This is a genomic window from Aeromonas aquatilis, assembly GCF_054052405.1.
In genome coordinates this window covers 1-57,671 of the sequence record NZ_JBSTYP010000007.1, presented here as the reverse complement: position 1 = coordinate 57,671, position 57,671 = coordinate 1, and the positions used below count along the sequence as shown (strand labels likewise).

The 57,671-nt window shown below is 60.0% G+C and carries 51 protein-coding genes and 2 pseudogenes (1 of these 53 running past the window's edge); 28 read left to right on the top strand and 25 right to left on the bottom strand.

The features are described 5' to 3' along the window. On the bottom strand, positions 1–16 hold the 5' end (the start) of the coding sequence (pomA, locus tag ACW5W8_RS04035; RefSeq protein ID WP_431360741.1) for a flagellar motor protein PomA. 743 nt of this gene lie to the left of the window's left edge; 16 of the gene's 759 nt are visible here — the first part of the coding sequence; the start codon lies at positions 14–16; the stop codon falls past the left edge of the window. 211 nt (positions 17–227) lie between these two features. On the opposite strand from pomA, the gene xseB reads away from it, so the two are divergent. The 3 genes from xseB to dxs are packed head-to-tail and all read left to right on the top strand — an operon-like array spanning position 228 to position 3,260. Next, positions 228–479, top strand: coding sequence for an exodeoxyribonuclease VII small subunit (xseB, locus tag ACW5W8_RS04030; protein WP_005338838.1), 252 nt, complete (start codon positions 228–230; stop codon positions 477–479). After that, a complete protein-coding gene (gene ispA, locus ACW5W8_RS04025) occupies positions 480–1,370 on the top strand; it encodes a (2E,6E)-farnesyl diphosphate synthase (RefSeq protein ID WP_064338656.1) in 891 nt (296 codons plus the stop codon). Between the two features lie 21 nt (positions 1,371–1,391). Further along, the gene (dxs, locus tag ACW5W8_RS04020; protein WP_498626516.1) at positions 1,392–3,260 is read left to right on the top strand and encodes a 1-deoxy-D-xylulose-5-phosphate synthase; all 1,869 of its coding nucleotides are present in this window, start codon (positions 1,392–1,394) and stop codon (positions 3,258–3,260) included. Between the two features lie 133 nt (positions 3,261–3,393). Here dxs and ushA read toward each other — a convergent pair whose 3' ends face one another. Continuing rightward, positions 3,394–5,067 (bottom strand): bifunctional UDP-sugar hydrolase/5'-nucleotidase UshA, encoded by a 1,674-nt coding sequence (ushA, locus tag ACW5W8_RS04015; RefSeq protein ID WP_498626515.1) that lies wholly within the window; start codon positions 5,065–5,067, stop codon positions 3,394–3,396. 267 nt (positions 5,068–5,334) lie between these two features. On the opposite strand from ushA, the gene ACW5W8_RS04010 reads away from it, so the two are divergent. The 3 genes from ACW5W8_RS04010 (at position 5,335) to ACW5W8_RS04000 (ending at position 7,141) form a co-directional block, all read left to right on the top strand. Beyond that, positions 5,335–5,679, top strand: a complete 345-nt coding sequence (locus tag ACW5W8_RS04010; RefSeq protein ID WP_498626513.1) for a DUF2956 domain-containing protein — start codon at positions 5,335–5,337, stop codon at positions 5,677–5,679. Between the two features lie 143 nt (positions 5,680–5,822). Then, positions 5,823–6,158, top strand: a complete 336-nt coding sequence (locus tag ACW5W8_RS04005; RefSeq protein ID WP_005335280.1) for a hypothetical protein — start codon at positions 5,823–5,825, stop codon at positions 6,156–6,158. A 113-nt stretch (positions 6,159–6,271) separates the two neighbouring features. Next, positions 6,272–7,141: a tetratricopeptide repeat protein gene (locus ACW5W8_RS04000; protein ID WP_498626512.1), complete on the top strand. Its 870-nt coding sequence runs from the start codon at positions 6,272–6,274 to the stop codon at positions 7,139–7,141. A gap of 54 nt (positions 7,142–7,195) precedes the next feature. Here ACW5W8_RS04000 and ACW5W8_RS03995 read toward each other — a convergent pair whose 3' ends face one another. Beyond that, a complete protein-coding gene (locus tag ACW5W8_RS03995) occupies positions 7,196–8,602 on the bottom strand; it encodes a sigma-54-dependent transcriptional regulator (RefSeq protein ID WP_498626511.1) in 1,407 nt (468 codons plus the stop codon). 151 nt (positions 8,603–8,753) lie between these two features. After that, on the bottom strand, positions 8,754–9,557 hold the full coding sequence (gene fkpA / locus ACW5W8_RS03990; protein WP_498626509.1) for an FKBP-type peptidyl-prolyl cis-trans isomerase: 804 nt from the start codon (positions 9,555–9,557) through the stop codon (positions 8,754–8,756). Between the two features lie 118 nt (positions 9,558–9,675). Between fkpA and ACW5W8_RS03985 the strand changes: the two genes are divergently transcribed. Continuing rightward, on the top strand, positions 9,676–10,644 hold the full coding sequence (locus ACW5W8_RS03985; RefSeq protein ID WP_498626508.1) for a WD40 repeat domain-containing protein: 969 nt from the start codon (positions 9,676–9,678) through the stop codon (positions 10,642–10,644). Positions 10,645–10,658: 14 nt separating this feature from the next. After that, positions 10,659–10,874, top strand: coding sequence for a SlyX family protein (locus tag ACW5W8_RS03980; RefSeq protein ID WP_005335285.1), 216 nt, complete (start codon positions 10,659–10,661; stop codon positions 10,872–10,874). A gap of 126 nt (positions 10,875–11,000) precedes the next feature. On the opposite strand, the gene ACW5W8_RS03975 is transcribed toward ACW5W8_RS03980, so the two are convergent. The 15 genes from ACW5W8_RS03975 to glyA all read right to left on the bottom strand — a co-directional run bounded on the left by ACW5W8_RS03975 (position 11,001) and on the right by glyA (position 25,442). Next, a complete protein-coding gene (locus ACW5W8_RS03975; RefSeq protein WP_498626506.1) occupies positions 11,001–11,942 on the bottom strand; it encodes an ABC transporter permease in 942 nt (313 codons plus the stop codon). Between the two features lie 4 nt (positions 11,943–11,946). Beyond that, complete coding sequence (locus ACW5W8_RS03970; RefSeq protein ID WP_041207966.1) at positions 11,947–12,921, bottom strand: ABC transporter permease; 975 nt, start codon at positions 12,919–12,921, stop codon at positions 11,947–11,949. Positions 12,922–13,019: 98 nt separating this feature from the next. Then, positions 13,020–14,576 (bottom strand): ABC transporter substrate-binding protein, encoded by a 1,557-nt coding sequence (locus ACW5W8_RS03965; protein ID WP_498626504.1) that lies wholly within the window; start codon positions 14,574–14,576, stop codon positions 13,020–13,022. A 70-nt stretch (positions 14,577–14,646) separates the two neighbouring features. Continuing rightward, positions 14,647–16,371 (bottom strand): dipeptide ABC transporter ATP-binding protein, encoded by a 1,725-nt coding sequence (locus ACW5W8_RS03960; RefSeq protein WP_498626502.1) that lies wholly within the window; start codon positions 16,369–16,371, stop codon positions 14,647–14,649. A 487-nt stretch (positions 16,372–16,858) separates the two neighbouring features. After that, positions 16,859–17,353, bottom strand: a complete 495-nt coding sequence (locus tag ACW5W8_RS03955; RefSeq protein ID WP_005349509.1) for a phosphatidylglycerophosphatase A family protein — start codon at positions 17,351–17,353, stop codon at positions 16,859–16,861. Beyond that, positions 17,350–18,309, bottom strand: coding sequence for a thiamine-phosphate kinase (thiL, locus tag ACW5W8_RS03950; protein WP_498626501.1), 960 nt, complete (start codon positions 18,307–18,309; stop codon positions 17,350–17,352). Before thiL ends, ACW5W8_RS03955 begins: the two co-directional genes overlap by 4 nt. 57 nt (positions 18,310–18,366) lie before the next feature. Beyond that, complete coding sequence (nusB, locus tag ACW5W8_RS03945; RefSeq protein WP_498626500.1) at positions 18,367–18,780, bottom strand: transcription antitermination factor NusB; 414 nt, start codon at positions 18,778–18,780, stop codon at positions 18,367–18,369. Between the two features lie 14 nt (positions 18,781–18,794). Continuing rightward, on the bottom strand, positions 18,795–19,265 hold the full coding sequence (gene ribH / locus ACW5W8_RS03940) for a 6,7-dimethyl-8-ribityllumazine synthase (protein WP_005338866.1): 471 nt from the start codon (positions 19,263–19,265) through the stop codon (positions 18,795–18,797). Between the two features lie 212 nt (positions 19,266–19,477). Continuing rightward, positions 19,478–20,587: a bifunctional 3,4-dihydroxy-2-butanone-4-phosphate synthase/GTP cyclohydrolase II gene (gene ribBA / locus ACW5W8_RS03935; protein WP_265774469.1), complete on the bottom strand. Its 1,110-nt coding sequence runs from the start codon at positions 20,585–20,587 to the stop codon at positions 19,478–19,480. Between the two features lie 149 nt (positions 20,588–20,736). Next, on the bottom strand, positions 20,737–21,390 hold the full coding sequence (locus tag ACW5W8_RS03930) for a riboflavin synthase (RefSeq protein WP_047438140.1): 654 nt from the start codon (positions 21,388–21,390) through the stop codon (positions 20,737–20,739). A 55-nt stretch (positions 21,391–21,445) separates the two neighbouring features. Further along, positions 21,446–22,555 carry a bifunctional diaminohydroxyphosphoribosylaminopyrimidine deaminase/5-amino-6-(5-phosphoribosylamino)uracil reductase RibD gene (gene ribD, locus ACW5W8_RS03925; RefSeq protein WP_033114136.1) on the bottom strand — a complete coding sequence of 370 codons (1,110 nt, stop codon included), beginning with the start codon at positions 22,553–22,555 and terminating at the stop codon, positions 21,446–21,448. A 97-nt stretch (positions 22,556–22,652) separates the two neighbouring features. Next, complete coding sequence (gene nrdR / locus ACW5W8_RS03920) at positions 22,653–23,102, bottom strand: transcriptional regulator NrdR (RefSeq protein WP_005338880.1); 450 nt, start codon at positions 23,100–23,102, stop codon at positions 22,653–22,655. 122 nt (positions 23,103–23,224) lie between these two features. Next, positions 23,225–23,557: an NIPSNAP family protein gene (locus ACW5W8_RS03915; RefSeq protein WP_498626499.1), complete on the bottom strand. Its 333-nt coding sequence runs from the start codon at positions 23,555–23,557 to the stop codon at positions 23,225–23,227. A 75-nt stretch (positions 23,558–23,632) separates the two neighbouring features. Further along, entirely contained in the window at positions 23,633–24,109 is a 477-nt protein-coding gene (locus ACW5W8_RS03910; protein ID WP_498626498.1) for a hypothetical protein, read from the bottom strand. Between the two features lie 79 nt (positions 24,110–24,188). Beyond that, positions 24,189–25,442: a serine hydroxymethyltransferase gene (glyA, locus tag ACW5W8_RS03905; RefSeq protein ID WP_005338884.1), complete on the bottom strand. Its 1,254-nt coding sequence runs from the start codon at positions 25,440–25,442 to the stop codon at positions 24,189–24,191. 324 nt (positions 25,443–25,766) lie between these two features. Here glyA and ACW5W8_RS03900 point away from each other — a divergent pair. Next, a pseudogene (locus ACW5W8_RS03900) lies at positions 25,767–26,052 on the top strand (hypothetical protein). A 51-nt stretch (positions 26,053–26,103) separates the two neighbouring features. Here ACW5W8_RS03900 and torS read toward each other — a convergent pair. Further along, positions 26,104–28,937: pseudogene (gene torS, locus ACW5W8_RS03895) on the bottom strand (TMAO reductase system sensor histidine kinase/response regulator TorS). A gap of 70 nt (positions 28,938–29,007) precedes the next feature. On the opposite strand from torS, the gene torT reads away from it, so the two are divergent. Then, entirely contained in the window at positions 29,008–30,054 is a 1,047-nt protein-coding gene (torT, locus tag ACW5W8_RS03890) for a TMAO reductase system periplasmic protein TorT (RefSeq protein WP_498626497.1), read from the top strand. Between the two features lie 37 nt (positions 30,055–30,091). Further along, positions 30,092–30,496, top strand: a complete 405-nt coding sequence (locus ACW5W8_RS03885) for a GFA family protein (protein WP_498626495.1) — start codon at positions 30,092–30,094, stop codon at positions 30,494–30,496. A 36-nt stretch (positions 30,497–30,532) separates the two neighbouring features. Here the strand turns inward: ACW5W8_RS03885 and torR are convergent, their stop codons facing one another. After that, on the bottom strand, positions 30,533–31,246 hold the full coding sequence (torR, locus tag ACW5W8_RS03880) for a two-component system response regulator TorR (protein WP_005349498.1): 714 nt from the start codon (positions 31,244–31,246) through the stop codon (positions 30,533–30,535). Positions 31,247–31,391: 145 nt separating this feature from the next. Between torR and torC the strand changes: the two genes are divergently transcribed. From torC to ACW5W8_RS03855, 5 genes are all read left to right on the top strand, one after another. Further along, positions 31,392–32,558: a pentaheme c-type cytochrome TorC gene (gene torC / locus ACW5W8_RS03875; protein WP_376888977.1), complete on the top strand. Its 1,167-nt coding sequence runs from the start codon at positions 31,392–31,394 to the stop codon at positions 32,556–32,558. 40 nt (positions 32,559–32,598) lie between these two features. Next, positions 32,599–35,091, top strand: coding sequence for a trimethylamine-N-oxide reductase TorA (gene torA, locus ACW5W8_RS03870; RefSeq protein ID WP_498626494.1), 2,493 nt, complete (start codon positions 32,599–32,601; stop codon positions 35,089–35,091). Positions 35,092–35,190: 99 nt separating this feature from the next. Further along, positions 35,191–35,859 (top strand): molecular chaperone TorD, encoded by a 669-nt coding sequence (torD, locus tag ACW5W8_RS03865; protein WP_498626492.1) that lies wholly within the window; start codon positions 35,191–35,193, stop codon positions 35,857–35,859. A 7-nt stretch (positions 35,860–35,866) separates the two neighbouring features. Then, complete coding sequence (locus tag ACW5W8_RS03860) at positions 35,867–36,235, top strand: hypothetical protein (RefSeq protein ID WP_498626491.1); 369 nt, start codon at positions 35,867–35,869, stop codon at positions 36,233–36,235. 153 nt (positions 36,236–36,388) lie between these two features. Then, complete coding sequence (locus ACW5W8_RS03855) at positions 36,389–38,833, top strand: sensor domain-containing protein (protein ID WP_498626490.1); 2,445 nt, start codon at positions 36,389–36,391, stop codon at positions 38,831–38,833. A 57-nt stretch (positions 38,834–38,890) separates the two neighbouring features. Here ACW5W8_RS03855 and ACW5W8_RS03850 read toward each other — a convergent pair whose 3' ends face one another. Next, positions 38,891–39,172 (bottom strand): hypothetical protein, encoded by a 282-nt coding sequence (locus tag ACW5W8_RS03850; protein WP_498626489.1) that lies wholly within the window; start codon positions 39,170–39,172, stop codon positions 38,891–38,893. 167 nt (positions 39,173–39,339) lie between these two features. On the opposite strand from ACW5W8_RS03850, the gene acs reads away from it, so the two are divergent. The 7 genes from acs (at position 39,340) to ACW5W8_RS03815 (ending at position 47,229) form a co-directional block, all read left to right on the top strand. After that, positions 39,340–41,286 carry an acetate--CoA ligase gene (gene acs, locus ACW5W8_RS03845; protein WP_429137636.1) on the top strand — a complete coding sequence of 649 codons (1,947 nt, stop codon included), beginning with the start codon at positions 39,340–39,342 and terminating at the stop codon, positions 41,284–41,286. A 288-nt stretch (positions 41,287–41,574) separates the two neighbouring features. Further along, positions 41,575–42,024, top strand: a complete 450-nt coding sequence (gene aroQ, locus ACW5W8_RS03840) for a type II 3-dehydroquinate dehydratase (protein ID WP_005338907.1) — start codon at positions 41,575–41,577, stop codon at positions 42,022–42,024. 36 nt (positions 42,025–42,060) lie between these two features. Beyond that, on the top strand, positions 42,061–42,519 hold the full coding sequence (gene accB / locus ACW5W8_RS03835) for an acetyl-CoA carboxylase biotin carboxyl carrier protein (RefSeq protein WP_498626487.1): 459 nt from the start codon (positions 42,061–42,063) through the stop codon (positions 42,517–42,519). 15 nt (positions 42,520–42,534) lie between these two features. Continuing rightward, a complete protein-coding gene (gene accC, locus ACW5W8_RS03830) occupies positions 42,535–43,875 on the top strand; it encodes an acetyl-CoA carboxylase biotin carboxylase subunit (RefSeq protein WP_498626486.1) in 1,341 nt (446 codons plus the stop codon). Between the two features lie 126 nt (positions 43,876–44,001). Beyond that, the gene (locus ACW5W8_RS03825; RefSeq protein ID WP_058057282.1) at positions 44,002–44,265 is read left to right on the top strand and encodes a YhdT family protein; all 264 of its coding nucleotides are present in this window, start codon (positions 44,002–44,004) and stop codon (positions 44,263–44,265) included. Next, entirely contained in the window at positions 44,255–45,712 is a 1,458-nt protein-coding gene (panF, locus tag ACW5W8_RS03820; protein WP_498626485.1) for a sodium/pantothenate symporter, read from the top strand. The genes ACW5W8_RS03825 and panF overlap by 11 nt, the downstream gene beginning before the upstream one ends. A gap of 89 nt (positions 45,713–45,801) precedes the next feature. Then, on the top strand, positions 45,802–47,229 hold the full coding sequence (locus ACW5W8_RS03815; RefSeq protein ID WP_100654445.1) for a PTS transporter subunit EIIC: 1,428 nt from the start codon (positions 45,802–45,804) through the stop codon (positions 47,227–47,229). Between the two features lies 1 nt (position 47,230). Here ACW5W8_RS03815 and ACW5W8_RS03810 read toward each other — a convergent pair whose 3' ends face one another. Next, the gene (locus ACW5W8_RS03810) at positions 47,231–48,103 is read right to left on the bottom strand and encodes a LysR family transcriptional regulator (RefSeq protein ID WP_498626484.1); all 873 of its coding nucleotides are present in this window, start codon (positions 48,101–48,103) and stop codon (positions 47,231–47,233) included. Between the two features lie 100 nt (positions 48,104–48,203). On the opposite strand from ACW5W8_RS03810, the gene ACW5W8_RS03805 reads away from it, so the two are divergent. From ACW5W8_RS03805 to ACW5W8_RS03790, 4 genes are all read left to right on the top strand, one after another. After that, complete coding sequence (locus tag ACW5W8_RS03805; protein WP_498626483.1) at positions 48,204–49,220, top strand: zinc-binding alcohol dehydrogenase family protein; 1,017 nt, start codon at positions 48,204–48,206, stop codon at positions 49,218–49,220. A gap of 536 nt (positions 49,221–49,756) precedes the next feature. Then, the gene (gene prmA / locus ACW5W8_RS03800; protein ID WP_498626482.1) at positions 49,757–50,635 is read left to right on the top strand and encodes a 50S ribosomal protein L11 methyltransferase; all 879 of its coding nucleotides are present in this window, start codon (positions 49,757–49,759) and stop codon (positions 50,633–50,635) included. 202 nt (positions 50,636–50,837) lie between these two features. Then, a complete protein-coding gene (locus ACW5W8_RS03795) occupies positions 50,838–51,815 on the top strand; it encodes a D-2-hydroxyacid dehydrogenase family protein (RefSeq protein ID WP_498626480.1) in 978 nt (325 codons plus the stop codon). Positions 51,816–51,881: 66 nt separating this feature from the next. Further along, positions 51,882–52,436, top strand: a complete 555-nt coding sequence (locus tag ACW5W8_RS03790) for a sugar O-acetyltransferase (RefSeq protein ID WP_498626479.1) — start codon at positions 51,882–51,884, stop codon at positions 52,434–52,436. Positions 52,437–52,817: 381 nt separating this feature from the next. Here ACW5W8_RS03790 and ACW5W8_RS03785 read toward each other — a convergent pair whose 3' ends face one another. Together ACW5W8_RS03785 and ACW5W8_RS03780 are read right to left on the bottom strand one after the other, a co-directional pair. Then, positions 52,818–53,366 (bottom strand): NAD(P)H nitroreductase, encoded by a 549-nt coding sequence (locus ACW5W8_RS03785; protein WP_498626477.1) that lies wholly within the window; start codon positions 53,364–53,366, stop codon positions 52,818–52,820. 115 nt (positions 53,367–53,481) lie between these two features. After that, the gene (locus ACW5W8_RS03780) at positions 53,482–55,509 is read right to left on the bottom strand and encodes an oxidoreductase (RefSeq protein ID WP_498626476.1); all 2,028 of its coding nucleotides are present in this window, start codon (positions 55,507–55,509) and stop codon (positions 53,482–53,484) included. Positions 55,510–55,717: 208 nt separating this feature from the next. On the opposite strand from ACW5W8_RS03780, the gene sppA reads away from it, so the two are divergent. After that, positions 55,718–57,562: a signal peptide peptidase SppA gene (gene sppA / locus ACW5W8_RS03775; RefSeq protein ID WP_498626474.1), complete on the top strand. Its 1,845-nt coding sequence runs from the start codon at positions 55,718–55,720 to the stop codon at positions 57,560–57,562. The last annotated feature ends 109 nt before the right edge of the window (positions 57,563–57,671 follow it).

Below are 57,671 nucleotides of genomic sequence, written 5' to 3'. Positions count from 1 at the left end.
GACTGCCTAGATCCACGTCCCTACTCCTGTCACCGGTTCTTATGCCTAATTATAGTTTGTTGAATTTTCTGCTATTGCGACCCTAGCGGCAAGCATGCATCCACTGAGAATGATGGCTCATTATCGGCCAGTTTAGCGAGAGTTTGAGGGGGCAATGCTTTTCTGCCTCCCCCCTGTGGACGGTCGATGTTAATATAAGCCGTTTTTTGCAATCCCCGAGGATGGACATGGCCAGTAAAAAAATCGACCGTCTGAGTTTTGATGCCACTCTGGAAGAGCTGGAAACCATCGTTCATCAGCTGGAACAAGGTTCCCTACCCCTGGAAGAGGCACTCAAGCAGTTCGAGCAGGGAGTTCATCTGGTTCGGGCCGGTCAGCAGAAGCTGGAACTGGCCGAACAGAAGATCCAGATCCTGCTCAGTCAAGCTGATGGCAGTGACCAGCTCGCCCCCTTCCAGCCAGAACAAGGAGAGGAGTGAGTGGCGCTGGACCATTTTTCCCGTCTGCATCGTCAGCGTATTGACGACTGTCTGTCAGCACAACTTGAATCCTTGCCCGCCATGGCGCCGCGCCTGCGCGATGCCATGAGTTATGGCCTGCTGCTGGGCGGCAAGCGGGTTCGCCCGTTTCTGGTCTACGCGGTCGGCGAGATGCTGGGCGTCAAGAGCGAACTGCTGGATGGCCCCGCAGCTGCCGTGGAGTGCATCCACGCCTACTCCCTGCTTCACGATGACCTGCCCGCCATGGATAACGACGACCTGCGTCGTGGTCAGCCAACCGTTCACAAGGCGTTTGACGAAGGAACCGCCATTCTGGCCGGTGATGCGCTGCAGACCCTGGCGTTCTCCATTCTGGCCGATCACCCCATGCCCGACTCCTTGATGGCCAACCGTGTGCGGATGCTGAGTACCCTCGCCCGCGCCTCCGGCTATCTCGGTATGTGCGGCGGTCAAGCGCTGGACCTGCAGGCTGAAGGGCGCCAGATCACGCTTGCCGAACTGGAGCAGGTACACCGCCACAAGACCGGTGCGCTGATTGAATGCGCCGTGGCGCTCGGCGCCCTGTGCAAAGCCGATGTCGATGACGCCACGCTGGCTGCCCTGCAAACCTATGCCGCCGCGATTGGCCTCGCCTTTCAGGTGCAGGATGACATCCTCGACATCACAGGTGATACCGCCACCCTGGGCAAGCCACAAGGTTCTGACCTAGCGCTGGAGAAAAGTACCTATCCGGCCCTGCTCGGACTCGAAAATGCCCGTGAGCTGGCTCGCGAACTGCATGGGAAAGCCTTAACAGCCCTGCAATCCTTGCCCTACAATACCGACATTCTGGAAGCGTTTGCCGATTACATCATCGAGCGAACCCACTAAACGCTGGATAACAGTAACAATATGAGCGTTGATATTAGCAATTTCCCCAACCTGGCCCTCGCGGACACTCCGGTCGAGCTGCGTTCCTTGCCCAAAGATCGGCTGCCGGTGCTGTGCAACGAGCTGCGCGAATATCTGCTGCGCTCTGTCAGCCGCTCCAGCGGACACTTTGCCTCCGGTCTCGGCACGGTCGAACTGACCGTGGCCCTGCACTACGTCTACAACACCCCGTTCGATCGGCTGATCTGGGATGTGGGCCATCAGGCCTATCCCCACAAGATCCTGACCGGGCGCCGTGATCAGATCCACACCATCCGTCAGAAAGACGGTCTGCACCCCTTCCCCTGGCGTGGCGAGAGCGAGTACGACGTGCTCTCCGTCGGCCACTCCAGCACTTCCATCGGTGCGGCGCTCGGTATGGCGGTCGCCGCCGAGAGTGAAGGGCTGGGTCGCAAGGTGGTAGCGGTGATCGGTGATGGTGCCATTACCGCAGGGATGGCCTTTGAAGCGCTCAACCACGCCGGCGATGTCCATAAAGACATGCTGGTGATCCTCAACGACAACGAGATGTCCATCTCCGAGAATGTCGGGGCGCTCAACAACCATCTGGCCCGGGTCATGTCCGGCAAGCTCTACACCACCATCCGCGAAGGCGGCAAGAAGGTGCTGGCGGGTCTGCCGCCGGTCAAGGAGCTGGCCAAGCGGGCCGAAGAGCACCTCAAGGGAATGGTGGTGCCCGGCACCCTGTTCGAGGAGTTCGGCTTCAACTATATCGGCCCCATCGACGGTCACGATATCGAGGCACTGGTCGAGACCCTGCGCAACATGCGCAACCTCAAGGGCCCGCAACTGCTGCACGTCAAAACCAAGAAGGGCAAGGGTTACGAGCCGGCGGAGAAAGACCCTATCGGTTATCACGCCGTGCCCAAGTTCAATCCTGACGATTGCTCCCTGCCCAAGGCGAGCAGCGCCAAACCCACCTTCTCCGCCATCTTTGGCCAGTGGCTGTGCGACATGGCTGCCAAAGACGAGAAGCTGGTCGGCATCACCCCCGCCATGCGTGAAGGCTCCGGGCTGGTGAAATTCAGCCAGCAGTATCCGGACCGCTACTTCGATGTGGCCATTGCCGAGCAGCATGCAGTCACGTTCGCCGCGGGTCTTGCCATCGCTGATAAAAAGCCGGTGGTCGCGATCTATTCGAGCTTCCTGCAGCGTGCCTACGATCAGGTGATCCACGACGTGGCGCTGCAAGATCTGCCTGTGCTGTTCGCCATCGACCGGGCCGGTCTGGTGGGCGCCGATGGCCCGACCCATCAGGGGGCGTTCGACATAAGCTTCCTGCGCACCGTGCCCAACATGGTGGTGATGACGCCATCTGATGAGAATGAGTGCCGCCAGATGCTCTATACCGGCTATCTCCATCAGGGCCCTGCCGCAGTGCGCTATCCGCGCGGCAGCAGCCTGAGCGACGCCCCCATCTCGTCAGAAATGCAGGCGCTGGCGCTTGGCAAGGGACGAATCCTGCGAGAGGGCAAGGGCACCGCTATTCTGGCCTTTGGTACCCTGCTGCACCACGCGAAAGTGGCCGCAGAGGCACTGGATGCCACTCTGGTGGACATGCGCTTTGTCAAACCGATGGATGAGGCGCTGGTGCTGTCGCTGGCGGCCAGCCACGGTCACTTCGTCACCATCGAAGACAATGCCATCATGGGTGGCGCCGGTTCGGCGGTGAACGAGCTGCTGATGCGCAATAAACAGTGCAGGCCGGTACTCAACCTCGGCTTGCCGGATCGCTTTGTGGAACAGGGTACCCAGCAGGAGATCTATGCCCTGCTCGGTCTGGACGATGCAGGCATACAGCGCAGTATCGAAAGCTGGCTGCAAGCCTGACGAGACACGATGTGATGCAATAGACAGGAAAATTCAGTAACGGTTCGAAAAAATCCCCAGGTAATGCCTGGGGATTTCTCTAAAAGGGCTTCCGAGTGTAGCTCATGTTATGATTATGCCAAAATAACGGAACTCACTTGCAACCATAGCTAACTGTTGAGTTGATATAGCTCACCTCGTTCTTCGGCTCATAAGCGGCAACATAAATGAACTTTTGATCCTGGATATAGTTTTTCAACACATCAGCATCAACCAAACCTGCGTTTTTGGTTGTGATCTTGGGATAACTATCACCGCCATCCGCACTGTAGCTCGGAATAGCAAAGCTGTAAGTAGCCGCAGGGTCAAACGCCTTGCCACCAACGCGAGAAATATTCACGCTCTTGGCTTGGCAATCCACTACCATCTCGATACCGCCAAACTGGGCATAACCGCCGGAACCGCTGGTCTTGGTCGCAACCTGTCCCAGATAGGCAGCCAGCTCGCTTCCCTGCATCTCAGCCCTGTTAACTTGGTTGCCGAAAGGATGCACCTTCAAAACGCTGCGGTAGGTGATTTCACCTGCAGGAATATCATCACGCACACCGCCAGAGTTGACGATGCCAAAGTCAGTGTTCAAACGGGAAGCTGTGGCGGTAGTGATTAAACGACCTAGGTTGGTCTGCTTCGCTCGCACCACAGAACGGTTACCTATCAGCAAGCCATCAGTATCACCGATGCGCTCATTGAGTTTTTCCTGGCCCTGTTCCTGATAGGCGAGCAGGGTGTTATAGAGCTCAGGATCCTTGATAATTTCGTCCTGTACAAACTTGCCATCACTACCTTTCAGGTTGACCGGGATCAGGTCATAGCTGGTCATGGTCAACTTGCCATTCTGGTACTCAAACTGGGCACGGCCCACATATTTTCCCCACTCATGGGCCTGCATAATCCAGGTGCCATTCTGGTTATCCGGTTTACAATTATCACCCGGCTTGAAATTGGCGTTGTACTTGTTCGGGGTGCTCGGCTCCATACAGACCGGGTTCTGGGAGTGGCCACCAATGATGCCATCCAGGGTGCCAACCGGCAGCTTGCGAGCCATCTCCACATCGCCCGGCGCATTGCTGCCGTGCTGACCATCGGCATAGTGGCCCATATGGGTGATGGCGAAGACCAGATTGGCCTCTCTCTTGTCACGGATCTGCTTGCTCAATGCAGCCGCTTCCGTGGTTGGATCGCGAAACTCCAAGGTTTCCACATTGGCAGTTGCCGCCAGCTGAGCAGTATCTTCAGTGGTCAAACCCAGTACGGCAACCTTGAGGCCGCTCTCCAGCTTGAACACTTTGTAGGGATCGAAGTAGCGCTTGCCGCTCGCCTTGTCATAGATGTTGGCGGAGAGCATGGGGAACTTGGCCCAGCTGCGCTGCTCTTCCAACGTTTTAAGCGGATTGTCAAACTCGTGGTTACCCACCGCCATGGCATCGTAGCGAATGCTATTCATCGCCATGAAGTCAGGCTTGGCATTTTGCATATCGGACTCGGGTACCCCGGTATTTACATCACCGCCAGAGAGCATCAGCACTTCACTGCCAGCCGCCTTGGCCTCGCTACGCAGCCGATCGACCAGGGTCTTCTGGGCAGCCATGCCGTACTCATCTTTCTCGTTATGCCAGAAACGGCCGTGGGTATCGTTGGTGTGCAATATGGTCAGTTTGCAGACATTTTCGGTGCAGGGTGCAACGGTGTCATTAGTCGAGGTATTACAGCCAGTCAGTGCAGCAAGCACGGCCAGTGCCACGCCGCCTTTGATAAAGTTATTATTCATTTCCATATCACCTTGATTGTTTTGTTATTTACCAACCCTGTCCAGCGGGTCGGGCGCCAATATAACAAACAACAGATGACCGTTTTTCATCGATGACTCACAAATTCTGCTAATTGTGATCTTCGGCCCAACATCCAGCTTCCTGCTGATTTATCAGTTTTTTTGTTGAGCAGTCACTCACTTGCTCCCCTCCCGCACCAAGGAGCACCACCCGGACGCGCCTTTATGGCATACTCCCCAGCCAGCCATGCCCGAGGAGATGATTTGATGGCCAAGTACGACAAGATTTCCCCCGAGACCCAGCAGGAGGCGATGAAAATTGCCCGTGCCAACCAGAAGCCGGGGCAGACCAAGGAACAGACCCAGCTTATCGCGCAAGGGATCCAGAAAGGCATCGACGAATACAAGAAACAGATGAAGGCGCGGGCCCGTGAAGCGAGCCGCCAGAAAAAATTGCAGGCCAAAGCCAGGCAACCACAGGGCGCGCCCCAAACCGAAGAGCAAGACGATCAGCTGGAGCTGGTTGAAGTAAGCCATCAGCATCCCCTGCCCTGGATCTTGCTGGTGCTGAGCTGGGTGGGATTTGCAGCAGCCTGGTTCTGGTTGCACTAAGACGCGCTAGCAAACCTTTATCCGGGATCCTCTTCACAGCCCGGGCCCGGGCTGCTGGTGATTACCTGCGAAGAGTGATTAAATCCCGCGCCTCTTGCACCGGACAACCGTTTTTTTGACGATCAGTTTTCAGGAAAGATGTTATGAACCCCGCTCCGCTCTATCTGCTGGCCCCTTTTGTTCTGTTCCTTGTGACCATGCTGCTCTATCGCATTTCGCCGCTGCGGGCGGTCGCCGCCGGTGGGGTACGCTGGTTTATCCTCCCCGCCTTCACCCTGTTTATTTTGCTGATCATCATCAATGGAGCCGCCGATCCCACCCTGCGCGATCCGGCATTCCACTGGTTGATGCCGGGCCTTGGCTTTGCCCTGAGCCTGTTTCCGGCCCTGCCCAAGGCGCTGGTGCCAAGGCTCGCCATCAAGGAGGGTGCCTTTGCCGCCCTCGGTCTGATGCTGATGAGCCTGGCCATGGTCTACTGAGCAACTGGCCACAGCCGTAAACATGACTCAAGGGGCGCTCTGTGACGGGCGCCCCTTGTACAAACAATGGCCTGCAGGCATCTTGGTGACAGGATAACCAGCAAGGAGGCCAAATGGACAATCCGCCCGATTTCATGGCGCTGTGGGATTATCAGGATCCCGCCGCCAGTGCCCTTCGTTTTCACACCCTTCTTCCCGAAGCGCGCGCCGCCGCCGACCTGCAACTCGAACTGGAGTTGCTGACCCAAATTGCCCGTACCCATTCGCTGCAGCGCCAGTTTGCCGAAGCCCATCAGCTGCTCGACGAGATAGAGCCTCGCCTCACCGACACAACCCCCAGAGCGCGGATCCGGGCCCTGCTGGAGCGAGGCCGCACCTTTAACTCGGCGGGCGACAAAGCAAGTGCCAAACCGCTTTTTGAACAAGCCTGGCAGTGGGGACTCAAGGAGAAGGAGACCTATCTCGCCATCGACGCCGCTCACATGATCGCCATCGCCGTACCGCTGGAAGAGCAGAGCCGCTGGCATCAACTGGCGATGGAGCTGGCGGAACGCAGCAGTGACGAGAAGGTGCGTGGCTGGCTGGCCCCCCTTTACAACAATCAGGGCTGGACCCTGTTCGAACTGGGTCGCTTTGAGGAGGCGAAAATCCAGCAGCAGAAGTGTCTGGCCTGGCATCTGCAGCATAACCAGCCGGCCAAGGCGTTTATCGCCCGCTGGAGTCTGGCTCGCCTGACCCGGGCCCAGGGGCAGCACCAGCAGGCGCTGGCAGAGCTGCACCAGCTCAAGGCCGATATGGCCGAGGCTGGCGAACCTGAGGATGGTTATCTGTTCGAGGAGCTGGGGGAGAATGCCTTGGTGCTGGACGATCCGCTGACCGCGGAATACTTCTCCCGCGCCTGGTTTCTGCTGTCGCAGGACCGCTGGTTCAGCGCCCATGAGGGGGAGCGACTGGCCCGCCTCAAGTGCCTCGCCAAACTCTGATCCCCAAAATAGCAAGGGCGGCACGCTAGCCGCCCTTTCTGCTGGCAAGATGGTTCAGGCCCGATTGGACTCTTCCCACCCCTGCTTTTTACGGTAAATGGTGGAGGGGCTGATCTCGAGCAGGGCCGCCGCCTTGGGAATATTGCCGTCACAGCTGGCGATGGCCTGTTCGATCACCTCTTTCTCCACCAGCCAGAGCGGGCGGATTGGCCCGTTGGCCACCCCGGCGGCTGCCGGAGCCGATGCCACCGCTGCCGCAATCGCAGTCGGTGGCTGGGGACGACCCCCATTGAGTGGTGGCGGTAGAATATCCGGGCTCACCAGCTCCTTGTCGTTGAGCACCACGATATTGCGCACCACGTTCTGCAGCTCGCGTACGTTGCCAGGCCAGGGGTAGTCGAGCAGCACTCGCGCCGCCTCGACATCGAAATCCTTGAAGCGTTTGTTCTCCTCCTTGCCGTAGCTCTGCAGCAGGGTACGCGCCAGCAGCAGGATATCCTCGCCCCGCTCCCGCAGCGGCGGCAGGGTGAGGGGAATGACGTGGAGCCGATAGTAGAGATCCTCGCGAAAACGGCCCGCTTTTACCTCGACCAGCGGATCCCGGTTGGTGGCGCAGATAAAGCGGACATCTACCGTCTCGAGCTTGCCACTGCCGACTCGCTGCACGGTGCCGGTCTGAATAAAGCGCAGCAACTTGCTCTGCAGATCCAGGTCCATCTCACAGATCTCGTCGAGAAACAGGGTACCGCCATCAGCCAGACTGGCCGCCCCCTTGCGATCCCCTTGGGCGCCGGTAAAAGAGCCCTTCACATGACCGAAGATCTCGCTCTCCATCAAATCGTGGGGAATGGCGGCGCAGTTGAGGGCAATAAAGGGCTGCTCGCTGCGGGGACTGCACTGGTGAATCGCCTCGGCACACACCTCTTTGCCGGTGCCGCTCTCGCCAGTGATAAAGACGGTCGCCTTGCTGGGCGCCGCGCTCTCGATGATGCGATAGACCGCCTGCATCGACATGGAGGCACCGATAAAACCGAAGAAGGAGCTGCGCTCGAAGTTCTCCCGATAGTGGGCAACCAGCGAGCTCAACTGCTGGTGTTTCAAGGCATTGCGAACGGTGGCGCAGAGCCGCTTGCTGTCAAACGGCTTGGTCAGAAAATCGAAGGCACCGAGGCGCATCGCCTCCACCGCCACATCCACCGAGCCGTGGGCGGTGATCACCACCACAGAGCAGGGCAACTGCTGTTCGGTGATCATTTGCAGAATATCCATACCGGACATATCCGGCAGCTCCAGATCCAGTAGCACCACGGGGGGAGGACTTGCCAGCAACTGCGCCAACGCCTGTTGACCGCAGTCGGCCAGCACCACCTCGTACCCCTCCTGGCGCAGGTACTGTTCATAGACCACCGCCAGACTACGGGTATCTTCCACCAGCAGGACACGCGATTTATTTTCAGCCACTGGACTCATCCTTGTATTTGATTCTGCGATCTATTTTGCCTTATTTTCGCGCGCAAACCCAACGCCAAGACAGCTCTGTTATCCCGCGATTGCAGGGAATACACAAGTAAAAACGGCTCCTTAAGGAGCCGTTTTCATCGATACAAAGGAATTACTTCTTGGCGTCTTCTGCAGCCGGCTTCTCGATAGCCAGCAGTTCGACGTCAAACACCAGCACGGCGTTAGCCGGGATGGAGCCTGCACCATGCTCGCCGTAGGCCAGCTTGGACGGCAGGAAGAACTTGAACTTGGAGCCAACCGGCATCAGCTGCACGCCTTCAGTCCAACCCGGGATGACTTGGTTGAGCGGGAAGGTGGCCGGCTCGCCACGATCGACGGAGCTGTCGAACTTGGTGCCGTCGGTCAGGGTTCCAGTGTAGTGAACCTTGACGATATCGGTAGACTTCGGCTTGGCGCCGTCACCCATCTTCTCGACCAGATATTGCAGGCCGGATTCGGTGCTCTTCACACCCTCTTTCTTGGCGTTGGCAGCCAGGTACTCTTCGCCCTTCTTCAGATTCTCAACGGCGTCTTTCTCGGCCTTGGCCTTGGTCAGCTCGTTGATCTTGGCGTCGTACTCTTGCAGTACCTTCTGGATCTCTTCATCAGTCATCTTGGCTTCTTTGCCCAGACCGTCGGTCACCCCTTTCAGGATCACCGCGTTGTCCAGTTTGATGCCCAGTTCCTGCTGACGCTCCAGGGTATTGGCGATGTAACGACCCATGGAGAGGCCAATTGCGTAGCCGGATTGCTCTTCAAAGCTCTTGGCTTCGGCCTTGGTCGCCTCTGCCGGCTTGCTGGCTTCTGCCTTCACTTCGGCGGTATTGGCCGCAGCAGGCTTCTCGTCTTTTTGGCAAGCAGTCAGACCGACGGCAACCGCCGCCGCCAACAGGGACACCTTCAGAAATTTGTTCATCAGTTTCTCCAAACTCCAAATACCGCTCTCGGTTCCATCGTGAAATGAGAGGTTTATCGTGATAAGCGCCTTATACTAACGCCGTGATCGCAGGTAACAAAAGCGTGAGACCGCAAAAATGATAAAAAGTGCCATTTATCTGGTGAGCCTATGTTTAATGCTCACCGGTTGCGAGCTGAGCTCCCAACCCAGCCAGCAAATGCCCCTCGCCAGCACGGGTCTGCTGACCGCAGATCTCTCCAGTGATGGCAAGCAGGCCATCGTCTCCAGCATCAGCCAGGGCATCATCGTCTGGGATCTGGAACAGAACCGTCAACGCTGGCGCTGGAAGCAATCCGACTCGGCGGATGATCTGGTATTCATTACCCGTTTTTCCGAGGGCAACAGCCATGCCGTCACCGCCACCCCCGACACCTTTGCTACCTGGCGGCTGAGCGACGGGCAATCACAAGGCTACTACTCACTTCCTGAATCCAGGCTGAGGGACATCGCGCTCTCTGCCGACGGTCGTTATGTGCTGATCGGGCGGGAAGATGGCAAGGCCGAGTGGCTCGACACCCGAAGCGGCCGTCGCCTGCAGTTTCTGGGGCACACCGAACAGGTCAATACGGTGGATCTCTCCGCCAACGGTCGCTACGCCCTGACCGGCGGCAACGACTACAGCGCCTATCTGTGGGATACCCGTAGCGGGCAGGTGATCTGGCGCTTCAACCATGGTGGCCGGGTGATCATGGCCAGACTGGAGCCGAGCGGCCGCTACGCCTTCACCGCCGACAGCAGCCAGGCCAGCATCTGGGAGCTGAAAACCGGCAAGGAGGTGAGTCAGCTGCAATATGATCACCGCTTCGAGGTCTACACCAGCGCCCGCTTTGCCAACGATGGCAAGTGGCTCATCACCGGCGCCCCTTCCCGTCAGCTCTCCCTGTGGCAAGTGAGTGATGGTGCCCTGCTGCAGAGCTGGCGCGTCTCGCCACAACCCAAGGTGAAACCGCCCAGCGCAGTGGTCTACGGCGTCGCTTTGCGCGACAATAGCCACCTTATCAGTGCCAGCTCCAGTGGTCTGGCCGAAATCTGGACAATCAAGTAAGGACCCGAAGGCCCATGAGTCAGCAACTTAACGATCGCATCGAAACCCTGGAAACCCGTCTCGCCTATGCGGAATACACCATAGAGCAGCTCAACGACGAGGTGACCACCCAGGGCCGTGAACTCGATCGGCTCAAATACCAGATCCAGCTGCTGATCGACAAATTGCAAAGCGTACAGCCCAGCCAGATTGCCAGCATGGCCGAAGAGACCCCGCCACCGCACTACTGATGGGTGTGCAATCAACAAGCTGTCTGCTCAAGACCAATAAAAATCCGAAACCGGCTAAACCGGTTTCGGATTTTTTTATCCAAATGCTCTGACAGCTGCGACTCGGCGCCTCAGAGTAGGCCCGCGTTACCCTTTGTAGATCTTGGGGTTAAACACATCCCGCAGCCAGTCACCCAGCAAGTTGATGACCAGCACCAGCACCACCAGACAGATACCCGGGAAGGCGGTGATCCACCAGGAGCCGGAGAAGATGTAGTTGAAGCCGACGCTGATGAGGGAACCGAGCGACGGTTGATCCACCGGCATCCCGAGCCCCAAGAAGGAGAGAGCCGCCTCGCTCATGATGGCGTTGGCCACCTGCACGGTGGAGATCACCAGAATGGGCGACAAACAGTTGGGCAGAATGTGGCGGAACATGATGCGCGGGGCGCGGAACCCCATCACCTTGGCCGCTTCCACATACTCCTTCTTCTTCTCCGCCAGCACAGAGGCGCGTACGGTACGGGCGTACTGCGGCCACTCGGCGATACCGATGATCACCACCAGCATCATGATGGCAAACTTCGAGTAAAACTCGGAGCCAAAGGTTGCCTGAAAGATGGCGGAGATGATGATCGCCACCATCATGGTGGAGAACGACAGCTGCACGTCGGCAAAGCGCATCAGCAGGTTGTCGATGCGGCCACCGAAGTAACCGGCAATCAGACCGATGACGATCCCCATCACCAACTGCAGCGCCACCGCAAACAGGCCGATGGTGAGGGAGATACGGGCGCCATAGAGAATGGTGCTCCAGATATCCCGCCCCTGGTTGTCGGTACCGAGCCAGAAACGCTCCTCGCCACCTTCGAGCCAGGAAGGGGGCAACTCGGCATCCATCAGATCAAAACTGGTCTGGTCATAGACGTTGTGCGGTGCCAGCCAGGGGGCCAGCAGCGCCGCCAGCACGAACACCACGAACACCGCAAAGCTGAACATGGCTACCTTGTCCCGCAGGAAGTAGTAGACGATGTCAGAGTTCTTGAATCGTGCCCAACGGCTTGGGCTTGCAGTTACAGCATTAGTCATGCGCTTACCCCTTGGCAGTCAGGTTAACGGTCGGGTTAATCAACCCGTAGAGCAGGTCGACCAGAGTGTTGGTCACCACGAAGATCAGCCCCACGAAGATGACGTAGGCGGTGATGAGGGGCGTATCGACCCGATGGATCGCCTCGAGGAACAGGAAACCGGTCCCCGGCCACTGGAACACGCTCTCGGTCAGGATGGTGTAGGCCACCATGGTGCCGATCTGCACACCACCGACGGTAATGACCGGCAGCATGGTATTCTTCAGGGCGTGCTGGTAGTAGACCTTGTTGTTGTCCAGCCCCTTGGCGCGGGCGAACTTGACGTACTCGGAGGAGAGCTGCTCCAGCATTTCGGAGCGCACCAGCCGGATAAACAGCGGCAGCATGATGGAGGAGAGCGACACCGCCGGCAGGATCAGGTGCTTGATACCGTCCCAGGTGAAGAAGCCCGACTCCCAGCCCAGCAGGTTGCGGGTCTCGCCGCGACCATAGGCCGGCAGCCAGCCCAGCTGGATGGAGAAGAGGTACATCAGCATGATGGCGGTCAGGAACACCGGGATCGAGATACCGATACTGCTCCCCGCCATGATGATCTTGGTGGGAATGCTGCGCGGGCGGATCGCCGAATAGACACCGAGTGGAATGGAGACCACCACGATGATGAGCGCGGCAGCAAACACCAGCTCAAGGGTAGCCACCAGCTTGTCGAGGATCACCTCGAGAGCGGGTCGCTTGAAGAAATAGGAGGTGCCCAGATCCCCGTGCACCGCATTTTTCAAAAAGCGGCTGTATTTGACGAGGAAGGGATCGTTAAGGCCCATCTTCTCGCGCAACTCGTGACGCTGGGCTTCGGAGACGGATTGTCCCACCAGCTCGCGCAACGGGTCACCCAGGTTATCCTGGATGGAGAAGGCGACCAGGCTGATGACGAACATCACTATCACGGCCTGATAGAACCGTTTCAGCAGGAATGTAAACATGCTTGTCCTTCTACGTGGCCTGTGTCGTGGCACAGGCTTCTGTTAGTGGGCGGAGTGGCCAGCTGACCACCCCGCCCCGTCCTTCCTTAGCGCTTCGCTTACTTGCTGACCACCAGGTCACCCAGGTAAGGGAAGTTCATCACGTTGACCACCGGCTTGATGTCGACGTTCTTCTTGGCGCCATAGGCCAGATCTTCCCAGTGCAACGGCACGTAGGCAGCATCTTCGATCAGCATGGCTTCGACCTTCTTGAGCATCTCGGCACGCTTGGCCGGATCGGTCTCGGCGTTGGCATCCATCACCAGCTTGTCAGCTTCGGCGTTGGCGTAACCGGCGCAGTTGTACTGGCCCATACCGGTCTTGGCATCCTTGGTGAAGGTCAGGAACTCGAAGAAGTTAGCGGTATCTTCGGTGTCGGAGTGCCAGCCAATCAGCTGCATGTCTGCGGCGCACTTGTCAAACTCAGGCCAGTACTGGGCCACCGGCATGGTCTTCAGATCCACCTTGATGTTGATCTTGGCCAGCATGGCGGAGACAGCCTGGGCAATCTTGACGTCGTTGACGTAGCGGGCAGCCGGGGAGATGAAGGTCATCTTGAAGCCTTTCTCGTAACCGGCCTCTTTCATCAGCTCCTTGGCCTTGGCCAGATCATACTGGGGCACCAGCGCCTCGTTGTGACCGGCATAGCCTTTCGGGCTCAGCTGGCCGGCAGGGGTCCCGAAGCCCTTGTTGATCTTCTCGACAATGCCCACCTGGTTGATGGCGTAGTTGATCGCCTGACGTACACGCTTGTCTTTCAGCGCCGGGTTGGTGTTCTGGTTCAGCTCGATGATGATGGCACGGGTACCGGACAGGGTAACCAGCTGGGAGTCCTTGCCATTCTTCACGCGCTCCAAATCGTTCGGCGCAACCGGATAGATCATGTCCACGTCGCCACCCAGCAGGGCTGCAACACGGGTCGCATCTTCCTTGATGGGCACCACGGTCAGGTTCTCGACGTTACCCTTGGAGGCTTTATCCCAGTAGTTGGCGTTGCGGGCATAGTCCAGCTTCACACCCTGCTCGCGGAACTTGACGGTGAACGGGCCAGTACCGGAGACGTGGGTAGAGGCATAGGAGTCGCCGTTTTTGACGATCTCGGCCTTGTCTTTGCCTGCTTCGGTCTTGCCGGTATAGAACTTGGAGTCCATCGGGAAGATGTAGGTGACGGTCTGCAGCACCAGCGGGAACGGCTTGGCAGTGATCAGATCGACGGTGTAGTCATCGACCTTCTTCACTTCGGCGATAGGATCGAAGATCGCCTTGAAGTCGACGGAGGATTTCAGGCGGTTGACGGTCCACACCACGTCGTCAGCGGTGAAGTCGTTACCGGAGTGGAACTTGACCCCTTTGCGCAGGTGGAAGCGGACGGTCTTGTCATCGACACGCTCGAACTTCTCGGCCAGACGGGGCTCGAACTGCAAGTCCTGGGTGTAACGCATCAGGGGATCGAATACCAGGTGCGACATCTCCAGGGTCTGACCGGAGAGCTGCTCCTGCGGATCCAGCGAAGTGGCGTCAGAAGCGACACCTACCTTGATATCAGCGGCTGAGACACTGAAGGCGAAACCGGCGGCAAACAGCGCCAGGGCAATCTTGGACAATCCTTTCTTCATCTTGTTCTCCATGCTTTTGGCTTTCTTATGACACTTTTTTTGACAAGCAGACCGGCGCACCGGCGCTCTCCTAGCTTGCGATTTCCAGCCCCTCGCGGGACATTCCCTTGAACTCCGGCATGAGGGAGATCAGCTTGCGGCTGTACTCATGCTCGGCATTGGTAAAGAGTTTCTCGGTCTCGGCCACTTCCACCAGATGACCGTGCTGCATCACCCCGATGCGGTCGCACATCTGGCGGATCACCGGCAGATCGTGGCTGATGAACAGCATGGTGAGCTTGAGCTCCTGCTGCAAATCCTTGAGCAGGTTGAGGATCTGGGCCTGCACCGACACATCCAGCGCCGAGGTCGGCTCGTCGCAGATGAGGAAGCGCGGGCGAGTGGCCAGGGCGCGGGCAATGGAGATGCGCTGGCGCTGACCGCCGGAAAACTCGTGGGGATACTTGACCCCGGCACCACGACCGAGACCCACGTGATCCAGCAGATCGCCGACAATCCCCTCAATCTGGCTCTCGCTGCTCGCCAGCTGATGGAAGCGGATCGGCTCGGCAATGATGTCGCGCACCTTCATCCGCGGGTTCATCGACGAATAGGGGTTCTGGAACACCATCTGCATCTGGCGACGCAACGGGCGACGCTCGCGCTCGCTCTTGAGAGCGGTCAGATCGATCCCCTCGAAGAAAATCTTGCCGGTATCAGGCGGATAGAGACCGGTGATGGCGCGGGCAATGGTCGATTTGCCGGAGCCCGATTCCCCCACCAGACCGAAGGTTTCACCCTCGAAGATCTCGAAGCTGATGTTGTTGCAGGCGCGCACATACTGGCGGCGACTCGGGAAGATGGAGTCCTTGGTGACAAACTTCAGGTCGACGTTCTCAACCCGCAGCAGCGCCCCTTCATAGGCACGCTCGTCCTGACTCTGGCCGAGCCAGTGGGTCTTGAGGTCGATATTGGTATCCGGCGCACTGGCATCCTCGATATAGGAGACCAGCGGGAAACGCACCAGCTTCACATCGGAGCGGGGTACCGCCGAGATGAGGCTGCGGGTATAGGGGTGATTGGGGCTGCCCAGCACCTGTTCAGTCAGGCCAAACTCCACAAGATCGCCGCGATACATCACCGCCACCTTGTCGGTAACGTTGGAGACCACCCCCATGTCGTGGGTCACCAGCATGCAGCCCACCTGACGCTCTTTGCAGAGGGCCCGGATAAGCTGGAGGATCTGATCCTGGATGGAGACGTCGAGCGCCGTGGTCGGTTCATCGGCGATGATCAGCTCCGGATCGCAGGAGAGCGCGATGGCGATAACCACCCGCTGACGCATGCCACCAGAGAATTGGTGCGGATACTGCTTGATGCGCAGCTCCGACTGCGGGATACCCACCGCCCCCATCAGCTCCAGCGCCTTGGCAAAAGCGGCTTCGCGAGAGAGGTCGGTATTGGCCAGAATGGTCTCCACCAGCTGATGCTCAACGGTGAACAGCGGGTTGAGGGAGGTCATGGGGTCCTGGAAGATGAACCCGATACGGGAGCCACGGATGGCCCGCATCTCATTCTGGCTCTTGCCGGAGATGAGCTCGCCATTGAGATAGATATCACCACGGGCGATGCGACCCGGCGGGCTCAGCAGATCGATAACGGCGTTGCCGATGGTGGACTTGCCGGCGCCGGATTCACCGACCACCCCGACAATCTCACCCTTTTCGATAGAGAAAGAGAGATCCTTCACCGCGGCCAGCACCCCGTAGCGGGAGGGATACTCGATCCGCAAGTTCTTTACTTCGAGCAAGGACATGTTTACCTCTGCGGGGGACATCCGTCCCAAATAATTCGTCCGTAAATCAGCCGCAGATGCCGGTTGTTACCTTGGGCAATATTTGCTCAATCCATGAGGCAGCGAAACCAGCGATCCGGGCGGGTTTTTTGCATTTTTTTGGAATAACCCGCGAGTAACTTAGACGGTTTGACCACGGGTGTAAATGATTGAGTTATACAATTCCGCAATGTTTTGTGCAGATAACCACCAATTCGGCAGAGATAAATGATGATTTTCATCACACAAATGGCCGGTGCGTCCGTACATCTATTGGTATCATTACTTTAATTTCAACAACAACGCAACAAGCAGCATTTATCACTATTTCCAAAACAATCACCAGCCCCGAATGAGTAGTGAATATTTATGTGAAATGGATGATAAACGGCAGCATATGCCGATGAATGAAAATTAAGCAGATATAAATCGGGGGATGCCAGAACGGTCATCCCCCGGAAGGTGGCTCTCAGCCGAGCCAGAATGCCAGTAATTGCATACAAAACAGGGCGAACAGGCCGGCGATCAGATCGTCCAGCATGATGCCCAGGCCACCGTGGATCCGGCGATCAAACCAGGAGATGGGCCAGGGCTTGAGCACGTCAAACAACCGGAACAGCGCGAAGCCCGCCACCACCCACTCCCAGCCGGCTGGCGCGGCGATCATGGTGACGCCAAAACCGATCACCTCGTCCCAGACGATGGCGCCGTGATCCGGCATGCCGATGGCATCGGTGGCGCTCTGGCAGATACGAATACCGACCACAAAACCCACCGCCAGCAAGGCGATAAACCAGTGGGTCGGCAGACCGCTCACCAGCAGATAGAGCGGAATGGCCGCCAGGGTGCCCATGGTGCCCGGCGCCTTGGGGCTGAGACCGGAACCAAACCCCACCGCCAAAAAATGAAGCGGATTTTTCAGATCCAGTCGTGTCAGCTCGGGCTTTATCCTGAACAAACTCATGCGAAGTGATCCCACCCTTTCAGTTGCAACTCGACCGCTTGGTCGCCACGCAGGTAGTCGATGCCCGGCTCGCCAGCCACGATGCGGCCGATACGGCTGAACTTGACCCCGCTGTGGGCCAGTGCCGTATCGAGCGCGCCACGATGCTCCTCCGGTACGGTAAAACAGAGCTCGTAGTCATCGCCACCGGCCAACGCCAGTTGCCACGCCTCCTGCTCGCTCACCGCATCCTGCAACACCGGCGAGAGCGGCAGCAGATCGAGATCGATCTGGGCCCGCACGCCGGAGGCCTTGAGGATATGGCCGAGATCCGATGCCAGACCGTCGGAGAGATCCAGCGCACTGCCCGCCAGCCCGCGCAGCGCCTGACCGGCCAGAATGCGGGGATGGGGGTGGTCGAGCCGTGGCAGCACAGCTGCCAACTGGTTCTCGTTGAGGGTGCGTTTGCCCAGCAGGTGGGAGAGCGCCAGCGCGGCATCTCCCAGAGTGCCGGTCACATAGACGCCGTCACCGGCTTTGGCACCGCTGCGCATCAGGGCTCGTCCGGCAGGCACCGATCCCTTCACCGAGATGGTGATGGAGAGCGGCCCACGGGTCATGTCTCCGCCCACCAGCGCCACATTGTAGTACTCGGCCAGCTCCAGAAACCCTTCGGCAAAACCGGCGACCCAACCTTCGTTAATGGCAGGCAAGGTCAGCGCCAGCGACACCCAGCGCGGCTCGGCCCCCATGGCGGCGAGATCGGAGAGATTGACCGCCAGCGCCTTGTAGCCGAGATCCACCGGATCCATGTCGGGAAAGAAGTGTACGCCGCTCACCAGAGTGTCGGTGCTCACCGCCAGTTGAGTATCGGGGGGCAGGGTCAGCAGGGCACAGTCATCTCCAGGGCCCATCACCACGTCCTTGCGGGCGTGGGGGACCTTGAAGTACTTATCAATCAGCTCAAATTCACCCATACAGTAAAAAGCCAGCAATAAGCTGGCTCCTCTCTTAGATGCTGACGGACAGCAGGATCAACGCTTGTTCAGCGACTTGATCACCTTGTCCAGTACACCGTTGACAAACTTGTGGCTGTCATCGGCAGCAAAAGCTTTGGCCAGCTCGATCGCTTCGTTGATGACCACGCGCGGCGGTACATCATCACGACGGGTCAGCTCATAGGTCGCCAGACGCAGGATCGCCTTGTCCACCATGTCCACTTCTTCCAGCGGACGGGAGAGGAAAGGTGCAAACACCTTGTCCAGCTCGTTGCAGTGGAGGGCTACCCCGAACAGCAGATCGCGGAAATAGTTCAGGTCTACACCCTTGGTGTCCTGATCGATCTTGAACTGCTCTTCGATGTCACCCACGTTAGCCTTGGTCATCTGCCACTGGTAGATGGCCTGGGTGGCGCAATGGCGGGCTTTACGGCGCTCAGACGGTTTCAATGTACTTCTCCTCGTTACACGTCCAGTTCTTTCAGGACGTTGATCATTTCGAGCGCTGCCAGTGCAGCCTCTGCACCCTTGTTACCCGCCTTGGTACCTGCACGCTCGATGGCTTGTTCAATGTTTTCAGTGGTCAGCACCCCGAAGGCAACGGGAATTTCATATTCCATCATTACCTGAGCCATGCCTTTGCTGTTCTCGTTTGCCACCAGGTCGAAGTGGTAGGTGCCGCCACGGATGACAGTACCGACCGCCACGATGGCGTCATATTGACCACTCTTGGCCAGCTTTTTGATGACCAATGGCATTTCAACCGCGCCCGGCACTTTTACCAGTGTCAGGTTGCTGTCCTGCACTTGACCTTGACGCTTCAGTACGTCCACCGCACCGTTCACCAGGCTGTCGTTGATGAAGCTGTTGAAACGGGCAACAACAATAGCAACGCGCGCCTCAGGAGCGGCGATATTTCCTTCGATAACCTTCATTGGAAATCCTGTATCTGTGCAATCAAAAGGGCCGGAGTCAAAAGTGCGCACATTCTAGCACAACAGACCCACGACAAAAACCATGGCCGCAATAGACAGCCATGATCGCGATTTAACCAGTCCGGCGAGCTTACTCGCCGACGTACTCAACCACTGCCAGACCGAAGCCACCCTGAAGGGGATGGTACTTCTCTGGTAGAACCTTGAGTCCTTTACTCGCCGACGTATTCCACTACTTCCAGCCCGAAACCACCGAGGGCATGGTACTTCTTCGGCGAGCTCAACAGGCGCATCTTGCTTACGCCAAGGGCCTTGAGGATCTGGGAGCCAACACCAACCCGGCGTGAAGTGCCCTGCCACTTGGCCCCTTCCGGCGCCAACCCCTTGTCGGCGGCTTCAAAACCCTTGACCCGGGCCAGCAGCTCGGCGCCGTGTGCTTCCGCTCCCAAAATCACCAGCACGCCGCCCTCGTCGGCGATGCGGGCCATGGACTTGGGCAGCGGCCAGCTGCGGGCTGCGTGGCGGTCGGTCAGCAGCAGATCGCTCAGCACATCGTGCAGATGGACGCGCACCAGGGTCGGCTGATCGGCCTGCACCTCACCCTTTTTCAGGGCGAAGTGAACCTGATTGTCGATGGTGTCGCGGAAGGTGATAAGGTCAAACTCGCCAAACTCGGTGGGCAGCTTGCACTCGGCCACCTTCTCGACCGTGGTCTCGTGCTGGTTGCGGTACTCGATAAGATCGGCGATGGTGCCAAGCTTGATGCCGTGCTCCTCGGCGAAGATCTCCAGGTCAGGGCGGCGCGCCATGGTGCCATCTTCGTTGAGGATCTCGACGATGACGGCGGCAGGCTCGAAACCGGCCAGACGGGCCAGATCGCAACCGGCTTCGGTGTGACCGGCACGGGTCAGCACGCCGCCATCCTGCGCCATCAGCGGGAAGATGTGGCCCGGCTGCACCAGATCGGCCGCCTTGGCATTGGGCGCCACAGCGGCCTGCACGGTCACCGCACGATCGGCGGCTGAGATACCTGTGGTCACCCCTTCGGCCGCCTCGATGGAGACGGTAAAGGCGGTGGAGAACTGGGCATTGTTGCGATCCACCATCAGCGGCAGCGCCAATTGCTTGCAGCGATCCCGGGTCAGGGTCAGGCAGATGAGGCCACGGCCGTAGCGGGCCATGAAGTTGATATCCTCCGGACGGACGCAGGAGGCGGCCATGATGAGGTCCCCTTCGTTCTCCCTGTCTTCGTCATCCATCAGGATCACCATCTTGCCAGCCTTGATATCGGCAATGATTTCCTGGGTTGTGCTCAGCGCCATGGGCTACTCCATCAGTGTGCTTGGGGGTTGAGCCAGCAGGCTCAACGCAAATGCGAGTGTATGTTGCTCTAGATTGGGGCTAGCGGCTCCATTTCAATCAGAGCGGGATCACAGAAAATCGTTTTGGGGGCCAGATTCAGCGCACACCGTCAGAGAAAACCGGCCTTGGCCAGCGTCTCCATGGTCAGGGTCGAAGCGCTGCTCTCCTGACTTTTCCCCATCATCAGCCGCTCCAGATAGCGGGCGATCTGATCCACCTCGAGGTTGACCTTGTGGCCCGGCTTCCAGCTGGCGATGGTGGTCTCCTGCGCGGTATGGGGCACGATGGTCAGGCGGAAAAGGTCCCCCTGCACCGCGTTGACGGTGAGGCTGATGCCATCCACCGCAATGGAGCCCTTCTCGGCGATATAGCGGGAGAGTTCCCCCGGCGCCTTGATCCAGTACTCGATGGCGCGGCCGCTGCTGGAGACGCTTTTCACTTCCCCTACCCCATCCACATGGCCGGAGACCAGATGGCCGCCGAGGCGGGAGGTGGGCATCAGCGCCTTCTCGAGGTTGACCCGATCGCCCACTCTGGCGGCGGCAAAGCCGGTACGGGAGAGGGTTTCCAGCGACACGTCGGCGGTATAGCTCTTGTCACCAAGAGCAACCACGGTGAGGCAGACGCCGTTGGTGGCGATAGAGTCGCCCAGTTTGACGTCACTGAAGTCGAGATGCGGCGCATGAACGGTGAGGGCCATGTCGTCGCCCTGACGGCGCAGTTCGGCCAGGGTTCCCACCGCTTCGATAATTCCGGTAAACATGCAGATCACCTTGCTGATGACGGGGGCTGATTATGCCCCCTTGAACATTGATAAATCAGGCTATTTTGGCGGTAATGCGAATATCCGGTCCCACCATGCGCACATCCTTGATGGCGAGCTTAGGGGCCTGGAACAGTCGGGTCAGACCCGGCAGATGGAACAGGCCGCGCCCCTCGTCGCCCATCAGTTTGGGCGCCTGATAGAGCACCAGCTCATCCACCAGCCCTTTTTCCAGCAGAGCGCCGCACAGCCGCGGGCCCGCCTCGACCAGAACCGAGTTGACGTTCTGCTTGGCCAGCAGCATGAAGAGGCTGACCAGATCCAGCTTGCCATCCAGCAGCGGCAGCTCCAGCTGCTGCACCCACGCGGGCCACTCGCCGGATGCCTTGTGGCGGGCCAGCAGCACCGGACTCTCGCTCTGGAACAGCGGCAAGTCTGGGGTGAGCCGGTTTTGCGAATCGACGATGACCCGCAGCGGCTGGCGCAGGGTCTCTTTGGGATAACTTGCCTTGACCGAGGGGGGAAGCTCGTCCCAGCGCACGGTCAGGGAGGCACCATCGGCCAGCACGGTTTCAGCGCTGGAGAGTACCGCATCGTGGCGGGCCCGCAGTCGTTGCACATCGCGGCGCGCATCCGGGGAGGTGATCCACTGGCTCTCACCGCTCGCCATGGCAGTGCGGCCATCGAGGCTGGCTCCCAACTTGACGGTCACCCGCGGGAAGGCGGTACGCATCCGCTTGAAAAAGCCCGGGTTGAGCGCTTCGGCTTCACTCGCCAGCAGGCCGAAATCTGTCTTGATGCCCGCTTCGGAGAGCATGCGCAGGCCACGCCCACCCACCTGGGGATTGGGATCGACCATGGCCGCCACCACCCGGGCCACGCCAGCGTTGATCAGCGCTTCGGCGCAGGGGGGAGTACGACCGTGGTGGGAGCAGGGCTCGAGGGTTACATAGGCGGTAGCGCCACGGGCGTTGTCACCGGCGGCGCGCAGGGCGTAAACCTCGGCATGGGGCTCGCCCGCTTTCTGATGCCACCCTTCGCCAACCACCACGCCATCCTTGACCAGCACGGCGCCGACGCAGGGGTTGGGGGCCGTGGTGTAGCGGCCGCGGCGGGCCAGTTCGAGGGCCCGACTCATCCATTGGTAATCATCTTGACTAAACATTCGGGCTCCTTTGACAACACATCTCGACTTTACGCAGTATCGTAGGTTCGATTAGCGCAGCGTAATCGGACGCGGCAACATGGGTGAGAATGGCGGTTTACTTCTCCAGCTTGGCAATCTCTTCGCCAAACTCGCGAATATCTTCGAAGCTGCGATAGACGGAGGCAAAGCGGATATAGGCCACCTTGTCCAGACTCTTGAGCTCATCCATCACCAGATTGCCCACCAGCTCGGAGGCGACTTCACGCTCGCCGGTGGCACGCAGGCGGGATTTGATATGGTTGACCGCCTTTTCGATGGCCTCCATGCTCACCGGCCGCTTCTCCAGCGCCCGCAGGATGCCGGCACGCAGCTTGTCTTCATTGAACGGCTCGCGGGAACCGTTGGACTTGATGACGCGGGGCATCACCAGCTCGGCCATCTCGAAGGTGGTAAAACGCTCGTGACAGAGCAGACACTCACGACGGCGGCGCACCTGATGGCCTTCTGCCACCAGACGGGAATCGATCACCTTGGTATCAACCGCACTACAGAATGGGCAATGCATCGGACCTCCGGCGTTAATGGAACAGGGACCGGCCCGGCGGGCCAGGATCTAGGTCGGCCAGTGTAGCACGGCCATCCAGAACCGGTAAAAGCCCGTGGAAACAAGGGATGTGACAGATGCCATCAGCAACCACGGAGTGCATCAATGGCGACATCAGACAACCAGAGCACAGTATTGGCGTCGCTCTCGATCAACTCGACAATGGCTTCTCTCGGACCTGTCCGCCATGCTTCAGTGGCATAGAATGCCCCCTGTGAACGGTTCAATTCCTCAAGGTCATCGTAAGCCCGCATCAAAAAATAAACGTCCGGATCATGAAGGGAGGGTCCGTGATTCACCACATCCATCCCCCACTCACGATGTAGAGGCAAACTCTGCTCTGCCACCAACTTATGAAAAATCGCTCCACTCCCGGCTTTGAGCCGATAGTTCCGAATCTCTAGCACTCTCTTCACTGAGCTCTCTCCTGCAATCTATCTCTTGAAAAATAGTGTTTCCGATGTTCCCCCTTACTATCCAATCAACCGAGCTCAGTCGTCATAAGGCAGGGCATCGGGGTCGCAGCCCTGATAATCGGGCGCCGGATCCACGGCAAAGCGACGCGCCTCGATATGGCTATGGCCCAGCAGCAACGCCTTGCCAATCCTGTGCATGCCATCCATCACCCGACCGGCGCTGTCGAGAATGACCGGGTAGGCGAGATCCGCCGCCATGATGAGCTGGCAGTGCTCGACCACGCTGCGCACCGTGGGAGTGGCGCTGCCATGGCCATACCAGTGATCACGGTCAAGCTCGGCAATGTCGCTCAATGCCACCGCCTGCAGCGGCAGATCACGGCTCAGTCGCACCAACCGCCGTACATCCCATGCCAGCAGCCCCTGCTCACTGGCACGAAAATGGTACTGGGCGCGGATTGCCAGCCGAAGCTCCGCCTCCAGCGCCTTGTCCCGCTCTGCGCAGGAGTGTGCCTCTTCGCTCTGCATCTTCTCTTCGCGGTTCAATCTCATCCCTCCCCTGCTGCCCAACGCCATAAAAAACAATGCCACCCGCAGGTGGCATTGGTCTCAAACCGGATGGTCTGACTTATCAGCCATAAACCGGGAAGCGGCGGCAGATATCCAGCACCTTCTCACGCACGGTGGCCAGCACGGCATCGTTGTCGTGGTTGTCCAGTACGTCGCAGATCCAGTGGGTCAGCTCGATGGACTCGGCTTCCTTGAAACCGCGGCGAGTGATGGCCGGGGTACCGATCCGCACACCGGAGGTGACGAACGGGGAGCGCGGATCGTTCGGCACGGAGTTCTTGTTGACGGTGATGTTGGCTTTGCCCAACGCAGCGTCAGCATCCTTACCGGTCAGCTCGCGGCCGATCAGATCAACCAGCATCAGGTGGTTGTCGGTACCGCCGGAGACGATCTTGTAACCGCGCTCGATAAAGGTGGCGGCCATCGCCTTGGCGTTCTTGACAACCTGAGCCTGATAGGTCTTGAACTCCGGCTCCAGCGCCTCTTTGAAGGCAACGGCTTTACCGGCGATGACGTGCATCAGCGGGCCACCCTGACCACCCGGGAAGACGGCAGAGTTGAGCTTCTTGTAGAGCTCCTCGTCGTCAGCGGCAGAGAGGATCAGACCACCGCGCGGACCGGCCAGGGTCTTGTGGGTGGTGGAGGTGACCACGTGAGCGTGGGGAACCGGGTTCGGGTAGACGCCAGCGGCAATCAGACCAGCCACGTGAGCCATGTCGACGAACAGGTAAGCCCCGACCTTGTCGGCGATTTCGCGCATGCGGGCCCAGTCAACGATGCCGGAGTAGGCGGAGAAGCCACCGATCATCATCTTCGGCTTGTGCTCGACAGCCTGACGTTCCATGTCGTCGTAGTCGATCTTGCCGGACTCATCGATACCGTAAGGCACGATGTTGTAAAGCTTGCCGGAGAAGTTGACCGGAGAGCCGTGGGTCAGGTGACCGCCGTGGGCCAGGTTCATGCCCAGTACGGTGTCGCCCGGCTGGAGCAGAGCCATGTAAACGGCGCTGTTGGCCTGGGAGCCGGAGTGCGGCTGCACGTTGGCGTAGGTGGCACCGAACAGCTCTTTGGCGCGCTCGATGGCCAGGGTTTCGACCACATCCACATACTCGCAACCACCGTAGTAACGCTTGGAGGGGTAACCTTCGGCGTACTTGTTGGTCAGCTGGGAGCCCTGGGCTTCCATGACACGGGGGCTGGTGTAGTTCTCAGACGCAATCAGCTCGATATGTTCTTCCTGACGACGGGTTTCGTCTGTGATGGCCTGCCACAATTGCGGATCATAATTGGCGATGGTCATGTCACGTTTCAACATCCGTTTCTCTCCTGAAAATCGTTTGCGCGTTAGGTGAAGTGGGCGCGGGCATTGTAACGTGAGCTGGATCAAAGAGACAGTCCAACCACCTAAAAAAATGTTGAATTTATGTTGTGAAAAACAAGATTCCCTCCCTGTTCAATACCCTGGCCGCTCAGCCAAACGGCACATTTCTCATCCCGCGGCGGGCGGGCAAAACCCGAAGGGGATCACAACGCCCTCTTTATCCATCCTGTAACATATTCATTCGAAACAAATTTAATGGTGATGGAGCTGATTGCAGCCATGCATCCGAGGGGTTGCACCTAACCGGAGGAGTTCAAGATGGACCATCTGCTGACATTCGTGATCCTGGCTGTCTTTTTTCTGTTCTACTGGGTCTACTACACCAGCCAGCGCAAACATGTTCCCACCACCTCGTGGGAGCAGCTCCCCACCAAAGCCAGAATATCTGGCGGCCCACCCTGAATCAGTCGATGGCGATATCATCTTCTGTTATCACTGCGGCCACCACGAGTTGCTGGAGGTGGGCATGGTGCACCTGAGCGATTTTCGCCGGGAATGGGTCTGCGCCAAGTGCAAGCAGGTGCTGTTTCGCGAAATAGAATAACGGCGCAGGGACTGGCCACCCCCTCTGAACGTTGTACATCGCCAGCAGGGATCAGAACGGCGAATCCCTGTTGGCCACCAGCCACTGCTGCAACCCGCTCAGCGCCGCGTCAAATTGCGCCCCGATTGCCGCAGGCTCCCCGCCTCCCGCCTCAAGAGCCGCACATTGGCTGGCCAATTCGGTCAACCCAAGCGCCAGCGCACTCCCCTTGAGCTTGTGCGCCAGCTGACGTTGCTCACTCCCCTCCCCCAGGGCCAACTCATCCACCAACACCCGCCCTTGCGACTCAAACAGCGCAACCAGCTGGCGGATCCGCGCCATGCCGAGCAGGGGCAGATCGGCATCCAGCACCGGATTGGCCCACTCTGGCTGGTTAGTTGGGGGCACAACTACTGATAACTGCACCCGCGGCTCGATAGAGGCGCCCTCCTGCCGAAACAGCTGATCGATGGCGTTCGCCAGCACCGCCAGCCGCACCGGCTTGCCGACAAAATCGACAAACCCGGCGGCAAGGCAGTGGCGGATATCCTCCGGATACATCTGGGCCGAGATGGCGATGGCGGGCAGCGGCCGTTCATGCATCTCCTCACTGATGGCAGCCAGATCCTCGCGCAGGGTCATGCCGTCCATATCGGGCAGATTGATATCGAGCAGCGCCAGCTCGAAGGGGCGCTCGGTTACCAGCGCCAGCGCGCTGCGACCATCCTCCGCCAGAGTGACGCGATGACCGAGGCGGGTCAGCATGCCGTGCGCCACCAGCCGGTTTATCTCGTTATCCTCCACCAGCAGGATGTCGCGGGACTGGCCAAGGTGCAGCGGTTGTGCCTCGGCGGGCAGCTGGGCACTCGAGCGTTGCAAGGGCAGGCTGAAGCTGAATTCACACCCCTGGCCCGGTTCGCTGGCAAGGTTCAGCTCGCCCCCCATGGCGGCCACCAGCTTGCGGCTGATCGCCAGTCCCAGCCCGGTGCCGCCCTGATGGCCCATATCACGCTTACGCTGGCGAAACGCCTCAAACACCGCCTCCTGCTCATCGGCCGGAATGCCGGGGCCGGTATCGCGCACCACGAAGCGGATGCAGGGCTCGGCACAAGGGCCTTGGCAGGCAAGAGGCGCCACCGTCAGGGTAATCTGGCCACGGGCGGTAAACTTGACCGCATTGCCGAGCAAGTTGCCGAGCACCTGGCGCAGCTTGCCCAGATCCCCCTCGACCACAGGCGCCAGCCCGGGCGCATATTCCAGCACCAGGGTGACCCCCTTGGCCTCTGCCTTTGGCCGAAACAGCGCGCTCAGCTCATCCACCAGCTGGAACAGGGGGAAGGGTTCGCGGCGCGCCTCCACATGGCCCGCCTCTATCTTGGAGTAGTCGAGAATGTCGTTGAGGATCTCCAGCAGGGATTCGCCGCTGTGCTCGATGGCGGCCAGATAGCGCTGCTGGGTCTCGCTGAGGTGGGTATCTTCCAGCAGCGTCAGGCCCCCGAGAATGCCGTTCATGGGGGTGCGGATCTCGTGGCTCATGGTGGCGAGAAACACCGACTTGGCCCGGTTGGCCTGCTCTGCCTCGGCGCGGGCCAGTCGCTGCTTTTCCACCTCTTGATTGAGACGCTCGTTGGCATGCCTGAGCTGGCCGGTGCGCTCCTCGACTCGCGACTCCAGCTCGCGCTGATAGCGCCCCAGCTCGACGGCATTGTCACGAAATACCTGCAGCGCCCGCCCCAGTTCGGCCAGCTCATCGTGCCCCGCCCCGACGATGGGCGCGAAGGGCGCCAGATCCCCCTGCGCCAACCGACTCATCCCCGCCACCGCCCGCTGCAGCGGCCAGACGATCCGGCCGTAGACCATGCGCCACATCAACAGCATCAGCAGCATCAGCGTGAGCAGGCCAATTCCCATCAACGCCTGCTCCAGCAGTTTAAGGCGCTGCCTCAACGCCTGCTGACTCTCGCCAAGGGACGCACGGGCGCTGCTGACCAGCTCACCCACCTGCCGGTTGAGACGGCTCATCAAGGCATCGTTGGCATTGGCCAACACCCGCAGCGCCTCTCCCTTGCCGAGCCAGTCGCTGCGCAGTTGCATCAGCTTGTCACTCTGTGCCAGCACGGTCAGCGCCTGCTCCACCGCTTGCCGGCGTGCCGGATCGGTCACCGCCCCGGCACGCAATCGCAAGATGGCCAGCTCGCGCTGCCCATCCTGCCGCAGCGTCTGCAATTGATCATGCTGTTCGCTGCGCCATATCTCCTCGATGCGCTGCTGCTGCATCAGGGTGCGATGGCGCAGCTCGGTCATCTGCTCCAGCCAGTCGAGATCCTGCTCCAGCAAGCGGTCCAGGGTCCGCGCAGCCCGCTCTCCCTGCTGTTGATAGAGTGAGCCAAGCCCTGCCACCATCACGGTTTCGGCATTCTCCATCTGGCTGCGAGCCAGCTCGGCAATCTGGCCAGCCGCGGCCACCAGACGGGCGCGCTGTGCCTCCCCCTCGCTCATCAGGGTCAATCGCTCTCCCACCAGCCAGCCCTGCTGGCCCAAATTGCCGATGATGCTCTGGCTCAACCGATCGAGCGCAGCCATGCCCTGCGGCAGATCGTCCCGCCCCAGCTGTTTGAGCACGCGCTGCATCTCTTGTCCCTGCAGGGTGAGCAGGCGCCCCTGATACTCCCGCTCCTGCTCGCTGGTTGCGGTGGCCAGCAGCCTTGACGCGCTCTGGATCTCACCGCTGAGGCGAGAGAGCGTGCGGCCAGCTCCTGATCGGCCAGAGTCTGCTGCACCCCTTGCTCCAGCTGGCGCAGATGGCTAAGCCCCACCCAACCCAGCAGGGAGGCACTCAGGGTCAACAACGCCATCAAGGAGAAGGCCAGCAGCAACTTGCCACCCAGGCCGGAAAAGATTCTCACGGGAAGTCCCTTGGTTGTGGTCGGCTTTGACCGGATAATATGGCCCAACACTTTAACAAAACCCCTGGCCATGCGAAGCGTCTATCTCTCCCCCTTGTTGCTGATCTGGTTGCTAATGCTTCCCCGCGCCGCCCTCGCCTTTGCGGTGGATATCTGGCCCGGCGGCGAATTTGGTGGCCAGCCGGTGCGCCAGCAGTGGCCAGCCCCCGCCGCCGCAACCAAGCCGCTGACCCTCTGTGCCCTCTACCCCCATCTGCGCGACGCCTACTGGCTCTCGGTCAATCAGGGCATGGTGGACGAGGCGAAGCGACTAGGAGTCAAGTTGCAGATCCACGAAGCAGGGGGCTATGGCGCCCTCGCCGAGCAGCGTCAGCAGTTGCAGCGCTGCGTGCAGGAAGGGAGCAATGCCATCTTGCTCGGCGCGGTGAGCTATCAGGGCTTGCGCGAGGCCATCAAGGTCACGCCGCTGCCGGTCTTTGGACTGGTCAACGATCTGCCCAGCGGTCTGGTGCAAGCGAAGGTGGGGGTCTCCTGGTACCAGATGGGCTGGCAGATTGGCCACTGGCTGGCGCAGCGCCACCCCGCCGGCAGCAAACCGGTCTCGGTTGCCCTCTTCCCTGGCCCGCAGGCGAGCGGCGGCAACAACTTCGTCGAGCCGGGCTTTGCCGACGCCATCAAGGGGAGCGCCATCAAGCTGGTCACCACCGAGCGCGGCGACAACAGCCGGGAAATCCAGCGCACGCTGGTGCAGCAGACGCTGGCCCGCTATCCCGACCTCGACTATCTGGTGGGGGGCGCCATCGCCGCCGAAGTGGCCGTCAACGAACTGTCACAGCGCCATCTCGACAGACCCCTGGTGCTGAGCACCTACTTCAGCCACGGGGTACAGCGGGGCCTGCGCCGGGGCAAGATCCTCGCCGCCAACAGCGATCAGATGCGGCTGCAGGGGCGCCTTGCGGTCGCTCAGGCGGTCTGCCTGCTGCAACACCATGATGCCAGTGCCGAACAGTGTCCGCGGGTGATGGGGCCACCCATTCTGACGCTGTCTGCGCCGCTGGCCGACCCCGCAGATTCCCTCTCGGATGGCGCTTTTCGTCCCGTCTATCGGGTCGAATAGCCGTTCAAAATCCGATTAGCACACTCAAGGAGAAGAGATGAAAGAGTTACATGCCAGCTGCCTGTGCGGCGCCGTCGCCCTGACCCTGCCGGATCAGTTCGACTATATGGGGAACTGCCACTGCAGCGAATGCCGCAAGTTTTCAGGGGGAGATTACGCCTCGGTCGGCGGACTGGATGGCAACCAGGTCACCATAGTGAAGGGGAAAGAGGCCATCGGCCGCTACCGCAAATCGGCAGAGACCACCCTGGCCTTCTGTCGTCACTGCGGTTCCAGCCTGTTCAGCCAGAAGAGCAGCAGCGGCAAGATCAATCTGCGGTTGGGGGTACTGGACGATGTGCCGAGCCAGCGACCCGCGTTTCACATCTTCGTCGGCTCCAAGGCGCCCTGGCACCAGATTGGCGACGACTGCCCGCAGTTTGATACCCGCCCGCCGGTCTGATACCCGGTCAAACAGGTCAAGGCCGCCGCAACGGGCTCAGGAGGCTATCTCGCCGGCAAACAGATAGCCTTCACCATGGACGGTGACAAACAGCTGGGGATCCCGCGGATCCGCTTCCATCTTGCCGCGCAGCCGCCGGATCAACACGTCTATGGTGCGATCGCTCGGGCCATCGCCGCGATGGCTGATGAGGGTCAGGATCCGCTCCCGACTGAGCACCCGCCCGGCATGGGCGACAAAGGCCACCAGCACTTCATATTCGGCCTTGGTCAGACGCACCGGCACCCCGTCCTTGCTGAGCTGGCGGCGGGGAATATCAAACCGCCAGGGGCCGAAGCGCACAGCATCATCAGCCACCGCAGGCTCGCTCGGCGCGGCGGCCGCCAGCGAGATCCGCCACAGCAGATTCTTGACCCGCACCAGCAGTTCCCTGAGCTCGAACGGCTTGGTGACATAGTCATCGGCTCCCATCTCGAGGCCGACTATCCGGTCTACCGCATCACTGCGGCCGGTGACCAGAATGATCCCCACCGTGCTGCGCGCCCGCAGTTCACGGGTCAGCAGCAGACCATCTTCCCCCGGCAGGTTGATATCCAGCATCACCAGATCGACCGGCTGCTCCGCCAGCACGGCGCGCATCTCCTGGCCGTTTTCGACCGCCGTCACCCGATAGCCCTCCCGCTCGAAATAGCCGGTCAGCTTCTCGCGGGTAACCGCATCATCTTCAACAACCAGAATGTGGTAGCTCATGGGCAGGGTTCACGATGGTCGACAAGGGAGGATTATTCTATTCACATTTTGTCATAAATACCCCTATTTCATTAATTTGTGGCGGCAGCCCTGTTCACAACGCCTCCCTATCATGGCTCCCATCAAAAAAGTGATGTGAGAGAGCATGATGAAAAAACTGTGGCACTTCCTGCGCACCCCCAGCCGTCGCTGGTCGGTACTGGCGCTGCTTCTGGTGGGCGTCGGCGTCACCCTCGCGGGCACCGTCGGCCTGCACTATGGCTTTGAGAAAACCAGCAGCCTCGAATTCTGTATCTCCTGCCACTCCATGAAAGACACCGTCTATCCGGAGTACAAGGAGTCCATCCACTTCAAGAATGCCTCAGGGGTACAGGCGGTCTGTACCGACTGTCACCAGCCGAAGGACTTTGTCGGCAAGGTGGCCCGCAAGATGGAGGCGGCCAACGACCTCTATCAGGAGTACATAGGCCACAGCATCGACACCCAGGAGAAGTTCGAGGACCGGCGCCTGCATCTGGCCGAGAAGGTGTGGGCGCGGATGAGCAGCCAGAACTCCAAGACCTGCAAGTCCTGCCACAGCTACGACAACATGGATCACGCCAAGCAGTCCCCGGCGGCTGCGCTGGCGATGAAAGACGCGGCGGCGAAGAACATGAACTGCATCGAGTGCCACAAGGGCATCGCCCACGAACTGCCCAACATGGCGGGCGGCTTCCGGGCCACTTACGCCACCTTGGTCAATGACGCGCAAGAGGCGCCAACCGCCGAGACCCTCTACAACCTGGGTGAAAAAGATCTCTATGCCAGCGAACAGAGCAGCGACCCGGTCGGCAAACTGCTGCCCGCTTCCCGCATCGACGTCGTAGACCGCAGCGGCGATCGCCTCAAGGTGACCATCGAAGGGTGGCGCGAGAGCGACGGCAAGGGCCGGGTGCTTAGCGAATACATGGGCAAGCGGGTCTTCGTCGCCACCATCCGTGACGAACTGAAAGCGAGCGAGAAAGTGCTCAAACAGGAGACCGACAGCGCCACCCATATCAAGTGGGAACAGGTTCAGGTGCAGGCCTGGGTCGATGGCAAGGGCTTTGAGTCCTCGCTCAAGCCCATCTGGGATTACGCCGGCGAGATGTACAAGTCCACCTGCAACTCCTGCCACGGCGCGCCGGATCCCGCTCACTTCACTGCCAACGGCTGGATCTCGGGGCTCAAGGCGATGTCTGCCTACTATCGCCTGAGCAAGGAAGAGGAGCGCACCCTGCTCAAATACCTGCAAAACCATGCCGCCGATACCGGTGGTCAGGGCAGCCACTAATTCCGGATTCGAGTTCCGGATCCGAGAGAGGAATAACAAGATGATCAATATTTCCCGTCGTGGTTTTCTGGGTGGCTTGCTGGCCAGCGGTGCCTCTGCCCTGATCGGCCCCTCCCTGCTCGGTCGCGCCGTGATGGCCGCTGAGTCCGGCGACAAGCTGGTGCAGTCCGGCTCCCACTGGGGCGCCTTCCGTGCCCGGGTGATCGATGGCCGCTGGGTCGAGACCCTACCGTTCGAGCACGACAAGCACCCCACCGACATGCTCAAGGCCTTGAGTGAAGTGGTCTACAACCCCTCCCGCATCCGCTACCCCATGGTGCGGCTGGACTGGCTGCGCAAGGGGCACCAGTCCGACACCAGCGAACGCGGCCAAAACCGCTTCGTGCGGGTCACATGGTCCCAGGCGCTGGACTTCTTCTATCACGAGCTGGAGCGGGTGCAGAAGATCTATGGCCCGAGCGCCCTCTATGCCGGTCACTCCGGCTGGCAGTCGGTGGGCAAGCTGCACTCCGCTGGCGCCATGCTGGGACGCGCCATGAACCTGCACGGCACCTATCTGGCCAAGGCCGGTGACTACTCCACCGGTGCCGCCCAGGTGATCCTGCCCCACGTGGCGGGCGCCATGGAGGTGTATGAACAGCAGACCTCCTGGCCGCTGGTGCTAGAGCACAGCAAAACCATCGTTATCTGGGGCTCTGATCCCATCAAGAACCTGCAGGTGGGCTGGCTGGTGCCGGATCACAGCGTCTACGACTACTGGGCACAGCTGAAAGAGAAGGTAGCCAAGGGCGAGATCCGGGTGATCAGTGTCGACCCGGTCAAATCCAAGACCCAGAAGTACCTCAATTGCGATCAGGTGACCCTGAATCCGCAGACCGACGTACCGCTGATGCTGGGCATCGCCCACACCCTCTACAGCGAGAAGCGCCACGACGAGGCGTTCCTGAAAAACTACACCACCGGCTTTGACAAGTTCCTGCCCTACCTGCTGGGCACCCGCGATGGTCAGGTGAAGGATGCCGAGTGGGCCGCCGCCATCTGCGGCGTACCAGCCGAGACCATCCGCGAGCTGGCCCGCACCATGAGCAGCGGCCGCACCCAGCTCATCGGCGGCTGGTGTGTCCAGCGGATGCACCACGGCGAGCAGTACGCCTGGATGCTGGTGGTACTGGCCTCGATGATTGGCCAGATCGGCCTGCCGGGGGGCGGTTACGGCTTTGGCTGGCACTACAACGGAGCGGGCACCATCACCTCCAGCGGCCCCATCATGTCCGGTTTCAGCTCGGTCATTCCCGGGGTCAAGCCGCTCCATGACGGCGACTGGAAGGGCTACTCCAAGTTCATCCCGGTGGCCCGTTTCGTCGACTGCATCCTGAACCCGGGCAAGACCATCGCCTTCAACGGTCAGACCATCACCTACCCGGAGATGAAAATGGCGGTGTTCTGCGGCAACAACCCGTTCCACCACCAGCAGGATCGCAACAAGATGATCGCGGCCTGGCGCAAGCTGGAAACCGTGGTCAGCATCGATCAGCAGTGGACCGCCAGCTGCCGCTTCGCCGATATCGTGCTGCCCGCCACCACCACCTATGAGCGGGATGACATCGAGCAGTGGGGTTCTCATTCCAACGCGGGCATTCTGGCCATGTACAAGGTGGTGGAGCCGCTGTTCGAGGCGCGCGATGACTACGACATCTTCGCCGATCTTTGCCGTCGCTTCGGTCGCGAGGCCGAGTTCACCGGCGGCAAGAGCAAGCTGGAGTGGATCCAGAGCATCTATGACGACGCCCGCCTGCAGGGTCGCGGCATCGGCATCCGTCTGCCCCGTTTCAGCCAGTTCTGGCACGGCGAAGGCTTCGTCACCTTCCCGGCGGGCCAACCCTGGGTGCGTCACGAGTCGTTCCGTCAGGAGCCGGATCTGGAACCCCTCGGTACCCCGTCTGGCCTTATCGAAATCTACTCCAAGACCATCGCCGACTACGGCTATGGGGATTGCCCGGGCCATCCAGTCTGGATCGAGCCCTACGAGCGCTCCCACGGCGGGCCAGGCAGCAAACAGTACCCGCTGCACCTGCAATCCTGCCACCCGGACAAGCGACTGCACAGCCAGCTCTGCTCCTCCGACAACTACCGCGCCACCTACACGGTGCAGGGTCGCGAACCTGTCTATATGAATCCGCAGGATGCCAAATCCCGCGGCCTCAAAGACGGCGATCTGGTGCGGGTGTTCAACGGTCGCGGCCAGGTATTGGCCGGTCTGGTGGTGAGCGATGACTACGCCCCCGGGGTAGTCCGGATACAGGAAGGGGCCTGGTATGGCCCGCAAGAGGGTGGCAAGGTGGGGACGCTCTGTACCTATGGCGATCCCAACGTGCTGACCGCCGACATCGGCTCCTCCAGCCTGGCGCAGGCCACCACGGCCCATACCGCGCTGGTGGAGATCGAGAAGTTCCGCGGGCAGGCACCGGCAGTCACTGCCTTCGGCGCACCGGAATCGGCCAAGGGCATCGACCCCATGTTCCCGGCACTCTGACCCCGGGGGGATGAAAGCGCCCCCTTGAGTTTCCTTTATTTTTAAAGTCGTTAGAATCGGGAGCCATCAAGGCTCCCGATTGCCATCCACGGAGGAAAAATGCAGGAATTTATGGCTACCAGCGAACGCCGGGCCGAACTCTACTGGTGGTTCTCCACCCTGTTCGCCGCCGAACTCAGTGATGAGCAGATCGCCGAATATGACACCTATGATGTGCGAAGCTTCCTGAAAAGCCTCTCCACCCTGGATCCGATGCGCGAAGCCGTGGCCGAGCTCAACGATGCCATCGCCCGCCTGCTGGTGCGCCCGGATCGCCAGCTGGAACTAGCCGCCGACTTCGCCGGCCTGTTTCTGGTGGAGCCCAAACAGGGCGCCCTGCCCTACGAATCGCTCTACCGCGGCGATGCCAAGCTGCTGATGCAGGCCCCGATGACCGAGATGCAGGCCCGCCTCGATCGCCTTGGTATCAATGTCAGCGACAAATACAAAGAGCCTGCCGACCATCTGGCCATCGAGCTGGATCTGATGGGCAATCTCATCATCCGTGCGGCGGAAGCCAAGAGCGCGGCCGAGCGGGAACGCTGGCTCGACGAGCAGGAAGCGCTGCTGCACGGTCACCTGCTGGACTGGTTTGACAAGTTCGAAAGCGCCTGTCGCGCCGCCGACCGGTTTGGCTTCTACGGCGCCAGTGCCCGTCTGCTGGGGGTCTTCCTCAAGATGGATGCCAACTACCTCTCTCTGGTCAAACCGGCACCGTCCGCCGACTGAGGCCGCGATGAAGACAGCCCTGCTTCTGATTGCATGCTGGCTGCTGGCCCTGATCCCGCTGGATCAGGGCATTACTCCCCTGATCGCGCTGCTGTTCAACCCGGATCGCGAGCTCTACGGCACCGCCCAGCTCACCGGCTTTGCCGGCATCCTGCTCACCCTCTACCTTGCCAATCTCGGCGTCGAGGTGGTACTGCGCCGCCGCTTCCAGATTGCCGGCATGCTGGCGCTGCTGGCCGCCTGGATCGACTTCATCAACAGCAGTGGCTGCGAGTCGCACTTCCTGCTGCTCTACCTGCTTGCCCTACCCTTCCATCTGCTCGGCGGGCTGGTATTTGTACGCGGTATTCAGGCGTTTGGTCGCCAGAAGGGATAACCACTCGCCCCCTTTTTCCATCCTTTTTATCAAGTTTTTCTGCCTATTCTTGCCGTCAAAACAACCAGATAACTCCGCTTGACTCCCGGCCAAACAGTTCGTGCCATACTGACAACTGATGCAAGTGATAAAACAATCAATGCTGAGGTCATCATGGATGGGAAGCTTTTCAACGCCGACACCGAGGCAATGTTGACCCAGCTGTCAGATCACTCCGTCCTGGAACAGCTGATGGATAATGCCCCTCTGGGCATCGGCGTCTTTGACTGCGAATTTCGCTACCGTAAAGTCAATCAGGTGCTAGCCGACATCAATGGCAAAAGCATCGAGGAGCATCAGGGCAAGCACCTCAGAGAGGTGGTTCCCAAGCTGGCACCGACCCTGGAGCCCATGTTTCAGCAGATCATGCGAAGCGGCATGCCCTACGTGGATATCGCCATCACGGGCCAAACCGCGGCGTACGACAGCAGCTCCCGCCGCTTTCAGGCCACCTACAGTCCGATGCGTGATGAGAAAGGGGAGCTGAACGGCATCCTCGCCATCGTACGGGACATCACCGAGCAGTACGAAACCGAACAACGGCTGCAGCTGGCAATGCGAGCGGCCCAAATCGGGGTGTGGGAATGGCACGTTGCGGAAGACAGACTGCTGTTCGACGGACAGATTGAGCCGCTGCTGGGCATCGAGGCCAACCAGTTCCACGGCGGGCTGCAAGCGTTCGTCGACTGTTTTGAACCGGAATCTGGCAGCCAGCTCAAGGCAGCACTGCAAAGTTATGACCCCATCCATCTCACCCTGAGCTACCTCACCGCTCTCAACGAGCGGCACTGGGTCGATATTCATGCCGACCATGTCCCCGCCACCAAGTCGGTCGGCCATCGGGTCATGGGGGTCATTCACAATGCCACCGCCCGCCGCCGTCAGGAAGAGCGGCTCCATCAGGCCAACGTGGTATTCGATACCACGGCCGAGGGGATCATCATCCTCGACAGCGAGCACCATATTCTGTCGGTCAACCCGGCCTTCACCATGCTGACCCAATACAATGCCGAGGAGGTGATAGGCCGCACCCCGGATATCATCATGCATCCCAGGCGCTACACCGACCTCGACTATCCCTGGTATCACCTGCGCCCCGGCAACAACGCCTGGCATGGTGAGATGGTTTGTCTGCGCAAGGATGGCAGCTACTTCTCCTCCTGGCAGCAGATCAGCGCTGTCTATGACAGCTTCAACAACACCACTCACTATGTGATCGCCCTCTCCGACATCAGCGCCATTCGCAAGGTGGAGGCCGAGCTGAATCACCTTGCCTATCACGACCCCCTGACTGAGCTGGGCAATCGTCATCTGTTGCAGGAGCGGCTGGCCCTTGAGCTGAAAACCGCGCAGCTCAATCGCAAACGGTTGGGGCTGCTCTTTATCGATCTGGATGGCTTCAAGTTGATCAACGACAACCTGGGCCACGGAGTCGGCGATGAGCTGCTCAAGCGGCTGGCAGAGCGGATCCGCTGCTGCCTGCAGCACAACGATCTGGCGACCCGCCTCGGGGGAGACGAGTTTCTGGTACTGATCCCCTATCTGGAAGAGCCTGACGAGCTGGCAACCGTGGCCAATACCCTGCTGACCGTGTTGCGTGAACCGGTTGAGCTGGCCCATGAGCTGGTGGCAATCTCGGCAAGTATCGGTATCGCCATCTATCCCGATCATGCTGACAGCCCGGAAACCCTGGTCAGCGCCGCCGACAGTGCCATGTACGAGGCGAAAAGTCAGGGGCGCAACGGATTCCAGTTCTATACCCCCTGCATGGCGGCTCGAGCCCGCGAGCGGATGCAGATTGAGCAGGGCCTGCTCAAGGCCCTGGAGCTCGAACAGCTCTGCATCTTCTATCAACCCATGACCAATCTGGCCAACGGCAACCTGAGTGGACTGGAAGCCCTGCTGCGCTGGCAGCATCCCAATGAGGGAATGATAGCGCCGACCCGCTTTATTCCGGTGGCGGAGGAGTGCGGCCTGATAGAGAAAATTGGGGAGTGGGTGATGCGCAACGCCTGCGAGCAGGGACAAAACTGGCTGGCAGCCGGACTGCCGGTGCCCCGCTTGTCAGTCAATGTGTCGGTTCGAGAGATGCGCTCCCCAGGCTACGTTGAACGGGTCGCCGCTATTCTGGCAGAGACCGGATTTCCGCCAGAACGGCTCGAGATCGAGGTGACTGAGAGCATCATCCAGCGGGTCGAACAGAGTCTGGATCTCTTTACCCGCCTGAAAAGCCTCGGCGTGCAGATTGCCATCGATGACTTTGGCACCGGCTTCTCGTCACTGAGTCTGCTCAAGACCCTGCCGATCGATCGCATCAAGATAGACCGGGCGTTTGTGCAGGCATTACCGGAAGACAAGAACAGTCGGGAGCTCTGCCGCACCATCATCAATCTGGCCGACAGTCTGGATATGGAGGTCACCGCCGAAGGGATTGAAACCAAGGCACAACACGTCTTTTTGCAGTCACTCAACTGCGGCGAAGGACAGGGTTATCTGTTCAGCAAACCACTGCATGTCGAACATATGGGAGATCGCCTGCATCAACGCTACGCCTCATAGCGGCAGGCAATCATCATCACCAGCCGGGAGGCATCCGCCTCCTGGCGGCCGACCGGATTACCACTCGATCTGCAAGCGGGATTCCCAACCATCATCACGATCATTAAGCATGCGCGTCAGCGTTGATTCGCCAGCATAACGGGGAGCTGGCTCGCTGAAGGTGAGTCTGGTACCGGGTTCTTTGGCCTGCCATGCATGACCAAGCTGATCGGCCACTCGATCCCGCAGCGCAGGTGAGGCCTCCTGATGGGTGATCGCAAACTCTTTCGGAGGTTCGCCAGCGGGCACTGGCGCATCAAACTGCCAGAGGGATGCACAGAGCAACAGAGAAAACATCATGACCTCCAATTAATCGACACGCCCCCTTTTACCCACTCACCGATTAATTGTCACTCTTTGTCCTGTAACCAACTGTTGCCGCCTATCCAAAAGTCTAATTGCCCCCATTAGCCAAAGGTATAAATTGTTACTTAATTATTAAAAGTATGTATTCAAAGGAGTGAGTGATGAGCGAGAGCAAGGTCTACCCGGTCAAACCCCACATCAGCAGCAATGCACTGCTGGACAAGGGCGACTACGCCGCCATGTATCAGGCCTCCGTCGAGGATCCCGATACCTTCTGGGGAGAGCAGGGAAAAATCCTCGACTGGATGAAACCCTATACCAAGGTCAAGAACACCTCCTACGATCCGGGCCATGTATCCATCAAGTGGTTTGAAGATGGCCAGCTCAACGTCTCGGCCAACTGTCTCGATCGCCATCTCGCCGAACGGGGCGACAAGGTCGCCATCATCTGGGAAGGGGACAACCCCGCCGAAGATCGCAAACTCACCTACCGCGAATTGCACAGCGAAGTGTGCAAGTTTGCAAACGTATTGAAAGCACAAGGGGTTCACCGCGGCGACGTGGTCTGCCTCTATATGCCGATGGTGCCCGAAGCCGCCATCGCCATGCTGGCCTGTACCCGCATCGGCGCGGTACACAGCATCGTCTTCGGCGGCTTCTCGCCGGAAGCGCTGGCTGGCCGCATCATCGACTCGGGCTCGCGCATCGTCATCACCGCCGACGAGGGACTGCGTGGCGGCCGTCCGGTGCCGCTCAAGAAAAATGTGGATGAAGCGCTCACCAACCCGGATACTCAGGTCAACAAGGTGATCGTACTCAAGCGCACCGGCGGCAATGTCGCCTGGCACAACCATCGCGACATCTGGTGGCACGAGGCGACCGCCGCCGTCAGCAGTGACTGCCCGCCCGAGGCGATGAACGCCGAAGATCCGCTCTTTATCCTCTACACCTCCGGCTCCACCGGCAAACCCAAGGGGGTGCTGCACACCACCGGCGGCTATCTGGTTTACGCCACCCTCACCTTCAAATATGTGTTCGACTACCACGAAGAGGATATCTACTGGTGTACCGCCGATGTGGGCTGGGTCACTGGCCACTCCTATCTGGTCTACGGGCCGCTTGCCAACGGCGCCACTACCATCATGTTCGAAGGAGTGCCTAACTACCCGGCGACCAACCGCATGAGTCAGGTGGTGGACAAGCACCAGGTCACCATTCTCTATACCGCCCCCACTGCCATCCGCGCCCTGATGGCCAAAGGCAACGAAGCTGTCACCGGCACGTCACGCCAGAGCCTGCGCATCATGGGCTCGGTGGGCGAACCCATCAACCCGGAAGCCTGGGAGTGGTACTACCGCACCATTGGTGACGAGCGCTGCCCCATTGTCGATACCTGGTGGCAGACCGAAACCGGCGGCATCCTGATTACGCCGCTGCCCGGCGTCACCGACCTGAAACCGGGCTCTGCTACCCGTCCCTTCTTCGGGGTGCAACCGGCGCTGGTGGACAACATGGGCGAGCCGCTGGAGGGAGCCACCGAGGGTAACCTGGTGATCACCGACTCCTGGCCAGGCCAGATGCGCACCGTGTTCGGCGATCACGAGCGCTTTGAGCAGACCTACTTCTCCACCTTCCCGGGCCGCTACTTCACCGGCGACGGTGCCCGTCGCGATGCCGATGGCTACTACTGGATCACCGGCCGGGTGGATGATGTACTGAACGTCTCCGGCCACCGCATGGGTACCGCCGAAATTGAATCGGCGCTGGTGGCCCATCCCAAGATTGCTGAAGCCGCGGTGGTGGGGGTTCCTCACGAGATCAAGGGTCAGGGTATCTATGCCTATGTAACCCTGATCGCCGGGGAAGAGCCGAGCCGCGAGCTGCACAAAGAGGTGAAGGAGTGGGTCCGCAAGGAGATTGGCGCCATCGCCACGCCGGACGTGATCCACTGGGCGGAGGGGCTGCCGAAGACCCGTTCCGGCAAGATCATGCGCCGCATTCTGCGCAAAATCGCCACCGGCGAGACCGACAGCCTGGGGGATATCTCCACCCTGGCGGATCCGGGGGTAGTAGACAAACTCATCCGCGAGAAGTCGGAAGCAGCCTGATCCCGCTTCGTTTGTTGCTCGACAAAGCCGGCCCTGTGCCGGCTTTGTCGTTTCTCATCCGCCAACAAACAGCAAGGCGGTAGCGAAGGAGCCTTGCCGACCAAAACGTGCAATAAATAGCCAGATGTAGAGATTAGACCAGTAAAATGCTGCTAATTTTCACGAAATCAATATAATTGCGAAATCTGTGTGCTAGGGCACACCGATTTGCGCAGAAAATGGCTAGATTTCTGGTAGTCCACAAGATAGCTGATAGATAGCAGCATTATCATCGAGGATGTACTCAATATGTCGCAAAATCACCGCATTCTCCTGCTCAACGGACCGAATCTGAATCTGCTGGGCAAACGGGAACCGGGTATCTACGGCAGCAAGACGCTTGATGAGATCGTCGCCGATCTGAAGCTTAACGCCAGCGAACTCGGTGTCACTCTGGAACATCTGCAATCCAACGCCGAACATGAGTTGGTCGGCCGCATCCATCAGGCCATGGGCCAGGTGGATTTTATCATCATCAATCCAGCCGCCTTCACCCACACCAGCGTCGCCATTCGCGATGCGCTGTTGGGTGTCGCCATCCCTTTTATCGAGGTTCACCTGTCAAACGTCCATGCCAGAGAGCCGTTCCGTCATCACTCCTATCTGTCTGATGTCGCCAAAGGGGTCATTTGTGGCCTGGGAGCCGATGGCTACCAATTCGCTTTAACCGCGGCCGTGCACCATCTGCGCGCGGCTTGATAATCACTGATCAGATAAAGAAGAAAGAGAATGCTAATGGATATCCGCAAAATCAAGAAGCTGATTGAACTGGTTGAAGAGTCCGGCATCGCCGAACTGGAGATCTCCGAAGGTGAAGAGTCCGTTCGCATCAGCCGCAACTTCTCCGGTCAGGTGACCACCGCCATGCCGCAGATTATGATGCAGCAAGCCGCTCCGGTTGCCGCACCTGCCGCTGCCGCCCCGGTTGCCGCTGCACCGGCCGCAGATGCCGCCCCGAGCGGTCACCTGATGCGTTCCCCGATGGTTGGCTCCTTCTACCGCTCCTCCAGCCCGGATGCCAAGCCGTTCGCGGAAGTGGGTCAGCAAGTCAATGTCGGCGACACCCTGTGCATCGTCGAAGCCATGAAAATGATGAACCAAATCGAGTCTGACAAGGCCGGTGTGATCAAAGCGATCCTGGTTGAAAATGGTCAGGCCGTCGAATTTGACGAGCCGCTGTTCATCATCGAATAAGGGAAATCGCCACCCATGTTGGATAAAGTAGTCATCGCCAACCGCGGTGAAATTGCCCTGCGGATCCTGCGCGCCTGTAAAGAGCTCGGGATCAAGACAGTGGCCGTTCACTCCACCGCCGACCGGGAGCTCATCCATGTGCTGCTGGCCGACGAATCCATCTGTATCGGCAAGCCAGCCAGTACCGACTCCTACCTCAACGTGCCGGCGATCATCGCCGCGGCCGAGGTGACCGGTGCCGTTGCCATCCACCCGGGTTACGGCTTCCTCTCCGAGAACGCCGACTTCGCCGACATGGTCGAGAAATCCGGTTTCGTCTTCATCGGCCCGCGCGCCGAGACCATTCGCCTGATGGGTGACAAGGTCTCCGCCATCGAGGCGATGAAGAAGGCTGGTGTACCTTGCGTACCGGGCTCTGACGGCCCCGTCGACAACGACGCCAAACGCAATGCAGCCATTGCCAAGCGCATCGGCTATCCGGTGATCATCAAGGCCGCCGGTGGCGGTGGTGGTCGCGGCATGCGCGTAGTGCGCAACGAAGCGGAACTGGCGGGCGCCATCGCGCTGACCAAATCCGAAGCGGGCCAGTTCTTCAAGAACGACATGGTCTACATGGAGAAGTACCTGGAGAATCCGCGCCACATCGAGATCCAGGTGCTGGCTGACGGTCAGGGCAACGCCCTCTATCTGGGCGAGCGCGACTGCTCCATGCAGCGACGTCACCAGAAAGTGGTGGAAGAGGCGCCGGCTCCGGGCATCACCGCCGAGATGCGCAAGTTCATCGGCGAGCGCTGCGTACGCGCCTGTATCGAGATCGGTTACCGCGGTGCGGGCACCTTCGAGTTCCTGTACGAGAACGGCGAGTTCTACTTCATCGAGATGAACACCCGTATTCAGGTAGAGCATCCGGTTACCGAGATGGTCACCGGTATCGATCTGATCAAGGAGCAGCTGCGCATCGCCGCTGGCCAGCCCCTGTCGATCACCCAGCAGGATATCCGCATCCATGGCCACGCCATCGAGTGCCGGATCAACGCCGAAGACCCGGCTACTTTCATGCCCTCTCCGGGCCTGATCAAGAGTTTCCACGTTCCGGGTGGCCTGGGCGTGCGCTGGGACTCCCACATCTATGCCGGCTACAAGGTTCCGCCCCACTACGATTCGATGATCGGCAAGCTGATCTGCTACGGCGAGAATCGTGACATCGCCATCGCCCGCATGCGCCATGCGCTGGACGAACTGGTGGTCGAGGGCATCAAGACCAACGTACCGTTGCAAAAAGAGATCATGAAAGACGAAAACTTCCAGCACGGTGGCACCAATATCCACTACCTGCACAAGAAGTTGGGTCTGTAAGGATCGCTGATAGAGACCGACTTCCAATGGAAGTCTGCTCCGCAAGGAGCCTCTGCTGAAAAAGGGCCATGGCGACATGGCCCTTTTTTGTTATCCTTGCGCCCCTCAAATTTGTCGGAGGCCAAGGTGAACCGTTTTGCTCTCGCCCGCCGGGAAGCAGCTTTCTGCCTGCTGCTGACCCTGTTCTACTTCTTTGCCTGGTATGGCACCGCCTATTTTATCCCGCTCCAGCTGGAGTTGTGGGGGTTGCCGCTATGGTTCCTGCTCAGCTGCATGGTGATGCCACTGCTGTTCATTCTGCTCTGCGCGCTGATGGTGAACCGGCTATTTGTGGAGATCCCCCTCGATACCCACACCCCTTCCGGTAAGGAGTCATCCCATGAATCTTGAGTTGATGCTGCCACTCTTCATCTATCTGGTGCTGGTGCTGGGGGTCGGGTTTTGGGCCAGCCGCCACCGAGCTGAAGGCAACTTCGTGCAGGAGTACTTCATTGGCAACCGCAGCATGGGCGGGCTGGTGCTGGCAATGACGCTAGTGGCCACCTACACCTCGGCCTCCTCCTTTATCGGCGGACCGGGAGCGGCCTACAAGATCGGTCTGGGCTGGGTGTTGCTGGCGATGATCCAGCTGCCCACCGTCTGGCTCACTCTGGGGGTACTGGGCAAGAAGTTCGCCATCATCGCCCGCCGAGTCAATGCGGTGACCATCAACGACATGCTGTGGGCCCGCTACCAGAGCAAGGCGGTGGTGATCCTCGGCTCCGTTACTATCATCCTCGCCTTTATCGCGACTATGGTGGTGCAGTTTATCGGTGGCGCTCGCCTGCTGGAGACCGCCACCGGCCTCTCCTACCAGCAGGGGTTGATGCTGTTTGCCAGTTGCGTACTGCTCTACACCATCATCGGCGGTTTTCGCGCCGTGGTGATGACCGATGCCCTGCAGGGGATCATCATGCTGATCGGCACCGGAGCCCTGCTGGCGGGGATTCTGATTGCCGGTGACGGCTTGCCAAACCTCATCCACCAGCTCAGGGAGATCGATCCCAAGCTGGTGAGCCCGCAAGGGGCCGGCGACATGTTGACCCAGCCCTTTATGCTGAGCTTCTGGATCCTGGTCTGTGTCGGGGTGGTGGGGCTGCCCCACTCGGCGCTGCGCTGCTTTGGCTATCGCGACAGCAAGGCGCTTCATCGCGGCATTCTGATCGGCACTGTGGTCAGCGCCCTGCTGATGTTCGGCATGCATCTGGCGGGCGCCCTTGGCCGCGCCATCCTGCCCGGCATGGACAGCCCGGATAAGATCATGCCCTCCCTGATGATGGAAGTGCTGCCCCCCTGGCTGGCCGGGGTCTTTCTGGCGGCGCCGATGGCGGCCATCATGTCCACCATCGACTCCCAGCTGATCCAGGCTTCCGCCACTCTGGTGAAGGATCTCTATCTCAACTATCTGAGTCCAAAGCAGGAGAAGCTGGAGGTGCGCATCCCCCGCCTCTCCCTGCTCTGTACCCTGATCCTCGGCACTCTGGTGCTGCTGGCGGCGTTGCAGCCCCCCGAGATGATCATCTGGCTCAACCTGCTCGCCTTTGGCGGTCTGCAGGCGGTGTTCCTCTGGCCGCTGGTGCTTGGCCTCTACTGGTCGCGGGCCAACGGCCCCGGCGCACTGGCCAGCATGGTCAGCGGCATCGTCAGCTATGGGGTTCTGAGTCAGTGGGGGATCAAGCTGGCTGGCCTGCACGCCATCGTGCCAAGCCTCACGCTGGCGCTGATGGTCTTTATCACGGTGAGCCTGTTAGCGGCACCGCCCTCGCGGGAAGTGCGCGAGCTTTTCGGGCAGAAATAATAAAAATATAAATTAGGGGTTCCAAAACTATCCCCAAATAGGTGTTTTCCGGTTAAACTGTGCGCCAAGTCACAGAACGTAGCCGCTGTATGCCCGTTAAAGCCACTCGACAAGTCGTTACTCAAGCCCTGCAGCGGCTCGGTTATGCCCTGCTGCTGCCCGTCTCCATCCTACCGATGGCGGCGCTGATCTACCGGCTTGGGCAACCCGACGTGCTCGATTTGGCGGTGCTCTCCCTCACCGGTCAGGCGATCTTCAGCCAGATGCCGCTTATCTATGCGGTGGCGATCGCCTTTGGCCTGAGTCGACAGGAGCTGGGCGGACAGACGCTGGCGGGTGCGGTCAACTTCCTGCTGCTCAGCACAGCTTTCAATACCTTGGCCCCCAACCTGCACGCCGACATGATCTGCGGCCTGCTGGCGGGGCTCACCACCGCCATCATCTACCCCTGGGTTCACCAGCAAACCCTGCCCCGCTGGCTGCAGATCGCCAAGGGGGAGTTTCCCAGCCTGCTGGTGTCGGCCTTGGCCTGCCTGCTGATCGCCATCCCCCTCTCGCTGCTGTGGCCGCCACTGGAGCGCGGGCTGACCCTGCTCACCTCCGAGCTGCTTACCACGCCGTTTGGCGCCTTCTGCTACGGCACCCTCAACCGGCTGCTGATCCCGCTCGGGCTCCATCAGGTATTGGGCAGCGTCATCGGCCTTGGCGAGAGCAACCTGCAGGCGCTGGCCACCGCCCAGCCCCTTCATGAAGGATATGTGGCCGGTCTCTACCCCATCATCATGTTCGGCCTGCCGGGCGCCTGTTTTGCCATCTGGCTGCACCGCCAACGGATGCAGCGGCTGCCACAGGGCGGGCTGCTGCTCACCCTGGCGCTCACCTCGGCACTGGTGGGTATCACAGAGCCTATCGAATTTCTGTTCGCCTTTACCGCCCCCTGGCTGTTTCTCGCCCACGCTCTGTTGACCGGGCTATCGCTCGCTGTCTGTAGCGGGCTGGGGATCAAGGTGGGCAGTTACTTCTCCGCCGGCCTGCTGGATCTGGTGCTGAGCTATCAGGCAGGGGAGCACAGCTTCTGGCTCATCCCGGTCGGTATCCTGTTTTTCGTCGCCTACACCCTGCTCTTTTACCAACTGCTGGAGCGTGCCCCCCTCAGCATGCCGAGCAAGCCCATCGCGGTAGAGCATCCGCGCCTCGCCAGCGTCGCCCCCTCCGACCCACAGATGCTGGCGATCCAGTACCTCAAGGTGCTGGGCGGGATGGACAATCTGGTGGCGATGAGTGTCTGCATCACCCGCCTCAGCCTGCGGGTGCGCGATATTTCACTGGTGGATGAATCCCGCCTACTGGGTCTGGGCTGCCTCTCCTGGATCCAGCTCAACGACCACCAGTTAGTGCTGGTGCTGGGCCCCAGCGCCAGCCTGATTGAAGGGCAGATCCGCATGCTGGCGGAGCGCCAGTCGGTCCCCCTCGGCCTCAAACCCAATCAGGAGTCGGCCAGCCAGAGCAGCTGGTAACTCAGGCAAACGGCAACCGCTCGGCCACGAAATCCATCAGAGTGCGCAGGGCAGGAGCCAGATGCTCCCGGCTCGGATAGATAAGGTAAAACGGGTTGGCCGGAATGGGCTGATCCGGCAACACCTTCTGCAGCCGCCCCGCCGCCAAATCCCCTTCACAGACATGGTGGGGCAACAGGGCAATCCCCCCGTCATGGAGCGCCATCTCCCGCAGCGCCAGCAAGCTGTTGCTGACACAGGCCCCCTGCGGCCGCCAGCCCCCCTCCTGCAATGGCCACACCGGCATCGCCGAGTGCACCAGACAGGCATAACGGCCCAGCTCGCTCAGCTGTTGCGGCATGCCGTGGGCCGCCAGATAGGCGGGCGCTGCCACCAGATGACGCGCTACCTGACCGATGCGCCGACAGATGAGGCTGGAGTCTTTCAGCGGCGCCGCACGCAGCGCCAGATCGTAACCCTCCCCCACCAGATCGAGCTGTTCGTCACTCAGGGTCAGCTCCAGCACCACCTCGGGATAGAGAGCGCGAAACTCGGCGAGGATCCGGCCAAGCAGCAGGGTGCCGGTCGCCTCGGGGGCGGTGATCCGCACCCGCCCTGCCGGGGCTGAGCGCAGCCGCGCCATCGCCAGATTGGCGCTGCGGGCCAGTGCCAGCAGTCCCTGACAGTGCTCCACATAGAGATCCCCCTGCGGCGTCAGGCTCAACCTGCGGGTGGTGCGCTGCAGCAGCCGCACCCCGAGCTGGGATTCGAGTCGCGAGATCTTCTGGCTCACCGATGACTTGGGCATGCCGAGCAGTTCGGCGGCTCGGGTAAAGCTCCCCTGCTCCACCACGGTGGCGAACAGTCCCATCAACTCCAGATCGACATTGTTCATATATTCAAACAGTCTTTACCGATTACCCATCTTAATCTTGATAATTAACCAGACTAGAGTGAGTGGCAATCCCGAACACTCCAATTTGAAAGGAATAACCATGAAAGCCATTGCCCTGACTCACTATCTGCCAAGCGACCACCCCGACTGCTTTATCGCCGCCAACCTGCCCGATCCGGTTCCGGGCCAGCGGGATCTGCTGGTGCGGGTCACCGCCACCTCCGTCAATCCGGTGGATACCAAGGTGCGCTCCCCCAAGGCCAAAATTGAAAGCTCGCCCCGGGTACTGGGCTGGGATGCGGTGGGGGAAGTGATCGCCACCGGCAGCGAAGTCACCCTGTTCAAGGCGGGCGACCGGGTCTGGTATGCCGGCGACATCAGCCGCCCCGGCAGCAACAGCGCCCTGCAACTGGTGGATGAGCGCATCGCCGCGATCGCCCCCACCAGCTTGAGCGATGTGGAGGCCGCCGCCCTGCCGCTCACCGCCATCACCGCCTGGGAGACCCTGTTCGAGCGCTTCGCTCTCACCCGCGAGAGCCGTGGCAAACTGCTGATCATCGGCGGCGCCGGTGGCGTGGGCTCCATCGCCATCCAGCTGGCCCGCCAGCTCACCGGCATGGAGGTGATTGCGACAGCCTCCCGCCCAGAAAGCCGCGAATGGTGCCTCGAAATGGGCGCCCATCATGTCGTAAACCACCACAAGTTGCAGGAGGAGCTGACCGCCCTTGACATCACTCAGGTCGATGCCATCTTCTGCACCAATGCCACCGCCGAGCACTGGGCCACCATGGCAGGGCTGATCCGCCCGTTTGGCCATATCTGCACCATCGCCGAATCGAGCGAGCCGTGGGATCTCTCCCTGCTCAAGAGCAAGAGCGTCACCTTCAGCCAGGAGTTCATGTTCACCCGCTCCCTGTTCCAGACGCCTGACATGATCGAGCAGCACCGCCTGCTCGGCCGGGTGGCGGCACTGGTCGATGAAGGGGTACTGCAGACCACCCTGACCAGAACCATCCCGTCACTGACCCCGGTCACGCTGGCTCAGGCCCATGCTGAGGTCGAGGCGGGCCGCATGGTAGGCAAGCTGGTGATCGACATGAGCGGCTTTGCCAACTAAGCCCTCAAACGCACCATGATGGGATAAGTTCACCAAGGAGATGCCCCAAACGGGCACAACCAGCGGCACTCATGACTGCCTGTGGCAGGCCAACGTCCGACAATCAGCCAAAAAAGAGGCCATTTCGCGAGAAATGGCCTGAATACCTGAACATTGGGGTAACAATCACACACATATCCTTATGCAGGACATATTAGTCTTTGCATCTGGCATGCCAACAGCAGCATGAATGCGCCAAAACGGCGTCAGCCCGTCCTTGAGCAAGGTGCCGACCTTGCTCTTTTTTGTCTGGCAGACTGTTTACCAGGCAAACAAGTGCAGATAAAAAAATGCCACCCGAGGGTGGCAGTGAAAGATGACGGAACTTGAGCAAAGCGTTCAGCGAAAACCGGTCGTCTTCGCCTGCATAGAGCAATACAGGAACCGTGCCAATCCGGCAAAAGCCCCCGAATCCCTCCACGTCATGGGCAAACCACGACAGCACTGCCCCATGATGGTAGAATCTCGCGGTTTCACATTTATGAAGAGTCGACGCCATGCCCTGGATACAAATTCGAATCAACGCCACTGCCAAGACCGCAGACAAGGTGAGCAACATGCTGCTGGGGCGTGGTGCCCAGGCGGTGACCTTTATGGATGCCAAGGATGTGCCCGTCTACGAACCCATGCCCGGTGAAACCCCGCTCTGGGGCGAGACCGAAGTGATGGGTCTGTTCGATGCCGAAACCGATCCGGCCCCCACCATCGCCTTCTTCCAGCAGATCTTCGGCGAAAACGTCGGCTACAAGGTCGAGCAGCTGGAGGACAAGGACTGGGTGCGCGAGTGGATGGATCACTTCCACCCCATGCAGTTTGGCGAACGGCTCTGGATCTGCCCGAGCTGGCGCGATGTGCCGAACCCCGATGCGGTCAACGTGATGCTGGATCCGGGTCTGGCCTTCGGTACCGGCACCCACCCCACCACCGCGCTTTGCCTGCAGTGGCTGGACGGGCTGGACCTGACCGGTAAAACCGTGGTCGATTTTGGCTGTGGCTCCGGCATTCTCGGCATCGCCGCCCTGAAACTGGGGGCTGCCCGCGTTATCGGTATCGACATCGACCCGCAGGCCATTCAGGCCAGCCGCGACAACGCCGCGCGCAACGGCGTTGCCGACCAGATTGAGCTCTACCTGCCTGCCGACCAGCCACAAGACGTCGAAGCGGACGTGGTGGTCGCCAACATCCTGGCCGGCCCGCTGCGCGAACTGGCCCCGCTGATCGCCAGCCACGGCAAGCCGGGCAGCCTGATGGCCCTCTCCGGCGTGCTGGAAAGCCAGGCGCCGGAGCTGGAAACCATCTACGGCCAGTGGTTCGAGATGGACCCGACCGCCGTCAAGGAGGAGTGGTGCCGCCTCTCCGGCCGCAAGCACGGCTAAGCGCGGGCAACATAGACGCCAACCTCATGCCATCAGGGCTCCCATTCGGGGGCCCTGATTGTTTTGGCCTGTCGGGCTCTTCCCGGTCCGTGGACATGGGCATGATCACCCTCCCTTCTGATTGTGTTCGTTTGAAAACAACAGACACCTTTTATTCCGGTAAGATAGTGGTCCGAGCCAACGCAACCGAGAAGGATTTCTTATGCGGATTGCCATTCTGGATGACTATCAGGATCAGGTGCGCCACCTCCCCTGCTTTGCCCTGCTGGCGGGTCATGACGTCACCATCCTCAACCAGAGCGAACCCGATGCAACGCGCCTTGCCGCCCTGCTGGAAGGAATGGAAGCACTGGTGCTGACCCGCGAGCGTACCCGCATCGACGAACAGCTGCTGATACAGCTTCCCACCCTTAAACTCATCAGCCAGACCGGCAAAGTCAGCCAGCATATCGACCCGGCACTGTGCCAGCAGTACGGCGTTGCCGTGGCAGAAGGGAGCGGCAGCCCTATTGCCCCAGCCGAGCTCTGCTGGGCGCTCATCATGGCAGCCTCCCGCCATATTCCTGCTTACAGCCAGGCGTTAAGCCAAGGCCAATGGCAGCAAGCTGGTGACCTCGGTTTGGGACGCACGCTTCATGGGCTGACGCTCGGCATCTGGGGCTACGGCAAGATAGGCCAGCGGATCGCCCGCTATGGCAAGGCATTTGGCATGTCGGTACTGATATGGGGCAGTGAGGCTTCGCGCAGGCAGGCCGAGCTGGATGGCTATGCCTGCGCCTCCAGCAAGGAGGTGCTCTTCAGTCAAGCCGATATCCTCACGCTGCATCTGCGCCTGAGCGAGACAACCCGCGGCGCTGTTACCCGCGCAGATCTGGCCCGCATGAAAGTTGACTCTCTGCTGGTCAATACCAGCCGTGCCGAACTTATCGAGCCGGGCGCCCTCTATGCAGAGCTCAGTAATCATCCTGGAAAACGGGCCGCGCTCGATGTATTTGACATCGAGCCGGCAACACTACAAAACGAGCCCCTGCTGCGCCTGCCCAACGTATTGGCGACACCTCATCTCGGCTATGTAGAGCAAAACAGCTACGAACTCTACTTTCGCGTGGCGTTCGAGAATGTGCTGGCCTTTGCCGAAGGCAGACCTGCCAACCTGGTTCTGCCCATATCGGGTGGATGATCACGTTACTTCTGCCGTATTGGCGCCAATATCCAAATCCTTGGCAGATAAAGGAAAGCAACCTTCATGAGCGAATACCAGAAGATGATTAGCAGCCAACTGTACAACTGCATGGCACCCGAGCTGGCCCAGTTGCGCCGGGAGGCGGCACGGCGCTATCGCCGTTTCAATCAGGTGGAAGAGGAGACAGAGCAGCGGGCACTAATGGCGGAGCTGATTGGCGAATTGGCTGAGAATGCCTTTATCTGTCCACCCCTCTACTGCACCTATGGCCGCCACATCCACCTTGGTAAAAACAGCTACATCAACATGGGCGCCACCCTGCTGGACAATGCCCCCATTCGCATCGGCGCCCATGTGATGATTGGGCCAAACGTGCAGATCTATACCGCAGCCCATGCACTGGAGGCCGACGAACGGATTCAGGGAACAGAGACGGCGCTGCCGGTCACCATTGAAGACAAGGTCTGGATTGGGGGCGGTGCCATCTTGCTGCCCGGCGTCACCATAGGGCGGGAGGCGATCGTCGGCGCAGGTGCCGTAGTCACCAAAGATGTACCGGCCGGTGCTCGGGTAGTCGGCAACCCGGCCCGGATCCTGCCAGCCAAAAACAGAGCATAAGGCAGCCAACCGGGTTGTATGCCGATACCGCCATCAACTCACAACAGCCCCGACACCCCATAAAAAATAAAGCCCAATGTCACGAAGACGTTGGGCTGTTAAAAGGTGCTACGGAATTGCGACTCTCATCGCAGAAAAATTAGAAGGAGTGCCCTTCTAAACTGGCAGGGAGATATTAGCGAATGCGCAAACGTTTTACATAGTGAAATACAACAGGATTGCGAGGTACATCGCACTATTTAAATAATTACCTGCTATGGCGCGCGAAGCCTCTTTGAGCCATTTATTTTCCCCAATTTCTCTGGTTACTATTCACGGTTAAACAGAAAAGCCCCGATTTCTCGAGGCTTTGCTTCTCTCAACCGCAACGTGGCCGAAAAGTCAGAAACGGCGGACAAACTCATCGAGCGGCAGCTCGCGCAGTTTGCGTGCTTCCAGCATGGGAGTACCGAGATAGAGGAAACCCACCAGCTGATCCTCTGCCCCCAGTCCCAGTCCCTTGTTGATCTGCTCATCGAAGATAAACCAGCCAGAGCGCCAGATACCGTTGAAGCCCTGCGCCTGCGCCGCCATCTGCATCGCCATCAGGGCACACCCGGCTGAGAGTTCCTGCTCCAGTTTCGGCACCTTGGGGTGATCCTGATAACGGGTTGCCACGGCGACGACCAAGGGCGCCCGCAGTGGCGCTTCGCTGCACTTCTTGATGCTCTCTTCATCTTCGCCACGGGCACGGGCCGCCTCGGCCAGCAGCTTGCCCAGCCGCTCACGCCCCTCCCCTTCAAACAGAATGAACTGCCAAGGGGTCAGGGTGCCGTGATCCGGCGCGCGCAGGCCCGCCTTGAGGATATTGTCGAGCACCTCACCGCTCGGGGCGGGATCGGCGAGACGGCCACAGGAGTGGCGATTGAGCAACAGGGTGAGGGCATCCATGGGCAATTCCTTCTCTGGGGCAATGATGGCGCTACCTTAGCACAGCACCGAATGAAGAAAACCCCTGAGGCTCAGGGGTTTATCGCACGAAAAAAGGGCAAGAGGACGCTGCTTGCTAGATGATCGCAGCCAGCTCGGCCCCTTGCCGGATGGCGCGCTTGGCGTCCAGCTCGGCAGCCACGTCGGCTCCGCCGATGATATGCACCGGCTTGCCTGCCGCCTGCAACCCGGCCTGCAGTTCTTTAAGGGGCTCCTGCCCGGCGCAGATGATCACCTGATCCACCGGCAGACACTGCTGCTTGTCACCCAACTGAATATGAAGCCCGTCGTCATCAATGCGCAGGTACTGCACGCCGGAGAGCATCTGCACCTTGCGGTTCTTGAGCACGGTACGGTGGATCCAGCCGGTGGTCTTGCCAAGACCGTCGCCTACCTTGCTCTCCTTGCGCTGGAGCAGCCAGATCTGGCGCTCTGGCGCATCGACTTCAGGGGTGGTGAGGCCACCGCGCTCGCCGAGATGCTTGTCGATGCCCCACTCCTTGAGCCAGTGATCACGATGGCCGTTGGCATCCATCTCCACCTTCTTCTCCACCAGATATTCGGCCACATCGAAACCGATGCCACCGGCACCGATCACCGCCACCTTCTGGCCAACCGGCTTGTGATCCCGCAGCACATCGAGGTAGTTCATCACCTTGGGATGCTCAATGCCCGGAATATTTGGAGAGCGCGGGCGGATGCCGGTGGCGAGGATCACCTCGTCAAAACCGCCGCAGAGCAGGCTCTCGGCACTCTGGCGCTGGCCGAGATAGAGCTCGACGCCACACTTCTCCAGTCGCTTGGCGAAATAGCGCAGGGTTTCGTGAAACTCCTCCTTGCCCGGGATCTGCTTGGCGAAGTTGAACTGGCCTCCGATTTCGCTGGCCTGATCGAACAGGCTCACCTGATGACCGCGCTCGGCAGCGTAGCAGGCAAACGCCAGCCCGGCGGGGCCCGCCCCTACCACCGCCAGCTTCTTGGGCTGGGGCACGCGGCCAAAGGTCAGCTCGGTCTCGAAACAGGCGCGGGGATTGACCAGACAGGAGGCGCGCTTCTGCTTGAACACATGGTCAAGGCAGGCCTGGTTGCAGGCGATGCAGGTGTTGATCTCGTCCGCTCGGTCTTCGGCCGCCTTGATGACAAATTCCGGGTCAGCCAGGAAGGGGCGCGCCATGGAGACCATGTCCGCCTCGCCGCCTGCCAGAATGCGCTCGGCCACCTCGGGGGTATTGATCCGGTTGGTGGTGATAAGTGGCACGGTAAGGTGCTTTTTCAGCTCGGCAGTCACCCAGCTGAAGGCACCGCGCGGCACGCTGGTGGCGATGGTGGGAATGCGCGCTTCGTGCCAACCGATACCGGTGTTGATGAGGGTCACCCCCACCGCTTCCAGCGCTTTGCCAAGGGCAATCACCTCTTCCAGGGTCGAGCCCTGCTCCACCAGATCCAGCATGGAGAGGCGGAAGATAATGATGAAGTCGGTGCCGACCCGCTCGCGAATGGCGCGGACAATCTCCACCGGGAAGCGCATCCGGTTTTCACTGCTGCCGCTCCAGCCATCGGTGCGCTTGTTGGTGCGCTCGCAAATGAACTGGTTGATGAGATAACCTTCCGAGCCCATCACCTCGACGCCGTCATAACCGGCCGCCTTGGCCAACGCTGCTGTAGCCGCGAAGTCGCGAATGGTGCCGCGGATCTGCCGCTCGCTCATGGCGCGCGGTTTGAACGGGGAGATGGGGGCCTTGAGGGCACTCGGCGCCAGACTGAACGGATGATAGGCATAACGACCGGCATGGAGGATCTGCAGCGCTATCTTGCCCCCCTCCTGATGTACGGCGCTGGTCACCTTCTTGTGCTTGCTCACCTGCCAGGGAAAGCTCAGCTGCGAGCCGTGAGGCACCAGCCGACCACGCAAGTTGGGGGCAATGCCGCCGGTGACGATAAGGCCAACGCCACCACGGGCGCGCTCGGCGTAAAAGGCGGCCAGCTTGTCAAAACCGCCCTTCTCCTCTTCGAGGCCGGTGTGCATGGAGCCCATCAACACGCGGTTGCGCAGCTGGGTAAAACCAAGGTCGAGCGGGGTCAGCAGGGTCGGATAGCGGCTCACGATGCCTCCAGTTAATTTTTTGTTATCAAACTGAGGCTAGAGTAAAGAATCGAAAATTCTTTTTCAAACAAATGTTTGGACGATTTTTCAGCGAACAGCCGTGCCCTGAACGAAGATAGGCGGGATCCGCCAGTCGGAAATGGCAATTTCGCCCGCAACTGGTTAATAATGGCTCTTCTCTACCCATTAACAGGGCGATAACGCGACTATGTCTATTTTCAAAGGTCTGGGTTGGTTGTTCCGCAGCCTGTGGCGCCTGCTCAATTTCACCCGGCTGATGCTGGTCAATCTGCTGTTTCTCATCGTAGTGCTGGTCATCGTCTTCAGCGTCAGCCAGAAAGAGGCCCCCAAGGCGCCCATCGAAGGGGCGCTGACCCTCAATCTCAACGGCGTGCTGGTGGAGCAACGCTCCCAGACAGACCCCACCGTACAACTGCTGCGCCAGATGGACAACAGCGATGAGCAGCCGAGCGAGATCGTTCTCTCCGACCTGCTATGGGCCATCAAGAGTGCCAAGGATGACGAGCGCATCAAGGCGTTGGTGATCAAGCCGCAAGGGCTGCAGGGGGCCAACTTCACCAAACTGCAGGAGGTGGCGAGCGCCATCGACTCCTTCCGGGAGAGCGGCAAACCGGTGATCGCCATGGCCGACTTCTACACTCAGGGGCAATACCTGCTGGCGGCCCACGCCGATCACGTGCTGCTCAACCAGAGCGGCGCCGTAGTGATCGAGGGGCTTGGTGTCTACCAGACCTACTTCAAGTCGGCGCTGGAGAAGCTCAACATCACCCCGCATGTATTCAAGGTCGGTACCTACAAATCCTTCGTCGAGCCCTATACCCGCGACGAGATGTCCCCCGAGAGCAAAGAAGCGAACCAGCGCTGGCTGGATCAGCTGTGGCAATCCTATGTGGCTGACGTAGCTGAGCAGCGGGAGATCGAACCGGATGCGGTCGCGCCGGGCAAGGATCGCTTCCTCGAGCTGCTGCGCAAGGCCGGTGGCAATGCCGCCAACTACGCCCTCGACAACGGGCTGGTGGATCAGCTGGCCACCCGCGACGAGATGACCCAGGCGGTCATTAAAGAGGTGGGTGAAGCGGACGACCACGGCTGGAAAGGGGTCGGCCTGAAAGAGTATCTGGCCGCCATTCCGGAACAATATCCCCAGAGCGGCAAGGATGAGGTGGGTCTTGTGGTCGCCAGCGGCGCCATCATGGATGGCGTACAGCCTGCCGGTACCATCGGCGGTGATAGCCTCTCCGACCTGCTGGCCGATGCCCGCCGCGATGACAAGGTCAAAGCCGTGGTCCTGCGGGTCGACAGCCCGGGCGGCAGCGCCTTCGCCGCCGAGCAGATCCGCGCCGAGCTGCTGGCCCTGAAACAGGCAGGCAAACCGGTAGTGGTCTCCATGGGCAGCTATGCCGCCTCCGGTGGCTACTGGATCTCCGCCGATGCGGACAAGATCTTCGCCTCCCCCACTACCCTCACCGGCTCCATCGGGGTATTCGGCATGTTCGCCACCATCGACAAAGCATTGGCCCAGTTCGGCGTGCATACCGACGGGGTTGGCACCACAGATTACGTCGGCGTCGGCCCGACCCGCGCCCTGCCGGAGCACGTCGGTCAGGCGATCCAGCTGAGTGTCGAGGATACCTACCAACGCTTCATCGGTCTGGTCAGCAAGGGCCGTGGACTGAGCCCGGAAGAGGCCGAGAAAGCGGCCGAAGGCCGAGTCTGGACTGGTGAGGATGCCAAGGCCCTAGGTCTGGTGGACGAGTTCGGCAATCTGGATGACGCCATCAAGGCCGCCGCCGAACTGGCCAACCTCAAAGAGTGGCAGGTGACCCCCATCGAGCAGGAGGAGTCCACCAAGGACAAGTTCCTGCGCCAGCTGTTTGACAGCAGTGCCCAAGTGCTGGCACCCCAGTTGCAGAGCTGGCTGCCGGCAGGATTTGGCAAGGCATTGGTGGAAGTGAACCGCAGTCTCGACCCGCTCACCCGCTTCAACGATCCGCAAGGCACCTACGCCTTCTGCCCGGTTTGCGTGCAGTAAGCAAGCGGCGAATACCCCATAAAAAAGGCTATGTCCCAATTACGTGTTGCATGGGGTGCCCCAGCGCCTCATGCAAACATGCTTTGATATTCACGCCCCTCCCGTAACG

Excerpts from the sequence above, each read along its gene's own strand:
- xseB (WP_005338838.1), top strand. The coding sequence starts at position 228 with ATGGCCAGTAAAAAAATCGACCGTCTGAGTTTTGATGCCACTCTGGAA.
- ACW5W8_RS03975 (WP_498626506.1), bottom strand. The coding sequence starts at position 11,942 with ATGACTAATGCTGTAACTGCAAGCCCAAGCCGTTGGGCACGATTCAAG.
- ACW5W8_RS03785 (WP_498626477.1), bottom strand. The coding sequence starts at position 53,366 with ATGGATGCCCTCACCCTGTTGCTCAATCGCCACTCCTGTGGCCGTCTC.
- ACW5W8_RS03930 (WP_047438140.1), bottom strand. The coding sequence starts at position 21,390 with ATGTTTACCGGAATTATCGAAGCGGTGGGAACCCTGGCCGAACTGCGC.
- ACW5W8_RS04005 (WP_005335280.1), top strand. The coding sequence starts at position 5,823 with ATGAACCCCGCTCCGCTCTATCTGCTGGCCCCTTTTGTTCTGTTCCTT.
- ACW5W8_RS03985 (WP_498626508.1), top strand. The coding sequence starts at position 9,676 with ATGATAAAAAGTGCCATTTATCTGGTGAGCCTATGTTTAATGCTCACC.
- ACW5W8_RS03980 (WP_005335285.1), top strand. The coding sequence starts at position 10,659 with ATGAGTCAGCAACTTAACGATCGCATCGAAACCCTGGAAACCCGTCTC.
- prmA (WP_498626482.1), top strand. The coding sequence starts at position 49,757 with ATGCCCTGGATACAAATTCGAATCAACGCCACTGCCAAGACCGCAGAC.
- sppA (WP_498626474.1), top strand. The coding sequence starts at position 55,718 with ATGTCTATTTTCAAAGGTCTGGGTTGGTTGTTCCGCAGCCTGTGGCGC.
- dxs (WP_498626516.1), top strand. The coding sequence starts at position 1,392 with ATGAGCGTTGATATTAGCAATTTCCCCAACCTGGCCCTCGCGGACACT.
- ribH (WP_005338866.1), bottom strand. The coding sequence starts at position 19,265 with ATGAAGGTTATCGAAGGAAATATCGCCGCTCCTGAGGCGCGCGTTGCT.
- ACW5W8_RS03805 (WP_498626483.1), top strand. The coding sequence starts at position 48,204 with ATGAAAGCCATTGCCCTGACTCACTATCTGCCAAGCGACCACCCCGAC.
- ACW5W8_RS03910 (WP_498626498.1), bottom strand. The coding sequence starts at position 24,109 with ATGAGATTGAACCGCGAAGAGAAGATGCAGAGCGAAGAGGCACACTCC.
- glyA (WP_005338884.1), bottom strand. The coding sequence starts at position 25,442 with ATGTTGAAACGTGACATGACCATCGCCAATTATGATCCGCAATTGTGG.
- nrdR (WP_005338880.1), bottom strand. The coding sequence starts at position 23,102 with ATGCATTGCCCATTCTGTAGTGCGGTTGATACCAAGGTGATCGATTCC.
- ACW5W8_RS03960 (WP_498626502.1), bottom strand. The coding sequence starts at position 16,371 with ATGTCCTTGCTCGAAGTAAAGAACTTGCGGATCGAGTATCCCTCCCGC.
- panF (WP_498626485.1), top strand. The coding sequence starts at position 44,255 with ATGAATCTTGAGTTGATGCTGCCACTCTTCATCTATCTGGTGCTGGTG.
- accB (WP_498626487.1), top strand. The coding sequence starts at position 42,061 with ATGGATATCCGCAAAATCAAGAAGCTGATTGAACTGGTTGAAGAGTCC.
- ACW5W8_RS03970 (WP_041207966.1), bottom strand. The coding sequence starts at position 12,921 with ATGTTTACATTCCTGCTGAAACGGTTCTATCAGGCCGTGATAGTGATG.
- torD (WP_498626492.1), top strand. The coding sequence starts at position 35,191 with ATGCAGGAATTTATGGCTACCAGCGAACGCCGGGCCGAACTCTACTGG.
- fkpA (WP_498626509.1), bottom strand. The coding sequence starts at position 9,557 with ATGAACAAATTTCTGAAGGTGTCCCTGTTGGCGGCGGCGGTTGCCGTC.
- ACW5W8_RS03885 (WP_498626495.1), top strand. The coding sequence starts at position 30,092 with ATGAAAGAGTTACATGCCAGCTGCCTGTGCGGCGCCGTCGCCCTGACC.
- ushA (WP_498626515.1), bottom strand. The coding sequence starts at position 5,067 with ATGAATAATAACTTTATCAAAGGCGGCGTGGCACTGGCCGTGCTTGCT.
- thiL (WP_498626501.1), bottom strand. The coding sequence starts at position 18,309 with ATGGGTGAATTTGAGCTGATTGATAAGTACTTCAAGGTCCCCCACGCC.
- ACW5W8_RS03790 (WP_498626479.1), top strand. The coding sequence starts at position 51,882 with ATGAGCGAATACCAGAAGATGATTAGCAGCCAACTGTACAACTGCATG.
- ACW5W8_RS04010 (WP_498626513.1), top strand. The coding sequence starts at position 5,335 with ATGGCCAAGTACGACAAGATTTCCCCCGAGACCCAGCAGGAGGCGATG.
- ACW5W8_RS03860 (WP_498626491.1), top strand. The coding sequence starts at position 35,867 with ATGAAGACAGCCCTGCTTCTGATTGCATGCTGGCTGCTGGCCCTGATC.
- ACW5W8_RS03810 (WP_498626484.1), bottom strand. The coding sequence starts at position 48,103 with ATGAACAATGTCGATCTGGAGTTGATGGGACTGTTCGCCACCGTGGTG.
- ribBA (WP_265774469.1), bottom strand. The coding sequence starts at position 20,587 with ATGGCGCTGAGCACAACCCAGGAAATCATTGCCGATATCAAGGCTGGC.
- ACW5W8_RS03795 (WP_498626480.1), top strand. The coding sequence starts at position 50,838 with ATGCGGATTGCCATTCTGGATGACTATCAGGATCAGGTGCGCCACCTC.
- torC (WP_376888977.1), top strand. The coding sequence starts at position 31,392 with ATGATGAAAAAACTGTGGCACTTCCTGCGCACCCCCAGCCGTCGCTGG.
- torA (WP_498626494.1), top strand. The coding sequence starts at position 32,599 with ATGATCAATATTTCCCGTCGTGGTTTTCTGGGTGGCTTGCTGGCCAGC.
- accC (WP_498626486.1), top strand. The coding sequence starts at position 42,535 with ATGTTGGATAAAGTAGTCATCGCCAACCGCGGTGAAATTGCCCTGCGG.
- ACW5W8_RS03955 (WP_005349509.1), bottom strand. The coding sequence starts at position 17,353 with ATGAGTTTGTTCAGGATAAAGCCCGAGCTGACACGACTGGATCTGAAA.
- ACW5W8_RS04000 (WP_498626512.1), top strand. The coding sequence starts at position 6,272 with ATGGACAATCCGCCCGATTTCATGGCGCTGTGGGATTATCAGGATCCC.
- torT (WP_498626497.1), top strand. The coding sequence starts at position 29,008 with ATGCGAAGCGTCTATCTCTCCCCCTTGTTGCTGATCTGGTTGCTAATG.
- aroQ (WP_005338907.1), top strand. The coding sequence starts at position 41,575 with ATGTCGCAAAATCACCGCATTCTCCTGCTCAACGGACCGAATCTGAAT.
- ACW5W8_RS03815 (WP_100654445.1), top strand. The coding sequence starts at position 45,802 with ATGCCCGTTAAAGCCACTCGACAAGTCGTTACTCAAGCCCTGCAGCGG.
- ACW5W8_RS03850 (WP_498626489.1), bottom strand. The coding sequence starts at position 39,172 with ATGATGTTTTCTCTGTTGCTCTGTGCATCCCTCTGGCAGTTTGATGCG.
- ACW5W8_RS03965 (WP_498626504.1), bottom strand. The coding sequence starts at position 14,576 with ATGAAGAAAGGATTGTCCAAGATTGCCCTGGCGCTGTTTGCCGCCGGT.
- acs (WP_429137636.1), top strand. The coding sequence starts at position 39,340 with ATGAGCGAGAGCAAGGTCTACCCGGTCAAACCCCACATCAGCAGCAAT.
- ribD (WP_033114136.1), bottom strand. The coding sequence starts at position 22,555 with ATGTTTAGTCAAGATGATTACCAATGGATGAGTCGGGCCCTCGAACTG.
- torR (WP_005349498.1), bottom strand. The coding sequence starts at position 31,246 with ATGAGCTACCACATTCTGGTTGTTGAAGATGATGCGGTTACCCGCGAG.
- ACW5W8_RS03855 (WP_498626490.1), top strand. The coding sequence starts at position 36,389 with ATGGATGGGAAGCTTTTCAACGCCGACACCGAGGCAATGTTGACCCAG.